Source organism: Micromonospora sp. CA-111912 (assembly GCF_050948415.1).
GTDB lineage: Bacteria > Actinomycetota > Actinomycetes > Mycobacteriales > Micromonosporaceae > Micromonospora.
Genome location: NZ_CP192007.1, coordinates 505,525 through 560,429 on the forward strand (window position 1 = coordinate 505,525; position 54,905 = coordinate 560,429).

57 protein-coding genes, 1 tRNA gene and 1 pseudogene (2 of these 59 only partly in view) are annotated in these 54,905 nt (G+C 73.1%); 32 read left to right on the forward strand and 27 right to left on the reverse strand.

The features are described from left to right. The 5 genes from ACQPZO_RS02380 to ACQPZO_RS02400 form a co-directional block, all read left to right on the forward strand. Positions 1-417, forward strand: partial view of a DNA polymerase III subunit delta' gene (locus ACQPZO_RS02380; protein WP_433346590.1) — the end only. The gene continues 876 nt to the left of window position 1, outside the view; the window shows 417 of its 1,293 coding nt (coding positions 877-1,293); its start codon lies off the left edge, out of view; the stop codon is at positions 415-417. Between the two features lie 124 nt (positions 418-541). Then, the gene (locus ACQPZO_RS02385; protein WP_396671495.1) at positions 542-871 is read left to right on the forward strand and encodes a YbaB/EbfC family nucleoid-associated protein; all 330 of its coding nucleotides are present in this window, start codon (positions 542-544) and stop codon (positions 869-871) included. 1 nt (position 872) lies between these two features. Next, the gene (locus ACQPZO_RS02390) at positions 873-1,178 is read left to right on the forward strand and encodes a hypothetical protein (protein ID WP_433346592.1); all 306 of its coding nucleotides are present in this window, start codon (positions 873-875) and stop codon (positions 1,176-1,178) included. Next, a complete protein-coding gene (locus tag ACQPZO_RS02395; RefSeq protein ID WP_433346594.1) occupies positions 1,178-1,846 on the forward strand; it encodes a hypothetical protein in 669 nt (222 codons plus the stop codon). The genes ACQPZO_RS02390 and ACQPZO_RS02395 overlap by 1 nt, the downstream gene beginning before the upstream one ends. A 303-nt stretch (positions 1,847-2,149) precedes the next feature. Beyond that, a complete protein-coding gene (locus tag ACQPZO_RS02400) occupies positions 2,150-2,986 on the forward strand; it encodes a PSP1 domain-containing protein (RefSeq protein WP_433346596.1) in 837 nt (278 codons plus the stop codon). Between the two features lie 6 nt (positions 2,987-2,992). On the opposite strand, the gene ACQPZO_RS02405 is transcribed toward ACQPZO_RS02400, so the two are convergent. Beyond that, positions 2,993-4,747, reverse strand: coding sequence for a metallophosphoesterase family protein (locus ACQPZO_RS02405; RefSeq protein ID WP_433346598.1), 1,755 nt, complete (start codon positions 4,745-4,747; stop codon positions 2,993-2,995). 137 nt (positions 4,748-4,884) lie between these two features. Here ACQPZO_RS02405 and ACQPZO_RS02410 point away from each other — a divergent pair. After that, positions 4,885-4,958: transfer RNA gene (locus tag ACQPZO_RS02410), tRNA-Thr, on the forward strand. A gap of 499 nt (positions 4,959-5,457) precedes the next feature. Here the strand turns inward: ACQPZO_RS02410 and ACQPZO_RS02415 are convergent. Then, positions 5,458-6,012, reverse strand: a complete 555-nt coding sequence (locus ACQPZO_RS02415; protein ID WP_433346600.1) for a hypothetical protein — start codon at positions 6,010-6,012, stop codon at positions 5,458-5,460. A gap of 497 nt (positions 6,013-6,509) precedes the next feature. On the opposite strand from ACQPZO_RS02415, the gene ACQPZO_RS02420 reads away from it, so the two are divergent. Then, positions 6,510-7,379: a hypothetical protein gene (locus ACQPZO_RS02420; protein ID WP_433346602.1), complete on the forward strand. Its 870-nt coding sequence runs from the start codon at positions 6,510-6,512 to the stop codon at positions 7,377-7,379. Positions 7,380-7,470: 91 nt separating this feature from the next. Beyond that, entirely contained in the window at positions 7,471-7,725 is a 255-nt protein-coding gene (locus tag ACQPZO_RS02425) for a hypothetical protein (protein WP_433346604.1), read from the forward strand. Between the two features lie 371 nt (positions 7,726-8,096). Here the strand turns inward: ACQPZO_RS02425 and ACQPZO_RS02430 are convergent. Beyond that, positions 8,097-8,546, reverse strand: a pseudogene (locus ACQPZO_RS02430) (SRPBCC family protein); the annotation flags it as partial. Between the two features lie 179 nt (positions 8,547-8,725). Here ACQPZO_RS02430 and ACQPZO_RS02435 point away from each other — a divergent pair. Continuing rightward, entirely contained in the window at positions 8,726-9,262 is a 537-nt protein-coding gene (locus ACQPZO_RS02435) for a DUF4240 domain-containing protein (RefSeq protein ID WP_433350744.1), read from the forward strand. A 1-nt stretch (position 9,263) separates the two neighbouring features. Here ACQPZO_RS02435 and ACQPZO_RS02440 read toward each other — a convergent pair whose 3' ends face one another. Together ACQPZO_RS02440 and ACQPZO_RS02445 are read right to left on the reverse strand one after the other, a co-directional pair. Continuing rightward, on the reverse strand, positions 9,264-9,749 hold the full coding sequence (locus tag ACQPZO_RS02440) for an N-acetyltransferase family protein (RefSeq protein ID WP_433346606.1): 486 nt from the start codon (positions 9,747-9,749) through the stop codon (positions 9,264-9,266). A 142-nt stretch (positions 9,750-9,891) separates the two neighbouring features. Further along, positions 9,892-10,509 (reverse strand): pyridoxamine 5'-phosphate oxidase family protein, encoded by a 618-nt coding sequence (locus tag ACQPZO_RS02445; protein WP_433346608.1) that lies wholly within the window; start codon positions 10,507-10,509, stop codon positions 9,892-9,894. Between the two features lie 165 nt (positions 10,510-10,674). On the opposite strand from ACQPZO_RS02445, the gene ACQPZO_RS02450 reads away from it, so the two are divergent. The 3 genes from ACQPZO_RS02450 to ACQPZO_RS02460 are packed head-to-tail and all read left to right on the forward strand — an operon-like array spanning position 10,675 to position 12,863. Then, positions 10,675-11,181, forward strand: coding sequence for a DUF2231 domain-containing protein (locus ACQPZO_RS02450; RefSeq protein ID WP_433346610.1), 507 nt, complete (start codon positions 10,675-10,677; stop codon positions 11,179-11,181). Next, complete coding sequence (locus ACQPZO_RS02455) at positions 11,178-11,753, forward strand: Hsp20/alpha crystallin family protein (RefSeq protein ID WP_433346612.1); 576 nt, start codon at positions 11,178-11,180, stop codon at positions 11,751-11,753. Before ACQPZO_RS02450 ends, ACQPZO_RS02455 begins: the two co-directional genes overlap by 4 nt. Positions 11,754-11,759: 6 nt before the next feature. Then, the gene (locus ACQPZO_RS02460) at positions 11,760-12,863 is read left to right on the forward strand and encodes a glycosyltransferase family 9 protein (RefSeq protein ID WP_433346614.1); all 1,104 of its coding nucleotides are present in this window, start codon (positions 11,760-11,762) and stop codon (positions 12,861-12,863) included. Positions 12,864-12,901: 38 nt separating this feature from the next. On the opposite strand, the gene ACQPZO_RS02465 is transcribed toward ACQPZO_RS02460, so the two are convergent. Both ACQPZO_RS02465 and rfaE2 read right to left on the reverse strand, forming a co-directional pair. Then, positions 12,902-13,780, reverse strand: a complete 879-nt coding sequence (locus ACQPZO_RS02465) for a glycosyltransferase family 2 protein (RefSeq protein WP_433346616.1) — start codon at positions 13,778-13,780, stop codon at positions 12,902-12,904. Then, positions 13,777-15,672: a D-glycero-beta-D-manno-heptose 1-phosphate adenylyltransferase gene (gene rfaE2 / locus ACQPZO_RS02470; RefSeq protein WP_433346618.1), complete on the reverse strand. Its 1,896-nt coding sequence runs from the start codon at positions 15,670-15,672 to the stop codon at positions 13,777-13,779. The genes ACQPZO_RS02465 and rfaE2 overlap by 4 nt, the downstream gene beginning before the upstream one ends. A 155-nt stretch (positions 15,673-15,827) precedes the next feature. On the opposite strand from rfaE2, the gene ACQPZO_RS02475 reads away from it, so the two are divergent. Then, positions 15,828-16,379, forward strand: coding sequence for a type 1 glutamine amidotransferase domain-containing protein (locus ACQPZO_RS02475; protein WP_433346620.1), 552 nt, complete (start codon positions 15,828-15,830; stop codon positions 16,377-16,379). A gap of 13 nt (positions 16,380-16,392) precedes the next feature. On the opposite strand, the gene ACQPZO_RS02480 is transcribed toward ACQPZO_RS02475, so the two are convergent. Continuing rightward, positions 16,393-17,694 (reverse strand): MFS transporter, encoded by a 1,302-nt coding sequence (locus ACQPZO_RS02480; RefSeq protein WP_433346622.1) that lies wholly within the window; start codon positions 17,692-17,694, stop codon positions 16,393-16,395. Between the two features lie 85 nt (positions 17,695-17,779). Here ACQPZO_RS02480 and ACQPZO_RS02485 point away from each other — a divergent pair, with 85 nt between their 5' ends. Next, complete coding sequence (locus tag ACQPZO_RS02485) at positions 17,780-19,456, forward strand: MDR family MFS transporter (protein ID WP_433346624.1); 1,677 nt, start codon at positions 17,780-17,782, stop codon at positions 19,454-19,456. A 105-nt stretch (positions 19,457-19,561) separates the two neighbouring features. On the opposite strand, the gene ACQPZO_RS02490 is transcribed toward ACQPZO_RS02485, so the two are convergent. After that, positions 19,562-20,053, reverse strand: coding sequence for an NUDIX domain-containing protein (locus ACQPZO_RS02490; protein ID WP_433346626.1), 492 nt, complete (start codon positions 20,051-20,053; stop codon positions 19,562-19,564). 55 nt (positions 20,054-20,108) lie between these two features. On the opposite strand from ACQPZO_RS02490, the gene ACQPZO_RS02495 reads away from it, so the two are divergent. Continuing rightward, positions 20,109-21,758, forward strand: a complete 1,650-nt coding sequence (locus ACQPZO_RS02495; RefSeq protein WP_433346628.1) for a fatty acid--CoA ligase — start codon at positions 20,109-20,111, stop codon at positions 21,756-21,758. Positions 21,759-21,966: 208 nt separating this feature from the next. Here the strand turns inward: ACQPZO_RS02495 and ACQPZO_RS02500 are convergent, their stop codons facing one another. From ACQPZO_RS02500 to ACQPZO_RS02515, 4 genes are all read right to left on the reverse strand, one after another. After that, complete coding sequence (locus ACQPZO_RS02500) at positions 21,967-22,974, reverse strand: NADPH:quinone reductase (RefSeq protein WP_433346630.1); 1,008 nt, start codon at positions 22,972-22,974, stop codon at positions 21,967-21,969. A gap of 117 nt (positions 22,975-23,091) precedes the next feature. Further along, entirely contained in the window at positions 23,092-23,745 is a 654-nt protein-coding gene (locus ACQPZO_RS02505) for an HAD family hydrolase (RefSeq protein WP_433346631.1), read from the reverse strand. A 158-nt stretch (positions 23,746-23,903) separates the two neighbouring features. Next, positions 23,904-24,728 carry an SCO6745 family protein gene (locus ACQPZO_RS02510; protein ID WP_433350745.1) on the reverse strand — a complete coding sequence of 275 codons (825 nt, stop codon included), beginning with the start codon at positions 24,726-24,728 and terminating at the stop codon, positions 23,904-23,906. A 161-nt stretch (positions 24,729-24,889) separates the two neighbouring features. Further along, positions 24,890-25,558, reverse strand: coding sequence for an FKBP-type peptidyl-prolyl cis-trans isomerase (locus ACQPZO_RS02515; RefSeq protein ID WP_433346633.1), 669 nt, complete (start codon positions 25,556-25,558; stop codon positions 24,890-24,892). Positions 25,559-25,767: 209 nt separating this feature from the next. On the opposite strand from ACQPZO_RS02515, the gene ACQPZO_RS02520 reads away from it, so the two are divergent. Next, positions 25,768-26,160, forward strand: a complete 393-nt coding sequence (locus ACQPZO_RS02520; RefSeq protein ID WP_433346635.1) for a PPOX class F420-dependent oxidoreductase — start codon at positions 25,768-25,770, stop codon at positions 26,158-26,160. A gap of 45 nt (positions 26,161-26,205) precedes the next feature. On the opposite strand, the gene ACQPZO_RS02525 is transcribed toward ACQPZO_RS02520, so the two are convergent. Then, positions 26,206-27,213, reverse strand: a complete 1,008-nt coding sequence (locus ACQPZO_RS02525) for a Ku protein (RefSeq protein ID WP_433346637.1) — start codon at positions 27,211-27,213, stop codon at positions 26,206-26,208. Between the two features lie 86 nt (positions 27,214-27,299). Between ACQPZO_RS02525 and ligD (ACQPZO_RS02530) the strand changes: the two genes are divergently transcribed. Next, positions 27,300-28,241 carry a non-homologous end-joining DNA ligase gene (gene ligD / locus ACQPZO_RS02530; protein ID WP_433346639.1) on the forward strand — a complete coding sequence of 314 codons (942 nt, stop codon included), beginning with the start codon at positions 27,300-27,302 and terminating at the stop codon, positions 28,239-28,241. Then, entirely contained in the window at positions 28,231-29,145 is a 915-nt protein-coding gene (gene ligD / locus ACQPZO_RS02535; protein WP_433346641.1) for a non-homologous end-joining DNA ligase, read from the forward strand. The genes ligD (ACQPZO_RS02530) and ligD (ACQPZO_RS02535) overlap by 11 nt, the downstream gene beginning before the upstream one ends. Positions 29,146-29,255: 110 nt before the next feature. Here ligD (ACQPZO_RS02535) and ACQPZO_RS02540 read toward each other — a convergent pair whose 3' ends face one another. Next, entirely contained in the window at positions 29,256-30,299 is a 1,044-nt protein-coding gene (locus ACQPZO_RS02540) for a hypothetical protein (RefSeq protein WP_433346643.1), read from the reverse strand. 311 nt (positions 30,300-30,610) lie between these two features. On the opposite strand from ACQPZO_RS02540, the gene ACQPZO_RS02545 reads away from it, so the two are divergent. Next, on the forward strand, positions 30,611-31,375 hold the full coding sequence (locus tag ACQPZO_RS02545; protein WP_433346645.1) for a TIGR03089 family protein: 765 nt from the start codon (positions 30,611-30,613) through the stop codon (positions 31,373-31,375). Continuing rightward, positions 31,375-31,971 (forward strand): dihydrofolate reductase family protein, encoded by a 597-nt coding sequence (locus tag ACQPZO_RS02550; RefSeq protein WP_433346647.1) that lies wholly within the window; start codon positions 31,375-31,377, stop codon positions 31,969-31,971. The genes ACQPZO_RS02545 and ACQPZO_RS02550 overlap by 1 nt, the downstream gene beginning before the upstream one ends. Positions 31,972-31,980: 9 nt before the next feature. On the opposite strand, the gene ACQPZO_RS02555 is transcribed toward ACQPZO_RS02550, so the two are convergent. Together ACQPZO_RS02555 and ACQPZO_RS02560 are read right to left on the reverse strand one after the other, a co-directional pair. Beyond that, on the reverse strand, positions 31,981-32,247 hold the full coding sequence (locus tag ACQPZO_RS02555; protein WP_433346649.1) for a hypothetical protein: 267 nt from the start codon (positions 32,245-32,247) through the stop codon (positions 31,981-31,983). Next, the gene (locus tag ACQPZO_RS02560; protein WP_433346651.1) at positions 32,244-32,507 is read right to left on the reverse strand and encodes a hypothetical protein; all 264 of its coding nucleotides are present in this window, start codon (positions 32,505-32,507) and stop codon (positions 32,244-32,246) included. The genes ACQPZO_RS02555 and ACQPZO_RS02560 overlap by 4 nt, the downstream gene beginning before the upstream one ends. A gap of 380 nt (positions 32,508-32,887) precedes the next feature. Between ACQPZO_RS02560 and ACQPZO_RS02565 the strand changes: the two genes are divergently transcribed. The 3 genes from ACQPZO_RS02565 to ACQPZO_RS02575 all read left to right on the forward strand — a co-directional run bounded on the left by ACQPZO_RS02565 (position 32,888) and on the right by ACQPZO_RS02575 (position 35,542). Then, on the forward strand, positions 32,888-33,097 hold the full coding sequence (locus tag ACQPZO_RS02565; RefSeq protein WP_433346653.1) for a GntR family transcriptional regulator: 210 nt from the start codon (positions 32,888-32,890) through the stop codon (positions 33,095-33,097). 74 nt (positions 33,098-33,171) lie between these two features. Beyond that, positions 33,172-34,857: an Eco57I restriction-modification methylase domain-containing protein gene (locus ACQPZO_RS02570; RefSeq protein ID WP_433346655.1), complete on the forward strand. Its 1,686-nt coding sequence runs from the start codon at positions 33,172-33,174 to the stop codon at positions 34,855-34,857. After that, positions 34,823-35,542 carry a PaeR7I family type II restriction endonuclease gene (locus tag ACQPZO_RS02575; RefSeq protein ID WP_433346657.1) on the forward strand — a complete coding sequence of 240 codons (720 nt, stop codon included), beginning with the start codon at positions 34,823-34,825 and terminating at the stop codon, positions 35,540-35,542. The genes ACQPZO_RS02570 and ACQPZO_RS02575 overlap by 35 nt, the downstream gene beginning before the upstream one ends. Before the next feature lie 218 nt (positions 35,543-35,760). Here the strand turns inward: ACQPZO_RS02575 and ACQPZO_RS02580 are convergent, their stop codons facing one another. Continuing rightward, a complete protein-coding gene (locus tag ACQPZO_RS02580) occupies positions 35,761-36,468 on the reverse strand; it encodes a VOC family protein (RefSeq protein ID WP_433346658.1) in 708 nt (235 codons plus the stop codon). Positions 36,469-36,540: 72 nt separating this feature from the next. Further along, the gene (locus ACQPZO_RS02585) at positions 36,541-37,209 is read right to left on the reverse strand and encodes a TetR/AcrR family transcriptional regulator (RefSeq protein WP_433346660.1); all 669 of its coding nucleotides are present in this window, start codon (positions 37,207-37,209) and stop codon (positions 36,541-36,543) included. Between the two features lie 81 nt (positions 37,210-37,290). Here ACQPZO_RS02585 and ACQPZO_RS02590 point away from each other — a divergent pair, with 81 nt between their 5' ends. Then, positions 37,291-38,925, forward strand: a complete 1,635-nt coding sequence (locus ACQPZO_RS02590; protein ID WP_433350747.1) for an ABC-F family ATP-binding cassette domain-containing protein — start codon at positions 37,291-37,293, stop codon at positions 38,923-38,925. A gap of 114 nt (positions 38,926-39,039) precedes the next feature. Then, positions 39,040-39,921 carry a GNAT family N-acetyltransferase gene (locus tag ACQPZO_RS02595; protein ID WP_433346662.1) on the forward strand — a complete coding sequence of 294 codons (882 nt, stop codon included), beginning with the start codon at positions 39,040-39,042 and terminating at the stop codon, positions 39,919-39,921. Positions 39,922-40,075: 154 nt separating this feature from the next. On the opposite strand, the gene ACQPZO_RS02600 is transcribed toward ACQPZO_RS02595, so the two are convergent. From ACQPZO_RS02600 to ACQPZO_RS02610, 3 genes are all read right to left on the reverse strand, one after another. Continuing rightward, a complete protein-coding gene (locus tag ACQPZO_RS02600) occupies positions 40,076-40,459 on the reverse strand; it encodes a hypothetical protein (RefSeq protein WP_433346664.1) in 384 nt (127 codons plus the stop codon). 67 nt (positions 40,460-40,526) lie between these two features. After that, positions 40,527-40,625 (reverse strand): hypothetical protein, encoded by a 99-nt coding sequence (locus ACQPZO_RS02605; protein WP_433350749.1) that lies wholly within the window; start codon positions 40,623-40,625, stop codon positions 40,527-40,529. Between the two features lie 150 nt (positions 40,626-40,775). Continuing rightward, the gene (locus tag ACQPZO_RS02610) at positions 40,776-42,455 is read right to left on the reverse strand and encodes a DNA repair helicase XPB (RefSeq protein ID WP_433346666.1); all 1,680 of its coding nucleotides are present in this window, start codon (positions 42,453-42,455) and stop codon (positions 40,776-40,778) included. A 173-nt stretch (positions 42,456-42,628) separates the two neighbouring features. Here ACQPZO_RS02610 and ACQPZO_RS02615 point away from each other — a divergent pair, with 173 nt between their 5' ends. Beyond that, a complete protein-coding gene (locus ACQPZO_RS02615; protein ID WP_433346668.1) occupies positions 42,629-43,516 on the forward strand; it encodes a L,D-transpeptidase family protein in 888 nt (295 codons plus the stop codon). 87 nt (positions 43,517-43,603) lie between these two features. Then, complete coding sequence (locus ACQPZO_RS02620; RefSeq protein ID WP_433346670.1) at positions 43,604-43,843, forward strand: hypothetical protein; 240 nt, start codon at positions 43,604-43,606, stop codon at positions 43,841-43,843. Positions 43,844-43,921: 78 nt separating this feature from the next. On the opposite strand, the gene ACQPZO_RS02625 is transcribed toward ACQPZO_RS02620, so the two are convergent. Further along, the gene (locus tag ACQPZO_RS02625; RefSeq protein ID WP_433346672.1) at positions 43,922-46,381 is read right to left on the reverse strand and encodes a helicase-associated domain-containing protein; all 2,460 of its coding nucleotides are present in this window, start codon (positions 46,379-46,381) and stop codon (positions 43,922-43,924) included. 84 nt (positions 46,382-46,465) lie between these two features. On the opposite strand from ACQPZO_RS02625, the gene ACQPZO_RS02630 reads away from it, so the two are divergent. Together ACQPZO_RS02630 and ACQPZO_RS02635 are read left to right on the forward strand one after the other, a co-directional pair. Next, complete coding sequence (locus tag ACQPZO_RS02630; RefSeq protein WP_433346674.1) at positions 46,466-47,089, forward strand: HAD family hydrolase; 624 nt, start codon at positions 46,466-46,468, stop codon at positions 47,087-47,089. A gap of 28 nt (positions 47,090-47,117) precedes the next feature. Then, positions 47,118-47,504, forward strand: coding sequence for a cold-shock protein (locus ACQPZO_RS02635; RefSeq protein ID WP_433346676.1), 387 nt, complete (start codon positions 47,118-47,120; stop codon positions 47,502-47,504). On the opposite strand, the gene ACQPZO_RS02640 is transcribed toward ACQPZO_RS02635, so the two are convergent. Beyond that, positions 47,465-48,532: a 1,4-dihydroxy-6-naphthoate synthase gene (locus ACQPZO_RS02640; protein WP_433346678.1), complete on the reverse strand. Its 1,068-nt coding sequence runs from the start codon at positions 48,530-48,532 to the stop codon at positions 47,465-47,467. The genes ACQPZO_RS02635 and ACQPZO_RS02640 overlap by 40 nt on opposite strands. A 648-nt stretch (positions 48,533-49,180) precedes the next feature. Between ACQPZO_RS02640 and ACQPZO_RS02645 the strand changes: the two genes are divergently transcribed. Then, entirely contained in the window at positions 49,181-50,086 is a 906-nt protein-coding gene (locus ACQPZO_RS02645; protein ID WP_433346680.1) for a GNAT family N-acetyltransferase, read from the forward strand. Positions 50,087-50,101: 15 nt separating this feature from the next. Here ACQPZO_RS02645 and ACQPZO_RS02650 read toward each other — a convergent pair whose 3' ends face one another. Further along, positions 50,102-50,911, reverse strand: a complete 810-nt coding sequence (locus ACQPZO_RS02650; RefSeq protein WP_433346682.1) for a futalosine hydrolase — start codon at positions 50,909-50,911, stop codon at positions 50,102-50,104. Continuing rightward, entirely contained in the window at positions 50,908-52,590 is a 1,683-nt protein-coding gene (locus ACQPZO_RS02655) for an MFS transporter (protein WP_433346684.1), read from the reverse strand. The genes ACQPZO_RS02650 and ACQPZO_RS02655 overlap by 4 nt, the downstream gene beginning before the upstream one ends. 106 nt (positions 52,591-52,696) lie before the next feature. Here ACQPZO_RS02655 and ACQPZO_RS02660 point away from each other — a divergent pair, with 106 nt between their 5' ends. After that, on the forward strand, positions 52,697-53,533 hold the full coding sequence (locus ACQPZO_RS02660) for a DUF3027 domain-containing protein (RefSeq protein WP_433346686.1): 837 nt from the start codon (positions 52,697-52,699) through the stop codon (positions 53,531-53,533). A gap of 10 nt (positions 53,534-53,543) precedes the next feature. Here the strand turns inward: ACQPZO_RS02660 and ACQPZO_RS02665 are convergent, their stop codons facing one another. Further along, positions 53,544-53,822 carry a DUF2530 domain-containing protein gene (locus tag ACQPZO_RS02665; protein ID WP_396669037.1) on the reverse strand — a complete coding sequence of 93 codons (279 nt, stop codon included), beginning with the start codon at positions 53,820-53,822 and terminating at the stop codon, positions 53,544-53,546. An 89-nt stretch (positions 53,823-53,911) separates the two neighbouring features. Between ACQPZO_RS02665 and ACQPZO_RS02670 the strand changes: the two genes are divergently transcribed. After that, positions 53,912-54,905, forward strand: the 5' portion of a protein-coding gene (locus ACQPZO_RS02670) for an NCS2 family permease (RefSeq protein ID WP_433350751.1). Its footprint extends 485 nt past the window's final position; 994 of the gene's 1,479 nt are visible here — the first part of the coding sequence; its start codon is at positions 53,912-53,914; its stop codon lies off the right edge, out of view.

Genomic DNA, 54,905 nt, shown 5'->3' on the forward strand with positions numbered 1-54,905 from the left:
GAGGCTGCCGTGACGGAGAGCGACGCCGCCGAGCGGGCCGCGTTGCAGACGGCACTCGGCGCGGGCGGCACCGGCCGGGGCGCGGCCGGCGCGATGCGCGGGGCCGCCGGTCAGCTCAAGGAACTGGAGAAGCGGCAGAAGTCGCGAGCCACCCGGGCCCAGCGGGACGCCCTGGACCGGGCCCTGGTCGACCTGGCCGGCTTCTACCGCGACGCGCTGACCGCGGCGCTGCGCGCGCCGGTCGCCCCGGTGCACACCGACACCGCCGCCTTGGCCGAGGCCGGCGCGCAGCGGTGGGACGCCGAGGGGTCGCTGCGCCGGCTGGAGGCCGTGGTGGAGTGCCGGGCCGCCATCGAGGCGAATGTCAAGCCACGGATCGCGGTGGAGGCGATGATGCTGACCCTCTGGAAGGGCTGACCCCTCCCAACCCCTGCCCGGTCCACAGGTCATCGACAGGCGCGATTGGTGTGCGGTACGGTCCCGTATGCCGCGGTGACGGTGGCGGCACACTCAGTGAGTGCACTGCCGGGAGGAGTCCGCGATGCCTCGGGGGGAGATCGACGAGGCCTGGATCGAGGAGGCGGTGCGGCGCTACCGCCGCATCGAGTCGTTGCAGGCCGAGTTCGACCAGGCGGTAGCGACCGTGGAAGTCACCGTGCGTTCCCCGGACGGGCTGGTCGAGGTGGTGGTCACCGCCGGCGGCCGGATCACCGACGTGCGGTTCCTCGGCCCGCTGCACAGCCGCCATCCCCGGGACGTGGCCGGCTCGGTGCGGGCCGCGGTGAGCGCCGCCGCCGACGCCGCCCAGTGGGCCCGGGAGAAGCTGCACAACGAGACGTTCGCCGCGTACCGACCGCTGGCGGGGGCCTGAGATGGACGAACTGCGCGCCCTCGCCGCCCGACTGGACGAGGCGAGCGCCACCCTCGACGTCCTGGCCCGCGCGGTGACCGCCGCCGACCCGCCGCACCCGGCGTTCGGCACGCACGTCCCGGGCCGGCCCGGCGAGATCGGCCGGGCGCTGCACCAGCGGTGGACCGAGGCGACCGGCGACCGGGCCCGGGAGGCGACCGTCGCCGCGAGCCGGCTGTCCGCCGCCGCGTCCGCCGTCCGGGGCGCCGCCGACCGGTACACGGGCGTCGACGACACGGCCCGACGCCGGCTGCGCCGGGAGTTCTGATGGACGCCCTGGACCGCCTCGCCGAGCCGGGCCTCGACCTGCTCGGCCGGGTCGACACGCTGCTCGCGGGCGGGGCCCCCGACGGGCACCGGCTCTGGCCGCTGCTGCGGCGGATGCAGGTGCTCCCGGGCGAGGCGGTGCGGAGCTTCCTCGAACTGCATCCGGCGCCGCTGGCCGACGCCGGCCACGCGGTGCGCGCGCTCGTCCGGGGATACGACGAGGTCTGTCACACCCTCACCGACCCTGTTGCCTGGTCCGGGCCGGCCGCATCCGCGTACGACCAGGCGCGCTCCACCCTGCTACGCCACCTCGACGAGGGCCCGGAGAGCCTGGTGGGTCGGCTGGAGGCGACGGCCGGGTACGCGGACGCCCTCGCCGACTGGGTGGAGGGCAGCCGGCTCGCGCTGGCCCGGGCCCTGGCCGACGTGCTCGGCTCTGCCGAGGCGGTCCGGGTCCGCGCCGCCGCCGAGCCGGGGGCCGAGGCTGACGCCGTGGGGCCGCTCGCGGCGGCCGACGTCGCGTACCGGGTGCTTTCGGCGTTGGGGGTGGCCTACGACGGCGCGGAGACGCTGCTGCGCCAGTGGTCGCCGAGCCTGGCGGAGACGACCTGGCACGGGCCTGCGGGCGGCCCGACCCGCTACGACACCGCCACCCGGGTCGGCCGCTGACCCGCGCGCGCTCGCTGCCGATGCTGCGCGGCCACGGCGTCGCGCCAGCGGCACCGGTGTGACCCGGCTTGCGGCGGCGACGCCGTGGCCTCCCCCTGCACCCCCCGCAGGTCTCCCTCCACTCAACGCCCCCGGCCGGCGTTTGTCGTCCGGCAGGGCGCGGAATCAGCCGTCCGGGCAGGCGTATCGGGACGACGGGCCGACCGGGCCGGACGATTCGACGGCCATGAATGGCTGCGTCGAGTGACCGGATCGCGACCGGCGGGGTGGGTGGTGGCGGTTCCCCCGTCGTAGGGTGAGGGCATGGGCATGCTCTGCGCGGTCAGCTTCAACCGGTACGGGCGGCTCTACTACCTCGACCCGGGCGAGTTCCGCCCGCAGGTCGGCGACCGGGTGCTGGTGCCCACCGACGACGGTCCCGAGGTTGGGGAGTGCGTCTGGGCCGCGCAGTGGGTCGGGGAGGACACCGACGCCTTCCCCAAGCTGGCCGGGCTCGCCGGGGACGACGACCTGCGCCGCGACGAGCTGCTGCGGCGGCGCAAGGCCGAGGCGAAGGTGGCCGCGAAGCGGCTGATCCGCGAGCACGGCCTGCCGATGAAGGTGGTTGCCGTCGACCACGTCCTCGGCGCCGACGGCGGCGGCGACCGCACCACGATCTACTTCACCGCCCCGCACCGGGTCGACTTCCGCTCCCTGGTCCGCGACCTCGGGGCGACCCTGCACTGCCGGGTCGAGCTGCGCCAGCTCTCCGCCCGGGACTCCGCCCGGGTGCAGGGCGGCATCGGCTCCTGCGGCCGGGACCTGTGCTGCGCCACCTTCCTCACCGACTTCGAGCCGGTCACCATCCGGATGGCCAAGGACCAGGACCTGCCGCTGAACCCGCTGCGGATCTCCGGCGCCTGCGGCCGGCTGATGTGCTGCCTGAAGTACGAGCATCCGCTCTACCAGCGGTTCCAGGAGTCCGCGCCGCCCGCCGGCAGCCGGGTGAGCACCCCCGAGGGCGACGGCCGGGTGGTGGGCCACAGCGTCCCCCGCGACTCGGTCACCGTCCGCCTGGACGCCGACGGCTCCCGCTTCTCGTGCAGCCGGGCGTCGGTCTGCGCCCCCCGCCAGGCCCACGACCAGCACAACACCCCATAACCCGGGTCAGGGACGGAGGGTTATCGGGGGTTCGGCCAGGTGGGGAGTGAGGGGGGATCTGGGGGCCAGCCAGGAGGCTGTGGGGGAGGCGTCGGGGTTCAGTTTCCAGTCGCGGGCGACTCGGTCCACGGCGATCGGGTAGATGGTCAGCGTGCCGTCCGGGTCGATGCGCATCCGTAGGAACGCCTTGGAGTCCTCGATGCCCTGGCCGGCGAAGAGCTCGTTCAGGTTCACCCCGTACGCGCCCGCGACCAGCAGGTACGCCGCCACCAGCTCGGCGGCCAGGAATCCGATCACCGGCCCGTAGACCACCGCGGCGGCGGCGGCCGGCAGCGGCCAGGACCAGTGGTAGAAGGGCAGCGCCAACCAGGCCCAGGTGCCGGCGGCGGCCAGCGCCACGTGGGTCAGCCCGTGCCCCACCCCGAGCAGCCAGTGCCGTACGTGCCGCTTCCCGCCCGCGCTGGGCGGCTTCGCGAAGACCGCCGCCCCGAGCATCGTCACCACCAGCATCGCCACCAGCGGGACGCTGAACAGCCGCTGCTCGGTGCCGCCGGCCCGGTTCGCCGCCACCCCGGCCATGGCCAGCATGAGCAGCGTGTGCAGGGTGCCGAGCAGCGTGCTGAAGCCCGGGTTGCGCAGCGGCAGCCGGCCGAAGACCCCCCAGCCGTACCGCCGGGAGCGGACCCGGTCGGGGTAGCGGGCCACCAGGTCGTACGCGCGGGTGCGGCTGGCCCGCCGGGCCAGGGTGTCGCGCGGCGGCACCTCGATCCGCTCGGGCAGGTGGTGGGTGGGGTACAGGTAGGCCCCGCCGCTGCCGCAGGTGATCAGTTGCCGGTCCGGGCCGGCGTACCGGGCGTAGTGGTGCAGGTCGCCGGAGACGAGCAGGCGCACCCGCGCCCCGGTCGGCGCGACGATGGTGCGGACGAAGTAGTCGATCGAGTCGTACGCCGTGGGGTGGTCGACGGCCTTGACCCAGGTCGGCGCCGGCACGGCGATGATCACCAGGCTCTGCGGTCCCAGCTTGCGGGCGACCGCGTCGAAGTAGGTGAGCTGCGGGTCGTCCAGGTACGAGCCGGACTGGTCGTCGAGGCCGAGCAGCCACCAGTCGGCGGGCAGCTCCACGGCGAAGTACGACCGGGACTGCCCGGTTCCCCAGCCGCCGAAGTGCCGGTCCCGGGAACGGACGAACAGCCGCAGGAACGCGGTCAGCCCGTCGTACCAGTCGTGGTTGCCCGGCACCGCGAACAGGGTGGGGCGCTCGGGCGGCGTGACGGGCAGCGCGGCCTGGTACGGCCCCTTGCACCGGTCCTCGTAGGCGGCGTAGGACGCCGACGGGTAGACCTGGTCGCCGCCCATCACCAGGGTCCGCGCCCGGGGCAGCCGGTGCCCGTCGACCTCCAGCTCCGGCTGGGCGAGCAGGTACGCGACGGAGTACGTGGCGTTGAAGCCGTCGCCCAGGTCGGCCACGTAGTCCAGCCACAGCCCGCCGTCCGGCCCGACCTGGCGGAAGATGCCGTCGCCGAACGCGTTCTGCAACTCCCGTTTGTCCAGGTACGCCCCGAACAGCATCGCCAGCAGCGTACGCAGGCCGGTGCTGATCAGCAGGAGCGGCGCGAGCCAGGGCACCGGCTTGCGCGGGGTGAAGCCCAGCTCCAGCGGGTCGATGCCGCGCGGCCGACGCGCCGGCCCGGCGTCGGCGCTGTCGTCGTCCGGGCGGTCGACGTCGTCCTGGCCGTCGACGGGGGTGCGATCGTCGGTCACCCGGGGCAGCGTAGTCCCGGTGGGGCCGCCGCGCTGTCGGGTGTGGGCATCCCCCGACCGGCTTGTCCGCACCCGCCGATGCGGAGGGGATCCGACTGGGTCCACCGCCCTGGTGTGCCGTACACTCGATGATCGTTGCCGCCTTAGCTCAGTCGGCTAGAGCGACGCACTCGTAATGCGTAGGTCGACGGTTCGATTCCGTCAGGCGGCTCGGGTAACCGAAAGGCCCCGTGACCAGGCGAAATGCCCAGGTCGCGGGGCCTTTTTCGTGCCCGTGAAGATCAGTGATCAGGGCTCCGGGTTGCACCCTTCGGTTTCAGTAGCGCCGCGAGGGTGCCGTCCATCAGCGCCGACACCGCCCGATCGACCGCCTCCCGCTGCGTCTGCTAGATCCGGGTCGCCGAAATCTGGGTGTGCCCGAGGATCTCCGGGACCACGCTGATGTCCGTGCCGGAGGCCACCAGCGGGCCATGACCCCGAGCGCGAGGGCCGCCAGGGATCAGCACCGGGGATGCGTGCCCGGTGACCATCAGGATCCGCTCGGCGGTGCGGGCTGTCTGGTGGCTGACGCGAAAGCGGCCCAGCACCGCACCGGCAGCGCCCGCCCAGGGGTGCCCGGGAGAGGACAGCGTCTTCGACCTGCGGGTGTTCGGCCCTTGCTACGACTGCGGCCCCGTCTCCCTCGAACCAAGGGAGACGGGGTGTCACGGTCAGTTCAGTGAGTGCGGTTTGTACGGCAGGGTGGCGGGCTCGCGCGGCGGATTCACCAGGTCGTCCCCCGGCCAGAACGGGCCCCGCGCAACGTATTGGCGGACGGCTGCGGTCAACTGGGCAAGTTCGCGCCGTCGCTCGGCCGGGCCGACGATTTCCGGGGGTGCGTCGACGTAGTGGACCGTGTGCTTGGTGGCGGGTCCGTGACTGAGGAGGGTGGCGGCCAGGGGCGGCAGGCCGAGCGGCATCGCGTCACACTTTCGCTGCCGGCTGAGCCACACGATGTCGTCAACGACCGACGCCCAGTCGCCGATGAGGCTCCAGCCCGCGCCCCCGTCCAGCTCGTACGTCAGGGTCGACAGCGGCACCACGCAGCCTGGCTCGCGGTCGGGAAACTCGGTCAGGCATCGGTACATCAGTGCGCCGTCGGGTTGCGTGACGGCGGGGTGCAGGAGCGTCCGTGCGTGGACGATGGTCGCGTTGATCGGTACCGGATGCTCCGGTGCCTCATACGGCTCGTGTAAAGCGAGGAAGTGCACATCCAGTACAGCCACCAGTGGGGATCCTCACGGCAGGGGGAAGTGGACGAGGAGCCCGAGCCCCTCCGTCCTTATTGGACACCTTGAGGCTCGTTCATCGTGACAGCACGCGCCGGTCGGTCCGGACCCGTGGGTCGACCGCTGTCCGGTGGCGGTGCCGGCGACGCCGAACATCGCTCTCATGGTGTGGGCAGTCATCTCGACGACCTGTGAGCTGCCTGCCCTACGGGTTGTCCCCGCCCGGTGAACGTGACCCCGCCCCCGCCGCCAGACGGTGACTCCTCGTGTTCGTGCTGGGGCTCCCGTGGCCCGGGCCCGTCCGCGCGAAGGCTCCCTTCGACAACTATCACTATCCGAAGAGTGGACGTTTCCGCTGGTAGAGGCATTGTTGCCTGATTACAGTGGGCTCATCAGCCCGACGATGTGCACCTTGGTCGGGCGCGTCCCGCACCTCCGGATTCTTACTCGGAGTGATCGTTGTGCTCGGCCTTCCCCCACGGAAGGAGGGCCCCATGACCCGGGCCCCGACGAATCTCCTGAACGTTCGGACCCTGTTGCTGTCGTGCCTCAAGGACCTGGACCCGGCCGCCGTCGGCATCGTCGGCGACCCGGCCCACCGCGGGGGTTACCACTGCGGCTCCGACCGGGTCGTGACCAACGACTACTCGGTCGTGGAGTCCCCCCGGGACCAGTCGGGGCTGACCCTGGACGCCTCCGGCCTGGACGTCGGCTCCTTCACCGTACGGTCGGGCGGCCTCACCCACGACCTGCGCTCGTTCTCGGTCTGGTGTGTGCAGCAGTGCGCGGCCGGCGCGGCCGACACGCGGGACATCAGGGAGATCATCTACTCCGCGGACGGCAAGGTCGTCCGGCGGTGGGACCGGCTCGGCAAGCGCACCACCGGCGACAACTCCCACCTGTGGCACACCCACTTCAGCTTCTTCCGCGACTCCACCAAGGCGGGCCGGGACCAGACCCCGCTGTTCCGCCGCTATCTGACCGGCATCGGCATCCTGGAGGATCACATGGACCGCGCAGAGTTCCTCGGCCACCTCAAGGCCGCGCTGACCGACGAGGGCATCGCGACGCAGCTACGGGCGCTCCCATGGCAGTACGCCGGCGGGGGCATCCCCAAGGACATGAGCACCCTCGGCGTCCTCAACGAGGTGCTGAGCACCACACGCAGCACAGCGGCCAAGGTCGGCGCCGACCTGGTCGACGAGCCGGCGATCATCGCCGGGGTGCTCGCCGGGCTGTCACCGCAGCGGCTCTCCGAGGCATTGAAGACAGCGGGGTTGACCCCGGAGGCCATCGCGGCGGCGGTGCCGGCGGACATCGCCCAGCAGGTCGTCGACGTGTTGACCGCCAGGCTGTCCACCTGACGGCAGGTGGACCTGTCGACTTTCACCACCGACGACACGCGGCGCATCGCCGCCTGCGTGACCGAGTGACCGATCAACAGAGGAGGCCCGCATGTCCGCCCCCACCCCCGTGCCCATCCCCACCTCGACCGCGACCGAGCCGTTGCTCACCGTCGGCGGGATCACCGCCGCCGGGACGGCCGTGATCAGCCTGCTGGTCGCCTTCGGCCTTCCGCTGTCCGCGAACCAGCAGACCGCCGTCCTCGGCCTGGTCGCCGTACTCGCCCCGCTGGTGGTGGCGGCGATCGCCCGGGGCCGGGTCTACTCGCCGGCCACCGTGGCCCGGCTGCTGGAGAGCCGCCGGTAGAGCGCTGCCCAGACCGTTCCGGCCAGCACTCCCGGGGCGGCGGGCCGGCGGTCTGTGCGCCGCCGCGCCCGCCGGGCTCCCTCGGCCTGACCACGCTCCGGGCCCCTCGGCGTGACGGGCCCGGGTCGCACGGACCCGGGCCTGCGTCGTGTGGGAGCCGGTCAGAGCGGCCGGCGGGCGCCGTCGGGGTCGGCGTCGATCGGGTACGCGGTGGTGGCCGGCGCAGTCGCACCGGCGCCGGTCGGGTACGGGGTGGTGGTCGGCGCAGTCGCACCGGCGTCGGTGTCCCGGGCGGACCCGTCGACCCTGCCGCTGTCGCCCCGGGTGCCGGCGGCGTACTCGACGCCGGGCGTGCCGAGTCGGCGACCCTCGTCGATCGTGCCGCGCCAGCCGCCGGTCTCGACGCCTCGGCTCTCGATGTACGTCTTGAACCTCTCCAGGTCGGACTCGGCCTGTCGCTCGACGAGGTGCAGCCGTTCGCCGGTCTTCTCGACGAAGCCCTCCGGCTCGTACTCGAGGAACAGCCGGACCATCGTGCGATTCGTGTCGACCGGCTGGAAGTGGACGGCACCGGCGTTGGTGAAGCCCTCGGTGGCGGCCCAGGCGACCTTGCGGTCCGGCACCTGCTCCAGCACCTTCGCGTCCCACTCGCGCTGGACGCCGGCGATCTCGGCGACCCAGTGCATGCGCCTGTCGTCGAGCTGGCGCACCTCCCTGACACCGCCCATGAACATGGGGAACTCCTCGAACTGCGTCCACTGGTTGTACGCGGTGCGGATCGGGACGTTCACCTCGACGGACTTCTCGACCCTGGTGGTCATCGACACTCCTTCGGGTTGTGGTCTTCCGCGCTCTCGCGCGCCGGAAACGTGCTCGCGTCCACCGAATCCGTACCCGAGGCCGGTCGTCTCAACCACGTCCGTCCGGGATGGCCGTCATCTCCGCCGTCGGCCGGCGGCGGAACGTGTCGGTCGGGCTGGCTAGCATCCCGTCCGTGACCATGCCTTCAGACAATCCCGTGAAGCTGCTGCCGAGCGCCGGCGACGAGGCCCGGTTCTGGGCCCTGGTGGAGTCCGCGTGGGAGCCGTTGGGCCCCGAGGTCCGGGCGCTGCGCCGCGCCCTCGTCGAGCGCGATCCGGACGTCGACGACGTCTCCGTGTACGCACTGGACGCCTCGTTCGCCCCGTTCCTGGACAACCTCCGCTCCCTCGGCGCCGAGCTGTCCAGCGAGGAGCTGACCGCCCTCGACCGGGTGCTGGAGCGCAAGCTGCACGACATCGACCGCGCCGACATCCACGCGGTGACCGACGGCTCCGACGACGGCTTCCTCTACTGCCGGGGCCACATCGTCGCCCTCGGGCAGGAGTTCTACGAGGCGGTGCGCGCCAACCCCGCCCTGGCCGTCCTGGACGGCAGCTGCGAGAGCATCTGCTACCTGTTCGCCCACCTGCACGACAAGCTGTTCGGTGAGTGGCCGCGCACCGGGTCGGGCATCTCCCGGGAGTCGTTCAGCAACCCGGAGGGCTGGCGCGGCTAGCTCAGAACGCGCGATACATCACGTGCAGGCCCACCCGGCCCAGGCTCGGATGGGCGAATGCTCCCGGCACCGTGCCGACCACCTCGAAGCCGTGCCGCCGGTACAGCTCCACCGCCGTGCGGTTGGTCTCGACCACCGCGTTGAACTGCATCCCGGCGTACCCGCGCTCGTGGGCCCAGCCCAGCGCGTGCCGACACAGCGCGGTGCCCACCCCGCGCCCCCGGGCGTCCGCCGCGACCATGAAGCTCGCGGTGGAGACGTGCGACCCGGGACCGGGTCGGTTGGTGCCCATCTTGGCCGTGCCGAGGACCCGGTCGCCCTCGACCGCCACGACGGTCACGCCGGGCGGGCGCTCCACCCACATGTCGTACGCCTGCCCGGCGGTCATCGTCGGGTCGTACGGGAGGGTCTCCTCGGCCCGGACGACCGCGCCGACGATCTCCCACACCTGCGGCCAGTCGGCCTCGGCGAACTCCCGGATCAGCACGGCCGCCGACGCTAGCATCGCCGCAGGCCCGCGCACGACCGAATTCCGGCACCGGTCAGGCGCGGGTCGGCTGCTCCGGCCGGTCGGGGAGTTCCCGCAGGCCGCGTACCGGGGAGAGGGGAACCCAGAGCAGCCGGCGGAGTCAGACGTAGATCTTCTTCTCGTACTCCGGGCCGTAGTGGCGCTCCAGGTCGGCCAGGCTCTCGGCCGGGGCCTCGACCTCCTTGATCAGCCGGGCCCGGGACGGCAGCGCGTCCGGCTGCCAGGTCTCCGGCCGCCACAGCTCGGAGCGGAGGAACGCCTTGGCGCAGTGGTAGAAGATCTGCTCGATCTCCACCACGATCGCCAGGATCGGTCGGTGCCCCTTGACCATCATGTCGTCGAAGAACGGCGCGTCCCGCACCAGCCGGGCCCGGCCGTTGATCCGCAGCGTGTCCGTCCGGCCGGGGACCAGGAAGAGCAAGCCGACGTGTGGGTTGTCGAGGATGTTGCGGTAGCCGTCCGCCCGCCGGTTGCCCGGCCGCTCGGGGACGGCGATGGTCGTGTCGTCCAGCACCAGCGCGAAGCCGGGCGGGTCGCCCTTCGGCGATACGTCGCAGGTGCCGTCCGCGCCCGCCGTGGCGACCAGGCAGAACGGCGAGGCGGCCAGCCACTGCCGGTCCCGCTCGTGCAGGGCCGTCCGCTCTTTGGCCGCCGCCCGCGCGTTCGGCGCCCCCAGCAGCTCGCGCAGTTCCTCGTGCGAGGTGATCTCCACCGTCACGTCTTCCTCCCCCGACCGTTGACCTCGGTGGTGGCGGCGTGCGGCGCCGGTGCCCGGCCACCTGTCGCCCCAGCCTAGCCGGGCGCGTCTGGCCGGAGGTTTGTCCAGCGGTGTCCCGGATACCGCGCCGGCCAGCGCCCCGCAACACACCAACGGAGGCCGCCAGTGGAGAGCCGACTCAAGGTGCTCGGGCACCCCGTGCACCCGATGCTGATCACGTTCCCGGTCGGACTGCTGGTCACCGCGGTGATCTTCGACGTCATCGACACCGCCGGCGGCCCGCGGTTCCTCGGCGAGGTGGCCTACTGGAACATCACGGTCGGCCTGATCGGCGGGCTGCTGGCGGCGGTGGCCGGCGCGTTCGACCTGCTCGCCATCCCCACCGGCACCCGCGCGAAGCGGGTGGGCCTCAGCCACGCCGCCGCGAACGTCGCGGTCATCCTGCTCTTCGCCGCCGTCTGGGTCGTCCGGCTCAACGCCGACTCCCGGGCGGCCGGCGGCGCGCTCATCGCCATCGAGGTGGTCGCGTTGGCCATCCTCGGCGGCAGCGCGTGGCTCGGCGGCGAGCTGGTCGACCGGCTCGGCGTCGGCGTCGACCGGGACGCCAACCTGAACGCCCCCAGCTCGCTGCGATCACCGGCGGCCACCCATTCGATCGGAGACGTGCGATGAGCGAACAGTCCACAGGCGGCCGGGGCTGGCGCGGCCGGCAGCCGAGCTGGGACCCGATGGGGGAACTCCAGTCCCTGCGCGCCGAGCTGAGCCGGCTGGTCGGCGGCACCCGGCCCGGCCCGCCCGAGGTGGAGCTGACCGAGACCGCCGAGGGCTGGGAGGCCATGGTCCGGCTGCCCGGCGTCGCCCCCGAGGAGGTGGCCGTCGAGCTGGACGACCGGGAGCTGTGCGTCCGGGCCCGTTCCGAGGCCGAGGTCAACGCCGACCAGGGCATCCCCGGCGGCCTTCAGACCCGGGGCTTCGAGTACCGGGTCGACCTGCCGTCCCGGGTGGACCCCGACCGGATCGACGCGGTGATGGACCACGGGCTGCTCCGGGTCCGGCTGCCCAGGGCGGCCCGGCCCGCGCCGCGCACCATCACCGTCGGCCGCGCCGGCTACCGGGGCGCCGGCACGGTCACGGGCCATCCGGTCGACCCGGCCGCCGACCGGGAACTTCACCACCCGGACCTGGCCCCCGGGAGGGAACTTCACCACCCGGACCGGGCCGCCGACGAGATCGACCGGCCGTAGCGGGTCGTGGTCACCCCGTCCCCACTCGGCCCGGTGGGCGAGCGCGTGCCCGACGTCGCGCGGATCGTCGCGCTGCGCGCCAACGCGCTCGGCGACCTCATCTTCGTCCTACCCACGCTGGAGGCGCTGCGCGCCGCGTACCCGGGGGCGGAGATCGTGCTGGTCGGCGCGCCGTGGCACGCGAAGCTCTGGCGCGACCGGCCCGGCCCGGTGGACCGCGTGCTGGTGATCCCGCCCGCGCCCGGCATCCGCGCCCCCGAACCCGGCGAGCCGGAGTCGTCGATGGGCGACTTCCTGGCCTCGGCCCGCGCCGAGCGCTTCGACCTGGCGCTGCAACTGCACGGCGGCGGCGGCAACTCCAACCCGGTCGTCGCCGGCCTGGGCGCCCGGGTCACCGCCGGGCTGCGGGCCGAGGACGCCCCGCCGCTGGACCGCTGGACCCGGTACGTCTACTACCAGCACGAGGTGCTGCGCTACCTGGAGGTGGCCGGCCTGGTCGGGGCGCCCGCCACCACGCTCGTCCCGACGCTGGCGGTCACCGACGCCGACCGGGCCGAGGCCGCCGGGGTCCTCGGCCCGGCGACCAGGCCCCGGGTGGCACTGCACCCCGGGGCCACCGACACCCGGCGGCGCTGGCCGGCCGAGCGGTTCGCCGAGGTGGCCCGCGTCCTGGCCGGCGACGGGTACGAGGTGCTGGTCACCGGTACTCCCGCCGAGCGCGAGCTGGTGGACCGGGTGGTCGCGGCGGCCGGGGTGCCGCTGCGCCCGCTCGTCGGCACGCTCGGCCTCGGCGGGCTGGCCGCCTGCTACGCCGGCTGCGCCCTGCTGGTGTCCAACGACACCGGCCCGCTGCACCTGGCCGCCGCGGTCGGCACCGCCACCGTCGGGATCTACTGGGTCGGCAACCTGATCAACAGCGGGCATCCGCTGCGCGCCCGGCACCGCCCGATCGCCTCCTGGACGGTGCGCTGCCCGGTCTGCGGTGTCGACTGCACCCCGGGGATCTACCCGCACCGCCCCGGGGACGGTGACTGCCCGCACCGCGACTCGTTCGTCACGGACGTCCCGGTCGTGGAGGTCGTCGAGGCCGCCCGCGAACTGCTGGCGTGAGTGGGGGCGACGTCCCGTGAGGGCCCGCCCGCCGCCCGTCAGGCGGGCTGCGGGGTGTCCGAGTCGGCGAGGACGACCTCCCACGCCTCCACGTCCCGCTCGGTGACGGTGGTCGGCGACTCCAGGTGGTACGCCCCGCTGGGCAGGACGCCCGCGCCACCGTGCCGCTCCAGCACGGCGAGTTGGGCGGCCACGTCCTCGCCCTGGTGCTTCTCCGGCATCCGCCGCCAGAACTCGAAGCCGCCCGAGCCGACCAGCGCCGCCCGGTCGTAGAGCACGCACCCGCCGATCCAGGAGACCTTGTACGCCCGCCAGGCCCCCGGCGGCAGGTTCAGCCGCTGCGTGACGTGCAGCAGGTTCGCCGCCGGATGGATCGAGGCCCGCTGCCACTGTGGCGTGCCCGGGCGGACCCGCTCCGGCACCGGCCGGCCCACCCACTCCTCGTAGTGCCCGTGGGTCTCCGGGCGCACGTCGTCGACGTACGACAGCCCGTGCACGGCGTTGCCGACGAAGCCGCAGCCCAGCTCGCCGATCGCGGTGACCAGCCGGTGCAGGGTTCCCGGCTCCAGCCAGACGTCGTCGTCGAGGCAGAGCACGTACCGGGCCGCCGACCGGTCCAGCAGGTACGCCCGGTGTTCGGCCAGCCCGCGCCGGGGCAGCCGCCGGGTCAGCAGCACCGGGTGGTCCCGGTGGCGCAGCGCCCGCACCATGGTGGCCGCCGCCGGGTGGGCGTACGCGGGGTCGCCGTCGGACTGGTCGCTGACCACCACCCCGAACTCGGGCACGCCCTCCTGGGTGGCCAGCCCGGAGAGGGTGACCGCCAGCTCGGCCGGGCGGTTGCGGGTCGGGATCAGCACGTCGAGCTGCCGCTCCCGGCGGAACGCCCCGGCGTCGCCGGCGTCGAGCGGACGGTTCACGCCGGCCTGCCGGTCAACGTCTGCCCCGGGCCGTCGGACCGGTGCCCGGTGGCCGGCGCGCCCGTCGCCTGGGCCCGGATGCGCTCGATGATCGCCGAGGTGGAGCGGTCCGGCACGTACCCGAGGGTGCGGACCTGGCCGCCGAGCCGGCGTACCAGGGGCGCCTCCGGCACCATCTCCGGCGGGTAGTCGCCGCCCTTGACGTAGACGTCGGGGCGGACGGTCTCGATCAGGGCCGTCGGGGAGTCCTCCTCGAAGACCACCACGTGGTCCACGCAGGACAGCGCGGCGAGCAGCGTCACCCGGTCCTCCACCGGGTTGACCGGCCGGTCCGGCCCCTTCAGCCGGCGCACGCTGCCGTCGGAGTTGACCGCGACCAGCAGCAGGTCGCCGAGGGCCCGGGCCTGCTGCAGATAACGCACGTGCCCGGGGTGCAGCACGTCGAAGCAGCCGTTGGTGAAGACCACCGACCGACCCGCGTCCCGGTGCGCGGCCACGATGTCCGCCAACTCGTCCGGGGCGACCAGCACCGGGTGCCCGGGGCCGCCGGCCGGGACGTCGAGCGCGTCGAGCAGGTCCTCGCGCCGGCACACGCAGGTGCCGGTGTCCGACACGGTGATGGTGGCGGCGAGCTGGGCGAGCTGCGCGGCGGTCGGCAGCGGCGCGTCGGCGGCGAGGGCCAGCGTCATCGCGGCCAGGTACACGTCCCCCGCGCCGACCGCGTGGCTGGCCGGGACCGGGGTGCTGTGGCTGCGCCGGGGCGCGCCGTCCGCGCCGCCGACCACGGCGCCCTCGGTGTCCAGGGTGACCGCGACCACGTCCGCGCCGGTGTGCGCGCGCAACTCCGCGAGGCGGGACTCGGCCAGCACCGCTCGGTCCACCCCGTCGCCGGCCTCGGCGTTCACGGTCAGGCCCGTGCCGGTGACGCTGAGCCCGTCGCCGGTCATCGCCACCCGGTCCTCGCCGGGCGTCGGCTCGCCGGTCGGACCCGTCGGCTGGCCAAACGGCAGCCGGGACGCCGCCCGCACCCCGTCGGCGGAGCCGCCAGTGGGGTCGCCAGCGGGGTCGCCGGCGGAGTCGTTGGCGGCGGGGTTTTCGGCCGGGGTGGGGTGGCCCGGGGCCGAGCCCACGCTCAGCTCCGACGGCCCGTCCGCCGGGTCGGCACCGCAGTGGTGGTCCAGGTGCAGATGGGTGTCGGACCGGGCGGCGGCCCGGGCGAGCAGCCGGGTGGCCTCGGCGAAGCTCGGGGTGACCACGGTGGGCGCGAGGCCCCGCCAGTCGGCGAGGTCGTGCGCGTCGAGCGCCACCGTGGCGTACCGGTCCCGGGCGGCGACCAGCCAGGCGCGCACGGGCGCGGGCAGCGAGCCCAGCCCGTAGTCGCAGACCACCAGGGTGGGCACCTCGCCGCCGGCGGCGGCCCGCAGCTCCTCGGTGGCGCATTCCAGCGCCGTGAGCAGCCGGGCCACGTCGTCCTGTTCGAGCACGTCGTCCGGGTCTCCGGAGTCCTCGCGCAGCAGGATCTGGTTGCCGGCGAGCATCCGCCGCTTCACCGGGGTCGGCCGGCCGGGCTGGTTGACGGTCCGGTCCCAGACGCCGGCCCGGTCCAGACAGTCGTGCAGCTCGTCCCCGGCGGCGTCCGCGCCGACCGGGGCGACCAGCACCGCCCGCCCGCCGAGGGCGGCCACGTTGACGGCGGTGTTCGCCGCGCCGCCGGCTGCCGAGATGCGCCGGCGCAGGCTGAGGACCGGGGCGGGCGCCTCCCGGCAGAGCCGGTCGGAGTCCGCGAACCGCCACTCGTCGAGCATGGCGTCGCCGATCACCAGCACGGGGCGGCCCAGCCAGCTCTCCACGACGGTGGCGAGCCGGCGCTCTTCCGCTGCTGCTCCTGCCATGCCCGTCGGGGTCCCCATGGGGTGCCGGGTCAAACCTGGGCCGACCCCGTCCGCCCCGGCCGGCCGGGGCGTGGAGCGGGTCACCTCGGGGTCGGGTTTCGGGCATCCGGGCCCGGGAACGTCCAGAGGTACCCCCCGGAGAGGAGATGCACGAGATGGCAGCGACGACACTGCAGGGCAAGCGGATCGCCTTCCTGGCCGCCGACGGCGTCGAGGAGGTCGAGTACACGCAGCCGCGCGAGGCGGTCGAGAAGGCCGGGGCCACGGCCGAGCTGGTCTCGCTGAAGCCCGGCCGGATCCAGTCCTTCAACCACCTCGACCACGGCAGGACGTACGACGTGGACGTGACCGCGGCGGACGCGGACGCCGGCGGCTACGACGCCCTGGTGCTGCCGGGCGGGGTGGCGAACCCGGACTTCCTGCGCGCCGACCCGGACGCGGTTCGGTTCGTGAAGGCGTTCTTCGAGGCCGGCAAGCCGGTCGGGGTGATCTGCCACGGCCCGTGGACGCTGGTCGAGGCGGACGTGGTCCGGGGCCGCCGGATCACCTCCTGGCCGAGCCTGCGCACCGACCTGACCAATGCCGGCGCGAACTGGGTCGACGAGCAGGTGGTCACGGACAACGGCCTGGTCAGCAGCCGTAAGCCGGATGACCTCCCGGCGTTCTGCGCCAAGATCGTCGAAGAGTTCGCCGAGGGCCGCCACTGACCCCGCTCACGGGTCAGCCCCGGGGCGCCGCCGCGCGTTCCGGGGCGGCGGCGGCCCAGGCGGCGTCCTCGGACTGCTTGCGGGCCAGGCCGGCGCGGCCGTCGTAGCGGACGAGCCGCGGCAGGGCGGCGGCCAGGGCGATCGTGCCGAGGACGCAGAGGACCCCGCCGGAGACGATCGAGCCGCCCATCCCCAGCGGGGTGCGGGCGACCAGGCCGGAGCGGAGCTGGCCGAGCAGCGGGCCGGTCGAGTACGAGAGCATCTCGATGCCGGCGAGCCGTCCGCGCAGGTGGTCCGGGATGGTCTGGTTCCAGATGATCATGCGGAACAGGCCGGAGACCATGTCCGCCGCGCCGGCCAGGGCCAGGAAGAACAGGGCGGCCCAGAGCGAGCCGACCAGCCCGAAGCCGACGATCGCCAACCCCCACGCGCCGGCCGCGAGCACCACCATCAGCCCGTGCCGGTGCACCCGGGCGGTCCAGCCGGAGCCGACCGTGGCGACCAGCGAGCCGACCGCCGGCGCGGCGTAGAGCAGCCCGAGCACGGCCGGCCCGCCGAGCTTCGCCGCCATGAACGGGTAGAGCGCCTGCGGCATGCCGAAGAACATCGCGTTGATGTCGACGAGGTAGGTGCCGAGCAGTTCGGGGCGGCTGCGGGCGTACCGCAGGCCGGTCACCACGGAGCGCAGCGACGGCCGGTCGGCGGCCGGGGGCGGCGGCACCGCGCGTACCAGGGCCAGGCAGGCCAGCGAGAACGCGAAGGTGGCCAGGTCGATCGCGTACACCCAGGCCAGGTCGATCGAGGCGATCAGAATGCCGGCCACCGCCGGGCCGCCGAGCTGCGCCACCTGCATCCGCAGCGAGTTCAGCGCGCTCGCCGCCGGGATCTCGTCCGGGGTGACGATACGCGGGGTCAGCCCCTCCAGGGCCGGGCGTTGCAGCCCGTCCAGTGCCGCCGTCAGCCCGGCCACCAGGTAGAGCAGCCAGAGCTGCGGGGCCTGACCGAGCGAGTTGACCAGCAGGACGGCGCAGAGCAGCGTGAACCCGACCTCGCCGCCGAGCACCAGCAGCCGCCGGTCCAGGAAGTCGGCGAGCGCGCCGCCGACGAAGGCCATCACCAGCAGGGGTACGAGCTCACAGACGCCGAGCAGGCCGACGAGCAGCGGATCCCCCGTCAGCTCGAACACCTGGTACGGGATGGTGACGTAGGTGATGAAGGACCCGAAGGCGGACACCCCCGCACCCGAGAAGACCAGCCGGAAGTCCCGCGAGGTGCGCAGCGGGGTGACGTCGAGCGCGAGGCGGCGGGGTTTCACGCTCGGATGCTGACTCACCCGGGCGCTGGTGTCGACGGATTTCCGGCGCCGGGCATGTTCCCCGCCGGACGGGAAAGAAGGCGGGGTGACCAGCGAAGCCCACACCCGCCCGACGCTGACCGCCCGCCAGCTCCGCCTGCTCATGTTCGGCCTGATGACCGGCATGCTGCTCGCCGCGCTGGACCAGACGATCGTCGGCACGGCGCTGCCCACCATCGTCGGCGAGCTGGGCGGGATCGAGCACTACTCCTGGGTGGTCACCGCGTACCTGCTCGCGTCCACGGCCTCCACCCCGCTGTACGGCAAGATGGCCGACCTGTACGGGCGCCGCCCGGTCTTCCTCTTCTCGATCGGCACGTTCCTGCTCGGCTCGCTGCTCGCCGGGCTGTCGCGGGACATGACCCAGCTCATCGTGACCCGTGGGGTGCAGGGCCTCGGCGCGGGCGGCCTGATGACGCTGGCGTTCACCATCATCTCGGACGTGGTGTCGCCCCGGGAGCGGGGCCGCTACCAGGGCCTGTTCGGGGCGGTGTTCGGCATCTCCTCGGTGGCCGGGCCGCTGGTCGGCGGCTACTTCGCCGAGACGAACTGGCGATGGATCTTCTACATCAACGTGCCGCTGGCGATCCTGGCCATCGTGGTCTGCTACCACGTCCTGCGGCTGATCCCGTTCGAGCGGCGGGAGCACACGATCGACTGGCTCGGCGCGGGGCTGCTGGTCGCCGGGGTGAGCTGCGTGCTGCTCGCGCTGAGCTGGGGCGGCACCTCGTACGCCTGGGGCTCCGGCCTGATCATCGGGCTGTTCGTGGCCGGGGCGGTGCTGTCCGTGCTCTTCCTGGTCCAGGAGGCCAGGGTGGGTGAGCCGATCCTGCCGCTGCGACTGTTCCGCAGCCGGACGTTCGCGCTGGCCAACGGTGCCGGCTTCGTCATCGGCCTGGTGATGTTCGGGTCGATCATCTTCATCCCGCTGTACCTCCAGATCGTCAGGGGCGCGTCGCCGACCCGCAGCGGTCTGCTGATGCTGCCGATGATGGCCGGCATCATCGTCACCTCGATCGTGACCGGCCGGGCGATGAGCCGGATCGGTCGGTACAAGTGGTTCCCGGTGGCCGGCTCGGCGGCGCTGCTCGCCGGCATGCTGCTGTTCACCCGGCTCCAGGTCACCACGTCGCTCTGGCTGGCCTTCGGCTACATGGTGGTGATCGGCGTCGGGCTGGGCCTGTGCATGCAGTCGCTGATCCTCGCCGTGCAGAACGCGGTGGACGTCCGGGACCTGGGGGCGGGCACGTCGTCGGTGACGTTCTTCCGGTCGCTGGGCGGCTCGTTCGGGGTGGCGATCCTCGGGACGGTGCTGTCCTCGCGGCTCACCGGCCAGCTCGCCGACCGGCTGCCGGGCGCGATCGCCCAGCTTCCGCCGGACCAGCGGGCCGCGGTGGCGGCCCAGGGCGGGACGAGTATCTCGATCAACGACCCGGCGACGATCCTGGCCCTGCCCGGCCCGGTCCGCGACGCCGTCCAGGGCGCGTTCGTCGAGTCGCTGCACCTGGTCTTCCTCACCACCGGGCTGATCGCCGTGCTGGCGGTGCTGTTGACCCTGCTGATGCCGAACGAGCAGCTTCGCGGCGCCGGCCCGCAGGGCGCCACCGGCGGGGCCGACCCGCTCGGCGGCAGGGCGCCCGCCCCGGGCGGCCGGCCGTTGGCGAAGGAGTCGAAGGACGAGGCCGCCACCGACATGGAGGCCAAGAGCCAGACCATGCTCTGACCCGGGCGGGGCCGCCGGGGGTCAGGCGTCGGCCGGCGCCGGGCTCACGCGAGGAGCAGCCGGTGACTTCGGGTGAGCCCGGAGGATCAGCCGGGTGACTCCGGGCTACTTGAGGATCAGCCGGTTGGTCTGCTCGAAGACGTCCAGGTCGGCGAGGGTCTCGGTGACCGACGCGGAGAGTGGGGTGGGGAGCCGCTCGCGCGGGAAGAATCCCGCGTCGGTCGTCTCGTCGGTCACCCGGGTCAGGTCGCCGTCCCAGTCCTCGACCCGGAACGCGACCGTGAAGATCTGGTAGGTGTGGCCGTACATGTTGGTGTTGATGTGATTTGGGCCGGTGTAGAGGGTGAACGCGCTGACCCGTAGGGCGCGCAGCCCGGTCTCCTCGCGCACCTCGCGGACCGCGCAGTCGGCGATGGACTCGCCCAGCTCCATCGCGCCGGCCGGCATCGCCCACTGGCCGTTGTCGGAACGCCTGATCAGCAGCACCCGCCCGGCGTTGTCGCGGACCACCGCGCGGGCGCCGACAAACATCAGGGTGCGGTCACCGGCCAGGGCGCGGAGCTGCCCCACGTACGAGTCGGCCCAGGAGATGCTCATCTGGACAACCTACGGGGGTTCCCAACGTGTGACCGCCGACACTAGCTTCTTACTCATGCGTAGCACGATGATGGACGCTCCCCTTCAGGTTGCCCGGATCCTCGACCACGGCGCGACGGTGCACGGCGCGGCCGAGGTGGTCACCTGGACCGGCGGTGAGCCCCGCCGCATGTCGTACGCCGAGGTGGGGCGGACGGCAGCCCGGCTGGCCCACGCGCTGCGCGACGAGTGCGGGGTGACCGGCGACGAGCGGGTCGCCACGTTCATGTGGAACAACGCCGAGCACCTGGTGGCGTACTTCGCCGTGCCGAGCATGGGCGCGGTGCTGCACACGCTCAACATCCGGCTCTTCCCCGACCAGGTCACCTACATCGCCAACCACGCGCAGGACCGGGTGGTGCTGGTCGACTCGACGCTGATCCCGCTGCTGGCCCGGGTCATCGGCGAGCTGGCCACCGTGCGGCACGTGGTGGTGGTCGGCGGCGGCGATCCCGCCCCGCTGGTGGCGGCGGCGGGCGACCGGATCGCCGTACACCACTGGGACGCCCTGCTGGCCGGGAGGCCGGAGGTCTACGACTGGCCGGAGGTGGACGAGCGCGACGCCGCCGCCCTCTGCTACACCTCCGGCACCACCGGCAACCCCAAGGGGGTCGCCTACTCGCACCGCTCGATCTACCTGCACTCGCTCCAGGTCTGCCTGCCGGAGGGGTTCGGCCTCGGGCCGACGCACCGCGAGCTGACCATCGTGCCGATGTTCCACGCGATGTCCTGGGGGCTGCCGTACGCGGCGTTCCTCTCCGGCGCGTCGCTGATCATGCCGGACCGGTTCCTCCAGGCCGCCCCGATCGCCGAGATGATCGCCGCCGAGCGGCCCACCCTGGCCGGCGCGGTGCCGACCATCTGGAACGACCTGCTGGCCTACCTGGACACCCACGACGTGGACATCTCCTCGTTGCGGGAGGTGATCGTCGGCGGGTCGGCGTGCCCGCCCGCGCTGATGCACGCGTTCGCCGACCGGCACCACATCGACGTGGTCCACGCCTGGGGGATGACCGAGATGTCGCCGCTCGGCTCGGTGGCCCGGCCGCCGGCCGGCGCGACCGGCGAGGACGCCTGGCGCTACCGGTACACCCAGGGCCGGGTGCCGGCCGGGGTCGCCGCGCGGATCGTCGGCCCGCTGGGCGAGCCGCTGCCCGCCGACGGGACCTCCGTCGGTGAGCTGGAGGTCCGCGGGCCGTGGGTGACCTCCCGGTACGTCGGGGACGACGCCCCGGACGAGGAGAAGTTCCGCGACGGCTGGCTGCGCACCGGCGACGTCGGCACGCTCTCGCCCGACGGTTTCATCACGCTCACCGACCGGGCCAAGGACGTGATCAAGTCCGGCGGTGAGTGGATCTCCTCGGTGGAGCTGGAGAACGCCCTGATGGCCCACCCGGCCGTGTTGGAGGCCTGCGTGGTGGGCGTGCCCGACGAGCGCTGGGACGAGCGCCCGCTGGCCACCGTGGTGGTCCGCGAGGGCACCGAGGTGAGCGCCGAGGAGCTGCGCGACTTCCTCGCGAGGTCGGTGGCGCGCTGGCAGCTCCCGGAGCGGTGGTCCTTCATCGACGAGGTCCCGAAGACCAGCGTCGGAAAGTTCGACAAGAAGGTGGTGCGCTCCCGGTACGCCGACGGCGGGCTGAGTGTCCGGGAGCTGACAACGCCGTAACGCTTTCAGGCGCATCTTCGCCTGAAGGGGCAGGGACGTACTCCTAAACATCCCTCCCCAGGGGGCGGCCCCGGCGTTCGCACCGCGCCGGGGCCGCCCGTCTCATGCGGGCCGTCCCGTTTCTCCACGGCGCGGCCCCGCACTGCCATTGTCGCGAAACTTGTTCGGCTCTGTCCCGGCGTCGGGGAAAACAGCCGGTGAACGCCGCTCAGTCAGCTGTGCTGACCAGCACCTTGCCGACCACCGAACGCTCCACCGCCCGATGCGCCGCCGCCGTGTCGGCCAGCGGGTGGTGGTGCAGCGGCAGGCCGGCCTCCGCGCCCACCCGTACGCCGCCCTGCGCCACCGCAGCCGCCACGTCGTTGACCGCCTGCGCCTTCGCCGCCGTCGGGGCCGTGTAGACCAGCACGAACTGCCAGCGGGCGTTCGGCACCATCAGCGGCCGGATCGGCAGGGTCACCTCGTCCCCGCCGTCGTCGGCGTAGACGCAGACCGCCCCGCCCCGGCGCAGCACCTGCACGTCGGCCGCCGCGTTCCGCGCCGCCGAGACCTCGACGATCGTGTGCACCCCGCCGGGGGCGATCTTGCGGACCTCCTCGACGACGTCCTGCTCGCGGTAGTTGATCACGAAGGAGGCGCCGGCCGCCGCCGCGAGGTTCGCCTTCTCCGCGCTGCTCACGGTGGTGATCACCGTCGCGTCGGCCCACCGGGCGAGCTGGATCGCGGCGTTGCCGACCGCGCCCGCCCCGCCCTGCACCAGCACCGTGTGGTCGGCCAGCGCGCCGGCGTGCAGCCCGTCGGGCACGAACTCCCCGGCCGTCAGGCAGCGGTGCGCGGTGAGGAACGGGATGCCCAGGCACGCCCCGACGTCGAAGGAGGCGCCGCCGAGCGGGACCGCCTGCCGGACCGGCACCACCGTGTACTCCGCAGCGGTGCCCCAGGGCCGCTGCCAGGCGGCCTCCCAGACCCACACCCGCTCGCCGATCAGGTTCCGGTCGACGCCCGCGCCGACCGCCTCCACCACCCCGGCACCGTCCTGCCCCGGAATCTGCCAGCCCGCCGGCGGCCCCTGCCGGCGGGACTTCCAGTCGGTCGGGTTGACCCCGGAGACGGCCACCCGGACCAGAACCTCACCGGCCCCCGGCTCGGGCACCGGCCGGTCGACCAGGCGTAGCACCGAGGCGTCACCGCCGGTCTCGTACACGATCGCCCTCATCGTCGCCCCCTTCAGGTCGGACGTGCGTTCCGCCGTACCCCGGTGGGCCCTGATCATTCCGGTCCGGCCCGGCGGGACCGCCCCGGCTGCCGGAACGTCCCCACCGACCGGGATCGCTCAGTCGAGGGCGGCGACGACCTCCGGGGTCAGGTCGCCCACCGTCGGCAACACCACGGCCGCGAGCCGCTCGGCGTCCGGATCCAACGGGTACGCCCCGTGCGGCACCGCCACCACCCGCATCCCGGCGGCGGCGGCCGACCGCACCCCGTTGGAGGAGTCCTCCACCGCGACGCAGCGGGCCGGGTCGACGCCGAGCCGCCCGGCGACGGCCAGGTACACGTCGGGGGCGGGCTTGCCGTGCGCGGTCTCCTCGGTCGAGAGCGTCGCCCCGAACGCGTCGGTCAGGCCCGTCGCGTCCAGCGCCGCCGCGATCAGCCGGGTCGGCGAGGAACTGGCCAGCCCCAACGGCCACCGCGCCGCCAACCGGCGCACCACCTGGCCCGCCCCGTCGATCACCGGTACGCGCTCCGCGTACCGCCGGGTCATCTCGTCGACCACCTCGGCGGCGACCTGCTCGGCCGTCCGGTCGACGCCCAGCTCGCCGCTGAGGTACCGGGCCCACTCGCCGGTGCTCATCCCCATCAGCCGGCGCTGGGTGTCCGGCTGCCAACTGCCGCCGTGCGTCGCCACGTAGGCCCGGCGGACCTCCTCCCAGACCGGCTCGGAGTCCACGATCACGCCGTCCAGGTCGAAAACCACCGCATCAGCCACGCCCCCATCCTGCCCGAGCCGGGGCGGCCCCGCGACGGACAGGTTCCCGGCCCGAGCCGGCGCGGCCCCGCCACGGCAGGCGGCCGGAGACCTGGCAGGCGGCCGGAGACTTGGCAGACCCGGCGGTGGCGGGCCCGAGCCGGGGTGGCGCGCCGGGCTCAGGCCGGCAGCGGGGGCAGGCCGATCGGGCTGCCGGGCGGGATCACCGTGTGACCGGCGCGGGCGATCGGGTCGAGCAGCTCCCGCAGCCGGTCCGCGCCGGCCGTGCCGAGCGCTTGCCACGGGTGGGTGGCCGCCAGGTCGGTGGCGTCCTCGACGGCCTGGAACGCGGCCCGGCCGTGCCCGGTCGGCTCGCCGTCGGGCGTCAACCAGTTCCGCTCGACGAGCCGGCCGGCCGCAGCCCGCCACTGCTCCTCGGACCAGCCCCGGCCCAGCAGGTTCACCGGTGCCATGCCGTCCGCCACCTTCCAGGCCAGCGTCTCCACCGGGTCCAGGCCCGCCGCGACCAGCGCGGCGACGTGCCCGTCGCCCCGGTGTTCGCGCAGGGTGGTGGCCGCCTGCCAGAGCCGGGCCAGCGGGTACTCGGCGGCCGGCAGGGCGGCGTTCGCGGCCCCCAGCACCCGGCCGGCGGGCTGCGCTGCGCGGGCGGCCGTCTCCAGCAGCCCGGCGGTCTCGGCGAGGTGCCCCTCCGGCAGCTCGTACGTCAGCTCGGCCAGCGCCTGCACCGCACCGGTGAGCCGGGCCCGCAGCGCCTCCTCCGGGGTGACCAGCCGCCACACCGCCGGCAGCGCCCGGGTCACCATGTGCGGGGCGAAGCTGAAGAACGCCGCGACGATCGGGGCCGCCTCGGTGGCGCCCAACGGGGCGGACCGGCCGGCGAAGTAGCCCCGCCAGTAGCCGCGCAGCCCGACCGCCTCGTAGGCGGCACGGGCGCGCGGATGGAAGTAGGTGACCGCGTGCACCGGCTCGAAGTGCGTCCACATCAGCCGGGCGAGCCCCGGGTCGTCCAGCGCCGCCACGTGCACCTCCGCGTCGGATCGGGAAACACCGTGGCGCGGCCGGAACCGCCCACGGTGACCCCGAACCTACTGGTCGTGGGCGACCGGAAGGAAGACCGCTGTGAACTACCGCATGACCGTGCGGGCTACTGCGCGGCGAGCACGTCGACGACGAACCGCAGCGGGCCGGCCGGCCGGCCACCCGAGGCGTCGTTGCCGTACGCCAGCTCGGCGGGGAGGTCGAGCTGCACCCGGCTGCCCACGTTCACCCCGACCAGGCCCTGGTCCCAGCCCTTGATGACCTGACCGACGCCGATCGCGAAGGTGGCCGGCTGGCCGGTCTTCCAGGACGCGTCGAACTCCTTGCCGTCCTTGTAGAACACGCCCACGTAGTTGGTGGTGATCTGCTGGCCGGACTTGACCGCCGGGCCCTTGCCCTTGATCAACGTGGTCAAGACGAGCTTCTTCAGCTCGCCCTTGCCCGCCTCGACCTTCGGCTTGGTGGCCAGCGCCGGGTCCATCCCCTCGGGGAGCTGCGGGGCGGGCGGCGCGGTGGGCCCGGCCGACGGGGCGCTGGCCCCGGCCGACGGGGCGGACGCGAAATCGTCCGCCGCGTCGTCGTCGCCCTGGTTCACGACGACGAAGACCCCGACCAGGACCGCCACGACGGCGAGGCCGGAGAGCGCACCGAGGATGGACTGCCGGCGGCGCTTCGCCTCGGCGGCCTTCTTCGCCGCCAACTGGAGGCCCAGTCGCCGCTCCGCCTTGCCGCCCGGGCCCTGGCCCGCCGACCGGTTCTGCACACGCTCGCTCACGTCGACTCCCTGATCAAGAGGTGGGGGCCCGGCGGCCGCTGCCGAGGCCAGCGCACACGGTACCCGCCCTGCTCCCCTCGGTGCTGCCTCGGCCGGTGCCCGTCCCGCCCTGCCGTCCCGTTTACGCCCGCCGCGCCCGGCCGTCCGGTCGCTGCCCTTTGGCCAGGGTTGCCCGATGTGGGGCTCCCGACGGGGGTAGTTTCACGACCATGGCGATCCTCACCGAAGCAGACCTGGCCCTGCTGGCCGAACCGCAGCTCGCCCACGTGGCCACCATCGAGCCGGACGGCACCCCGCACGTGACGCCCGTGTGGGTGGACACCGACGGCCAGCACATCGTGTTCAACACAGCCAAGGGGCGGCAGAAGTACAACAACATTGAGCGCAACCCGATGGTCGCGGTCTCCGTCGTCGACAAGGCCGACGACTTCCGCACCCTGTGGGTGAAGGGCACCACCGAACTGGTCGAGGAGGGCGCCGACGAGCACATCGACCGGATGGCGCAGAAGTACCTCGGGCAGGACACCTACCCGTTTCGGCAGCCCGGCGAGAAGCGGGTGATCGTCCGGGTCACCCCCACCCAGAAGCTCGGCCGCGGCTGACGCGCGCGGCGGGGGCTCAACGGTCGACGGGGCCCCGCCGCACCACTAGGCGGTCTTGCGGGGAGCCTTCTTCGGGGCGGCCTTCCTGGCCGGGGCCTTCTTCGCGGCGTCGGGCTCCGCAGCCTTCTTCGTGGCCGCCTTCTTCGTACCCCCGGCCTTCTTCTCGGCCGTCTTCTTCTCGGCGGTCTTCTTCGCCGGGGCCTTGGCCGCCTTCTGCGCCGACCGGGCCGAGGTGATCGGGGTCGGCTCCCCGGCACCGGCCGCCGGCTGCTCGCCGCGCGCCGCCCGGGCCCGCTCCACCGACGCCTTCAGCGCGGCCATCAGGTCCACCGCCGCGGCCGGGGCCTCCTCGACCTCCTCCGGCTGGACGACCTCCCGGCCCTGCACCTTCGCGTCGATGACCTCCTGCAACGCCGCCCGGTAGTCGTCGGTGAAGACGTCCGGCTCGAACTCGCCGGCCATCGAGTCGATCAGCGAGCTGGCCATCGCCAGCTCCGGGGGCCGCACCTTCAGGTCCTCACCCAGGAAACCGAAATCCGGGGTGCGCACCTCGTCCGGCCAGAGCATCGTGTTGAGCAGCAGCACCCCCTCCCGGACCCGCAGGGTGGCGAGCTGCTCCCGCTGGCGCAGCGCCACCTTCACGATCGCCACCCGCTCCGAGTCGGCGAGCGCGTCGCGCAACAGCACGTACGGCTTCGTGGCCGCGCCCTCCGGCTCCAGGAAGTACGCCTTGTTGTAGAGGATCGGGTCGACCTGCTCCGCCGGAACGAACTCCAGCACGTCGATGGCGCGCGAGGTGGTCAGCGGCAGGTCGGCGAAGTCGGAGTCGGTCAGGATCACCATCTCGCCACCGCCGATGTCATACCCCTTGGCGATGTCGTCGTAGGTGACCTCCTCACCGCAGACGGAGCAGGTGCGTTTGTAGCGGATGCGCCCGCCGTCCTCCCGGTGCACCTGGTGGAAGCGGATATCTTTCTCCTCGGTGGCCGAATAGAGCTTCACCGCGATCGAGACCAGCCCGAACGAGACCGCCCCCTTCCAGATCGCCCGCATACCCCACTCCTCTCCCCGGTTCAGCTCAGGATCCCAAAGGATCGAAGCGGGCGCGAGCACTTCGATTGCCCTACTACAGTCGAGAAATGCCCGGCGCGCCGTTGAAGCCGATGCTCGCGATGACCGGCCCACTGCCCGCCGGCGCCGACTGGGCGTACGAGTTCAAGTGGGACGGCGTACGCGCGCTGGCCGACATCACCACCGGCCGACAACACCTGTACGCCCGCTCCGGCGCGGAGATCACCACCGCGTACCCGGAGCTGATCACCCTCGGCGAGCAGGTCGACGACGCGCTGCTCGACGGCGAGGTGGTGCTGCTCAACCAGGCCGGCCAGCCCTCGTTCACCGCCCTGGCCGAGCGGATGCACGTGCGGGACGCGGCGAAGGCGGCCCGGCTCGCGGCGACCGTGCCGGTGACGTACATGATCTTCGACCTGCTCCGGCTGCGCGGCGCGGACCTGACCGGCCGGCCGTGGCGGCAGCGGCGGGAACTGCTGGACGGGCTCGGCCTCGGCGCCGCCCGGTGGGCGGTGCCGCCCACCTTCACCGACGGCCCGGCCACCTACGAGGCGGCCGGCGAGCACGGCCTCGAAGGGGTGATGGCCAAGCGGGCCGGCTCGGCCTACCGGCCCGGGGTCCGCTCCCCGGACTGGGTGAAGGTCAAGCTGGAGGTGACCGGCGACTTCGTGGTGGGCGGCTGGCGACCCGGCGCACGCAAGATCGGTGGGCTGCTGATCGGGGTGCCCGGCCCCGACGGCCGGCTCGTCTACCGGGGGCGCGTCGGCGGCGGCATCGGCGCGGCCATCGAACGGGAACTGCTGCGCGAGCTGGAGCCGCTGCGCACCGGGGAGTCGCCGTTTTCCGGGGACGTGCCGCGCGAGGACGCCCGGGCCGCCATCTGGGTACGGCCCGCGGTGGTGGTCGAGGTGAAGTACGGTCAGCGCACCCCGGACGGCCGGCTGCGCTTCCCCCGCGTGCTGCGGCTCCGCCCGGACAAGCCGCTGCAGGAGGTGGACGATGCCGGGTGACCGGTTCCGCGTCGACGTGCAGGGGCGCTCGCTGGAGCTGTCCAACCTGGACAAGGTGCTCTACCCGGCGGCAGGCTTCACCAAGGGCGAGGTGATCGACTACTACACCCGGATCGCCCCGGTGCTCCTGCCCCACCTGGCCGACCGGGCGCTCACCCGGATCCGGTACCCGAACGGCGTCGACGACAAGAGCTTCTTCGAGAAGAACGCCCCGGCCGCCACCCCCGACTGGGTGCACACTGAGACGCTGCCCGTCCCCGGGTCGAGCAAGGGCCGGGAGACCATCGACTACGTGGTGGCCGACGACCTGCCGACCCTCGTCTGGCTGGCCAACCTCGCCGCCCTGGAGCTGCACACGCCGCAGTGGAGGATCGGCGCACACCCGGACACGATGGTCGTCGACCTGGATCCGGGGTCGCCGGCCGGGCTGCGGGAGTGCTGCGAGGTGGCGCTGCTGCTGCGCGACCGGCTGGCTCTTGACGGGGTGGAGTCGTACCCGAAGACGTCCGGGAAGAAGGGCATGCAGTTGTGCTGCCCGATCGCGGGCACCCAGTCCTCGGATCTCGTGTCCGACTACGCGAAGCGGATCGCCCAGGAGTTGGAGAAGGAACACCCGAAGCTGGTCGTGTCGCGGATGGCGAAGAACCTGCGCCCTGGGAAGGTCTTCATCGACTGGAGCCAGAACAACGCCGCCAAGACGACGGTGTCGCCGTACTCGCTGCGGGCCCAGTCCGTGCCGGCGGTGTCGACGCCGCTGACCTGGGACGAGGTGGCGGCGGGCGCTGCCGGCAAGCGGCCGGCGGCTAAGCCGTACACGGCGACCGAGGTGCTGAAGCGGGTGGAGAAGCAGGGCGACCTGCTCGCCCCGCTGCTCGACGGCGGCCCCAAGCTGCCCGCCGGCTGACGCGCCGGTCGAGTTCGCGTTGTCGACGGAGGACCGTCGTACCCTCACCTGGTGCTGCTCACATAGACGTACGGCGTGGGCGGCCGGGGTCCCCTGACCGTGACCAGGCATCAGCCGGGCTCGTGGCGCAGCCGCCAGAACGCGCCGCCGAGCAGGGCGAGCGTGAGCACGCTGACGATGACGTCGCTGGTGAGCGCTTCCGCCGGTGACGCCGGCGCGTAGCTCGGGGCGAGGTACGCGAACGCGGCGGCGTTCACCAGGCCCGCGCCCCACGCGGCGAGGACGTGCCGTTGCCCCCACCCGGCGCGCCGGGACAAGACCACGACCGCCGTCACCACCACCGCCATGGCCGCTGACCGGGCCGCGACGCCGAGCCAGCCGTTGGGGAGGGTCGCGCCGAGGTGGGCGGCGAGCACCAACGCCCCCACCAGGGCCGGGTGCGGGACGCGGGCGACCGCCGGCTGCGGGGAGCCGGCGGCCACCGGCCACGCGGTACGGGGGACTTCCGGCTGCGGGTCTGCTGCCGGTGCCGGCCGCCGGTTGCGTTGCCAGCGGGGCAGCAGAGCCGCACCGACGAGGGCGAGCGCCGTCAGGGCCGCGACGGACAGTTGGACGGGGTCAGCGAGGAACCCCTTGCGACCGCCGTCGTCGGAGAAGATCAAAAGGCTGTTGAGCAGGTACAGGACGCCGACGGCGGCCAGGCCGGGGCGGCCCAGCCAGGGCCGGGTGCGGCGCTGCGGGGGCAGGAACGACTCCACGATCACGATTGGCGCGCAAACGCTCAGCGCGATGTGGTTGCCGACGTACTCCAATGCCTGCTGGACGCTGAACCCGAGCACCGGCACCAGGGTCTCCCGGGTGCCGGCGTCCAGGTCGGCGAACCCGGTGTCGTCGAGAAACCCGGGGTTGAACAGCGACTGATCCACCAGCCCGGCCTGGACCACGCCGAACGCGGCGGCGAGCAGGACGATCGCCGGCCAGCCGCCGCCGGTACGCCGGGCGATCTCCCGGATCAGCACGGCGGCACCGCCGTACAGCGGGCCGAGGAAGGCCAAGACGAGCGGGTAGTCGGTGACGGCGAAGCCGCCCCAGGAGCATTCGGCGACCCACGGGGCGAGCGCGAGCAGGGCGAGAACCGGCGCGAGCCTGCGCAAGCGACCGCGCGTCGGCTCGCGGGGGTCGTCGGCATCGGTACATGGCGCTGTCCCAACTTCCCTGCGGTGCGTCATTCCCCCACTCTTCAGGCGCGGTCGCCACGGGGTAACGGCCGTAGGTTGATGCAGGGGTATACCAAGGTCGATGCCCTCAATCGCCGGGTCGGGCTCGGTGATTGCCTGCGGCGTCGCCCCGTTTCTGCGGGCAGTTCCATCAGGCGGCGAAAGGCAGCCCTGGCCCCGCGTGCGTCGGGCAGGACCGAAGGGTTGCGGGTGGTTAGGGTGAGAACCGCCGTCAGACAGGAGGCCCGATGCCTGCCAGCCTGCCCGTCACCGTCGACATCACCGCGCCGGCCGCGCCGCAGAAGCGGGACTCGCCGCTGCTCACCTATCACGACGACGCCACCGGAGAGCGGATCGACCTGACCGCATCCGAGCTGGGCGAATGGGCGGCGCGGTCCGCCGGGCTGCTGCGCGAGGGGTGCGGTCTGGGTGCCGGCGACCGGGCGGCGGTGCTGCTGCCGCCCCACTGGCGTACCGCCGCCGTGGTGCTCGGTGCCTGGTCCATCGGCGTGGCGGTGTCGTTCCGGCCCCGGGCCACCGCCGGGCTGCCGGTGCTCGAACCGGGCGGCGACCGGCCGTACGACGCCGTGTTCGTGACTCCGGAGCGCCTGGACGACTGGTTGGAGGACGTGCCCGCCGGGACGCACCGGTATCTCGTCGGCACCGGGTTCGGCCCGCTCGCCGACGTGCCGGTGGGCTGGCTGGACTGGGACGCGGAGGTGCTGCGGCACACCGACGCCCCGCCCGACTACGCCGGCATCCGCCCGTCGCAGGCGGCCACCCCGGACGGCACCAGCTACGGGGCGTACGGGCGGGTGGCGGCGGAGGTCGCGCAGCAGCTCGACCTGCGCGCCGGCGACCGACTCCTGGTCGACACGGCCGAGCACGAGCAGCCGCTGAAGTGGCTGCTCGCGCCGCTGGCCGTCGGCGCGTCGGTGGTGCTCTGCGCCAACCTCGACCCGGCCCGGCTCGACGCCCGCATCGCCGCCGAGCACGTCACCCGGGTGCTCTGATGGCCGGGGTCTACACCGAGGCGAGCATGTCGCTGGACGGCTACATCGCCGGGCCGGGCGAGACGGGCTTCGACCAGCTCTTCCGGTGGTACGGCAACGGCGAGGTGGTCACGCCCAACGCCAAGCCGGAGCTGACGTTCCGCACCTCACCGGCGAGCGCCAACCACCTGCGGCGCACAATGGACGACACCGGTGCCCTGGTCGTCGGCCGGCGACTCTTCGACCTCGTCGACGGCTGGGACGGCCGACACCCCCTGGACACGCCCGTCGTGGTGGTCACCCACCGGGTGCCGGACGGCTGGCCCCGGCCGGACGCCCCGTTCGCCTTCGTCACCGACGGCATCGAGGCTGCCGTCGCGCGGGCCCGGGAGCTGGCCGGTGACCGCTGGGTCGGGGTCAACGGGGGCAGCATCGCCCGCCAGTGTCTCGACGCCGGGCTGCTGGACGAGATCCGGGTGAACCTGGTGCCGGTCCTCCTCGGCGGCGGGGTGCCGTTCTTCGCGCAGCTCGGGCGCGCGCCGGTCGAGCTGCGCGGGCCGACGGTCGTCGAGGGCGACGAGGTCACCCACCTCTACTACCGGGTCCGTCGGCCGTAGCCGTCCGGGTCAGCGTCGGCCCGGCCACCGGGCCCGCCGGGAGCAGGGCGACAGGTGTTCGGTGGGCAGCGCACACCGCCCGCCGCCGGGCAGCAACCGGTCGCAGAAGACCCAGTGTCGTACGTGCTGCTCGTCCTCGGCCGAGACGGTCACCCCGCCCGCCTCGACGCGGGCGCTGAGCCGGGCCAGCACCCGGGCGGCCGTACGGGCGAAGATCCGCGCCCGGGGCAGGTCGGGTGCGGTGATCGGCAGGTGAATCACCCAGCGGTCGGTCATCGGTACCGGTGCTTCCCGGACTGGCCGCCCTGCCACGCGTGCAGCGCCCGCCGGATGCGTACGTTCTCCTCCCGCACGGCGACCAGGGCGGTCTGCGCGACGGCCAGTTCGTCGGCGACCTCGTGCAGGAAGGTGCGGATCTCGAACGGGTCGAGCCCGTGCCGGCGGACGGTGAACCGCCGGTCGCGGATCTGCGCGGGACGCAGCGGCCCTCTCGGTGTCGATGGTCGGCTGGTCAGCCGACGGATCAGGTTGCGCACGGGGGACCGCCCTTCGTCGGTTTCACGTCGAAGTGGAGGGGCGGCCCCCGCCGGTCCGAGCCGGCGGAGGCCGCCCTGCCCGGCCGCCGCAGCCACGAACGGCAGTACGGCGGCAGGGCCGCGCCGGGGGAGTGGCGCGGGGTGGGGCCTTCCTTGCAGCGGTGATGCGAGACCGGTACGAGAGGCGCCAACCGATTGCAGCGGCATCTCATCACCGAAAGCGACGGTATTGCTACTGACCTACCTATGTCAAGCAGGTCTCTGAGTCATCTACCCACCTACGTCATCACCGCTACGTGTGTTGCCTGTGCCGCCGCCGTTGATCGATACTGGGCGGGCCAACCGACTGCAAGGGGCCTGACGTGCCTATCCCGCCCACGATGGACGAGCTGCTCGACGATCTCCTGAAGAAGATCAAGAACGGGACCTATCCGCCTGGGTCTCAGCTTCCTTCCGGGCGGGATCTGGCGGACGCGTATGACGTCTCGCAGTCCACGATCAGCCGCGCGGTGGCGACGCTGCGGGACCAAGGTGTGCTGGTCGGCCGCCCGGGTCGCGGCGTCTTCGTCGCGGAGTCCGCCCAACCCTGACCAGCCTTGCCGCTGACCTATGCTCAGCACATGGCGTGGTGGCAGGTCAGATGCGGCAGTTGATGCTTGGTGAGATGCTCTCGTCGCTGACCGCGATTCCGGTGGAGTCGGTCGAGCATGGCGAGGTCTTCACCCGCCGCTGGGTAGTCGATCTGGTCCTTGACCTGGCCGGCTACACCGCTGACCGTGATCTCGCCGCGTCCGTGGCGGTCGAGCCCGCCTGTGGGGGCGGTGCGTTCCTGGCCTCGATGGCAGCCCGCATCAGCGCCTCCTGCCGCAAGCACGACCGGCCCCTTCTCGACGCCAAGCACGCCCTGCGTGCCTTCGACCTGCTTACGCCCAACGTCCTGGCCAGTAGGCGCCTGGTTCAGGGCGTTCTCCTAGAGGAGGGGTGGTCCCTCGCTGAGGCGCGGGAGGTGGCCACGGCGTGGGTGCGGCAGTGCGACTACCTCCTCGACGTGGAGCTTGACGAGGGCGTCGACTTCGTGATGGGCAATCCCCCGTACGTGAGGCTGGAAGACGTGCCGGCGGATCGGATGCTGGCGTACCGCGCCGCCTGCCCCACCATGACCGGCCGGTCCGACCTCTACGTCGGCTTCTACGAACGCGGGCTTCGGTCCCTGAAGCCCGGGGGTGTACTCGCCTTCATCTGCGCCGATCGCTGGATGCGTAACCAGTACGGCCGGCATCTGCGGGAGCTTGTCACCGCCGGATTCAGCGTCGAAGTCTTGGTGGAGATGCACGACGTTGATGCTTTCGAGGAGCAGGTTGCCGCCTACCCGGCCGTCACCGTGTTGCGCCGCGCGCACCAGGGCACCGCTGTGGTGGTGGAGACTCGACGGCCGTTCGGGCCGCAGGACGCGCCGGAGATTCTGGAGTGGGTCGCCGACCCGGACGCCGCAGCCAGGGCGAACAATCGATACGAGGTAGCCAGCCTTCCTCACTGGTTCAGTGGTAGCGACTCCTGGCCGTGTGGATCGCCCTCACGGCTAGCCCTGATAGAGACGCTCAACGAGCGGTTTCCTGCGCTGGAGGACCGAGCGACCGGCACCCGGGTCGGCATTGGCGTCGCGACGGGTGCCGACAGTGTCTTCATCACCACGAAGGCGGACGTTGAACCGCGGCGGCTGCTGCCGTTGTCGATGGTTCGTGACACGACTTCGGGCACGCTGTCCTGGTCGGGCCACTACCTCGTCAATCCTTGGGATGCTGACGGGCAACTTGTGGACCTGGAGGCACTGCCGCGTCTGCGGGCGTACTACCAGCGGCACGCTGCAGCCCTGAAGCGTCGGCACGTCGCCGGGAAGCGACCCGCGCACTGGTACCGGACGATCGACAAGGTGGATCAATCCCTAGTCGAACGCCCGAAACTGTTGTTTCCGGACATGAAGACGACGATTCATCCGGTCCTGGATGAGGGCAGCTACTACCCACATCACAACCTGTACTACATCGTGTCGGACGAGTGGGATCTCCGAGTCCTGGGTGGGCTTCTGCTTTCCCGTGTGGCGCAGGCCTTTGTGGAGGCCTATGCCGTTAGAATGCGTGGCGGCACCCTTCGCTTCCAAGCCCAGTACCTGCGTCGAATCCGAGTACCCAAGCCTGAGGCCATCTCGGCTACAGATCGAACCGCGCTCGCGGCCGCATTCGACCGACGGGATTCACGGGCGGCAACGGAGGTCGCTTTGCGCGTGTACGGGATCGAGGAGCCGGGAGATCTGATCGATGGACCAGCAGGCGTTCGAGGCGGCAATCCGTAGCTCCTGGGTAGTTCGCGAGTCGCAGGCCGCGAAGAAGTTGCTGTCCGGGAAGACCGACACCGGAGGACGTGGCGCGGTCACCGGAGGAGCTCATCTTGACGCGCTGGTCACATTGCTGGCGAGCGTCTTCAGGGATGCCGGCTTCCCGGCCGACGCTATTCGATTCAGGTCGGGCATTGAGCTACCGGGCTACTTCCGGCCGGCAAAGCAGTGGGACCTGGTCGTGCTTCAGGGCGAGGAACTGGTTGCGGCCATCGAGCTCAAGTCACAGGTCGGCCCGTCCTTCGGCAACAACTTCAACAACCGGAGCGAAGAGGCGATCGGTAGCGCTGTCGACCTGTGGCGTGCGTACGAGCACGGCTTGCTGGGCCGGCTGCGGCCGTGGCTCGGATACGTCCTCCTCGTTGAGGAGGCGACGAAGTCGACCCGTAAGGGAAGGCCGCGGAGCGGCACGCTGTCGATTGACGCGGTTTTTTCAAACACTTCCTATTTAGATCGCTACGGCATTCTTTGTAAGCGCCTGATGACCTCCGGGTTGTACGACGCCACCTGCCTGGTCACGTCGTCCCGCGAGCCGGAGGCGCCGATCCGTCAGCCCGACCCGGAGATCGGATTCGCCGCCTTCGTCGGTGCCATCACAGCCCGCATCGAACAGATCGGCGTCCTGCCACCGAGGTCCAACTAGCCGAGCGAGGGTAGCGACGGCCTAAACACGTCGTCGGCGTCCACAATCGTTTAGGCGTTCCCTTGCTCCGTCAGGAACCGCTGCTGGCGCGCCGCGGCCCTCGTTGTGTGTCGGCGAGCCAAACGCCCTCCCCGGCGAGCGCCGGCGCGGCCTGCTCGGCCTCGGGGGAGACGGTGCACTCACGCCAGGCGGCGACCGGCGAGCCGGCCGCGCTGTGGTCAGTCCCCGCTGACGCGGAACTCGTTGCCGTCCGGGTCGGCCAGCTCGACGGCACCGTCCGCACCGCCCCCAAAGTGAGCGGCTCCGAGAGAGACCAGCCGGTCGACCTCCGCCTGCTGGTCGCCGTGAGGCGGCGCGAGGTCGAAGCGCTGCGGGCTCCTCCCCGTCTTCGGGGTCACGGGCGGGCCTCCCCACGCGACCTTGGTGCCGCCGTGCGGTGACTGGATCGCGGTCTCCTGGTCCTGGTCCCACACCAGCGGCCAGCCCAGTGCCGCGCTCCAGAAGAGGCCGACCTCCCGGGTGCCGTCGCAGGCGAGTTCGCCGAGCAGGCCGCACCCGGCGAGGAAGTTGTTGCCGGGCTCGATGACGCAGAATTCGTTGCCCTCGGGGTCGGCCAGGACGACGTGCCCCTCCTCGGGGCGCTGCCCGACGTCGAGGTGGCTGCCGCCGAGCCCCAGCACCGTGGCCACCTTGTGCTGCTGGTCGGCGAGGCTGGTGCTGGTCAGGTGAAGGTGCAGGCGGCGGTTCGGCTCCACCGCCTGCGCGCGGCCCGGGACGAACCGGAGGCTGACCTGTCCGTCCTCGCCGGGCAGGAGCAGCCCATCTGCGTCCTCGATGGCCTCCCGGCCGAGCACGTCGGCCCAGAACCGCGCCAGGCGGGCGGCGTCGTGCGCATCGCAGGTCACCGTCAGCCGTGGCGAGATCATCAGCTCACGGTAGGCGCGAGCCGGCGGGGCAACAAGGCAATAAGCCGGCAGCCCCGCCGGGCGGGGCGGGCGTCAGCACGGCGACCGGATGTGCCCCCGGATGCCGTCGAGCAGGTACGTCAGGCCGTGGTCGAAGGTCTCGTCCCAGTCCCGGTCGTCCAGGTGGCCGTGCTCGACCAGGGTGGGATAGGTGTCCCGCTGGCCGGCGAGGTGTTCCCGGGCGGCGTGCCGGGCCTCGGGGTCGTCGAGTTGCTGCCAGGTGGCGTGGGTGAGTGCCGCGCCGATCACGTAGTTGGCCAGCGCGTGCGTCGCCGCGCCGAGGTGCGGCTCGACCAGGCCGCCCCGGCGCAGGGCCGCCTGGAGGTGCTCGGTGCGGGTGAGCACGTTCGGCCCGAGCAGTGGCCGCCCGATCAGCGCCGCCGACCAGGGGTGGCGCACCATCGCCGCCCGCCAGCCCGTCAGCAGGGCGCGGACGTCGTCGGCCCAGTCGCCGGCGTCGGCGGGCAGCCGGACCTCGCCGAAGATCTGGTCGAGGGCCAGGTCCACAACGTCCTCCTTGGCGCTGACGTGCCAGTAGAGCGTCGTCGGCCCGGCGTCCAGGCGTTGCGCCAGGCGGCGCATGGTCAGGCCCTCCACGCCCTCGGCGTCGAGCAGCGCGACGGCCTCGGCGACGATCCGCTCTCGACTCAGCGGCGGTCCCGTGCGGGAGGTACGGCGGGGGCGTAACCACACTCCGGTCATGTTCGCAGTCTAGTATGGCGTTCGACCCTCTAGAACAACGTTCTAGAAGTGGATCATTGATCGAGTAGATCGGGGGTGACGGTGCCACACGTTGACGTCAACGACCTGACGTACCTGCTGCCGGACGGCCGGGCCCTGCTCACCGGCGTGTCGTTCCGGGTCGGCGACCGGGTCACCGCCGCCCTGGTGGGCCCGAACGGCGCAGGCAAGACCACCCTGCTCCGGCTGATCGCCGGTGAGCTGACCCCGACCGCCGGCGAGGTCACCAGCTTCGGCGGCCTCGGCGTGATGCCCCAGTTCATCGGCGACCCGGGCTCCCGCCGTACCGTCGGGGAACTGCTGCTCTCGGTCGCCCCGCGGCGGATCCAGGCCGCCACGGCCGAGCTGGCCCGCGCCGAGCGGGAGCTGGCCGCGTGTGACGACCAGGCCACCCAGATGGGGTACGCGCACGCGGTCACCGAGCACGTCGAGGCCGGCGGTTACGACCTGGAGGTCGTCTGGGACACGGTCACCACCGTGGCGCTCGGCCTGCCCTACCCGCGCGCCGCGCGGCGGGACGTCGGCACCCTCTCCGGCGGGGAACAGAAGCGGATGGTGCTGGAGACGCTGCTGCGCGGGCCGGACCAGATCCTGCTTCTCGATGAGCCGGACAACTACCTCGACGTGCCGGGCAAACAGTGGTTGGAGCGGCAACTCCTCGCCAGCACCAAGACGATCCTGCTGGTGTCGCACGACCGGCAGCTCATCGCCGCCGTCGCCGATCGGATCGTCACGGTCGAGGACCGCCAGGTCTGGGTGCACGGGGGCGGCTTCGCCGGCTACCCGGCGGCGCGGCGGGAGCGGGCGGAACGTCTCGACGAGCGACGCCGGCGCTGGGAGGAAGAACGCACGCGGCTCCGCCACCTGGTGCACACCACCCGCCAGGGCGCGGCCCGCAACGACGCGCTCGCATCGGCGTACCGCGCCGCGCAGACCCGGCTCGCCCGGTTCGAGGAGGCTGGCCCGCCGCTCCGGCCGCCACGGGAGCAGAACGTCCGGATGCGCCTGCGCGGCGGGCGCACCGGGCGGCAGGCGTTGAGCTGCGAGCGGCTGGAGCTGACCGGACTGATGCGGCCCTTCGACCTGGCGGTCTGGTACGGCGAGCGGGTCGCCGTGCTGGGTTCCAACGGATCCGGCAAGTCCCAGTTTCTCAAGCTCCTGGCTGAGGTCGGGGCCCCCGCAGGCGAGGACGCCCCGGCGGTCGCCCACACCGGCGTCGTGCGGCTCGGTGCCCGGGTGGTCCCCGGGCTGTTCGCCCAGACGCACGCCCGGCCGGACCTGCACGACCGCACGCCCGCCGAGATCGTGATGACCGACCACGCCCTGGTCCGCAACGACGCGATGGCCGCCCTAGCCCGGTACGAGATCGCGCCAGCCTGGAATCAGCCGTTCCAGACCCTCTCCGGTGGTCAGCAGGCCCGTCTCCAGATCCTGCTGCTGGAGCTGGCCGGGGCGACCCTGCTGCTGCTCGACGAGCCCACCGACAACCTCGACCTGGCCAGCGCCGACGCACTGCAACGCGGCCTGGAGGGGTTCGCCGGGACGGTCCTCGCCGTCACCCACGACCGCTGGTTCGCCGCCCACCTCGACCGCTACCTCGTCTTCGGCGCCGACGGTGTGGTCTACGAGAGCGACGAGCCGATCTGGGACGAGGGCACCGTCCGACGAGCCCGCTGACCGCCGGTGCCCGTATCTCCCGGACGCTCTGGCGGCCCTGTCGGAAACCCGTTGACGCCACCGGGCTCCGCGACGCCTACTTTCTCGGCGAGCAGTGACGAGGAAGGGATTCTGGTGGACCGGACGGATCTGGGCGTGGACGCCCTCACCTGGGGGGACCTCGGCGAGCAGCACCTCGCGGCGCTCACGGAGCTGGCCGGGGGATGCCTGGCTGTTGACGGCGGGCTGCCGCTGTTCGCCCGTCCCCCGTTGCTGCGGGCCCGGCTGTTGCAGACCCGTACCCTCGGTGCCTGGCACGATGGCCGCCTGGTCGCGGCCGTCGGCGTGGGCACCGGCCGGGAGCCGGCCACCAGCACCGGCCTGGTGCATCCGGGTTGGCGCGGGCGGGGTCTCGGCGGTCGGCTGCTGGACTGGGCGGGCGAGCAGGCCGGGGGCGTCGAGCTGGTGCTGACCACCGAGTCCTGGAGCCCCGGCGCGGACGCCCTGTTCGTGGCGCGCGGCTTCGAGCGGACCTTCGTCGAGTGGGTGCTGCGGCACGACCTGGCCGCCCTGCCGGACGTGCCGCCGCCCGACGGGGTGTGCACCGGGCCGGTGGTTCGGGAGGCTGGCCCCGAGCTGTTCGAGACGTACCGGGCGTCCTTCGCCGACCGGCCCGGCTTCCGGGCGCCCGAGGCCGAGGAGTGGCTGAGCGAGCTGTGGGACGACGACGGGTACCGGCCGGACCTGTCGCTGATCGCCCGCGGTCCCGACGGCACCGCCATCGGCTTCCTCAACGTCATCGACAACTGGGTCGACCAGGTGGGCGTGGTCCCCGGCTGGCGGCAGCGGCGGGTCGGGGCACACCTGGTGGCCGCCGCGCTGCGGTCGCTGGCCGGTGACGGCGCCGGGGAGGCGTGGCTCTGCGTCAACGACGACAACCCGGCCGCCGTGCTGTATCGGGGGCTCGGGTTCCGTGACGCCGGCCGCCGCGCCCGCTACCTGCGCCTCCGCCCCTGACGCGGTCGGCCGGGCGGTCGCGTCAGAGGCGGCGGGCGGTGACGGCGCGGCTCGCGAGTCGGCGGGCGGCCCGGCCGGCGTGGTCAGTCGACCGAGGGCAGCTTCGGGCCGAGGACGTCGTCGGCGTCGATGATCCGGTGCCGGAGGCGCCGTATCAAGCGGCGGCGATCTCGTGGTCCTGAGTGGAAGGGGCTTCCCCGCGTTTGCTGACCTTGCCGGCCGCGGCCTTTTTCGGCGCTAGCTGCGACACGCGCTGCGGGGAGATGCCAAGAAGCGAACCCGCGTCGCGGACCGTGTAGCCCTTTGCGAGTAGTGCGCGTGCAGCGGTGACGGTCGCCTCTTCGGCTGACTCTTCGGCCTTGCGCAGTGCGCTGCGGGCCCTGAGGGCGAGGGTCACCTCTTGCGGCAGGTCGGGCTGCACTTCGACGTCGAAGCTGTGCGGGTCTACGTCGAGCATGAGGGCGATGGCTTCGCGTGCCATCCCTTCGACCTGGTCGAGACGACGAGCTTGGGAGAACACGCCCTTGATCTCTGGCACGCGGATCGCCCACCAAGCGCCCGAGCGTACGCATCTCGCGGTGTACCTCATTGACGACAGGCCCCTCTCACCTCAAGCCCAGGCTGCGCAGGATACCCCGCGCCGTGAGTTCGTTGATCTCCTTGTGTCGAGGTATGACGACGTTCTGTGGGCCGTACCTGTAGATCGTGTGGCTGCCGCCCTCGCGAACCTTTCGAAGGTCACGCCGGCAAAGTAGAGCGCCCTAGACTTAACTGCCGCCCGCGTCGGCCTTGGACGGCGTGAGCCTTAACCAGTACGTCCTGCGGAAGCTCCGTGCTGACTGACGGGTGTGCGGTCAGTCGACCGAGGGCAGCTTCGGGCCGAGGACGTCGTCGGCGTCGACGATCGTGTACGCGTACCCCTGCTCCGCCAGGAACCGCTGCCGGTGCGCCGCGTACTCCGTGTCGATGGTGTCCCGGGAGACGACCGTGTAGAAGTGCGCCTGCCGGCGGTCGGCCTTCGGGCGGAGCACCCGGCCCAGCCGCTGCGCCTCCTCCTGCCGCGACCCGAACGTCCCCGACACCTGGATCGCCACCGCCGCCTCGGGCAGGTCGATGGAGAAGTTGCCGACCTTCGAGATGACCAGGGTGCGGACCTCCCCGGACCGGAACGCGTCGAACAGCCGCTCCCGCTCCTTGTTGGTCGTCGACCCCTGAATGATCGGGGCGTCCAGGTACTCGCCGAGCTGGTGCAGCTGGTCGATGTACCCGCCGATCACCAGCACCTGGTCGCCCGCGTGCCGGTCGACCAGCGCCTTCACCACCGGCAGCTTGGTGCGGGCGGTCGCCGCCATCCGGTAGCGCTCCTCGGCCTCCGCCGTCGCGTACGACATCCGCTCCGCGTCGGTCAGCGTCACCCGTACCTCGGTGCACTCGGCGGGGGCGATCCAGCCCTGCGACTCGATGTCCTTCCACGGCGCGTCGTACCGCTTGGGGCCGATGAGGCTGAACACGTCGCCCTCGCGGCCGTCCTCGCGGACCAGGGTGGCGGTCAGACCGAGCCGGCGGCGGGCCTGGAGGTCGGCGGTGAACCGGAAGATCGGCGCGGGCAGCAGGTGCACCTCGTCGTAGACGACCAGGCCCCAGTCGCGGGCGGAGAACAGGTCCAGGTGGGTGAACGCGCCGCCGCGCCGCGAGGTGAGCACCTGGTACGTGGCGATGGTGACCGGGCGGATCTCCTTGCGCTCGCCCGAGTACTCGCCGATCTCCTCCTCGGTCAGCGAGGTGCGGGCGATCAGCTCCCGCTTCCACTGCCGGCCGGCGACCGTGTTGGTCACCAGGATCAGGGTGGTCGCCTTCGCCTCGGCCATCGCGGCGGCGCCCACGAGCGTCTTGCCCGCGCCGCAGGGCAGCACCACCACGCCCGACCCGCCGGCCCAGAACGCCTCCACGGCCTCCCGCTGGTACGACCGCAGCGTCCACGGCTTCCCGCCGTCCCCGCCGGCCTCGGCCAGATCGATCTGGTGCGCCTCGCCGTCGACGTACCCGGCCAGGTCCTCCGCCGGCCAGCCGAGCTTCAGCAGCGCCTGCTTGAGCCGGCCCCGCTCGGACGGGTGCACCGCGATCGTGTCGTCGTCGAGCTTCGCGCCGAGCATCCCGGCGAGTTTCTTGCTCTTGGCGACCTCGATCAGCACCATCCGATCCAGCGCCCGCAGCACCAGCCCGTGCGCCGGGTCGTTGGCGAGTTGCAGCCGACCGTACCGGTCCATCGTCTCGGCCACGTCGACCAGCAGCCCGTGGGGCACCGGGTAGCGGGAGTACTTGATCAAGGAGTCCACCACGCCCTCGGCGTCGTGGCCGGCGGCCCGCGCGTTCCACAGCCCCAGCGGGGTCAGCCGGTACGTGTGCACGTGCTCGGGGGAGCGCTCCAGCTCGGCGAACGGCGCGATCGTCATCCGACAGGCCTGGGCGTCGGGGTGGTCGATCTCCAGCAGCAGGGTCTTGTCCGACTGAACGATCAGTGGTCCACCGCTCACGCCAGCGTCCTTTCCTTGCCTGGTCGCCGGCCGCCTCGCGGGTGTCCGGGTGACCCCGGGCCGACCAACCAGTCTTGCACGGAAGCGGATGAGGGCAGAAAATCGGACACCGGGGTGCAACCATTCCCGTACGCCCGGCGTCTAGCAGAGGGACGACCACCCTGGGAGGCCTCATGAGACAGGTTCCACTCACCGCCAGGGTCGTCGCCTTGGCCGTGGTCACGCTGGTCGGCGTCGGTTCGTGCACGCCCGATCGGCAGGCCGACCCGGGTGGCCGTGGAGGAGGGCTCGCCCAGGCCGGCTCAGCCGAGCAGGGAACGGGGGCGGGCGGTTCGTCCGACCCCGACCAGCGGACCCGGCCGAAACCCACCCCGACGAAGGCGAAGCCGAAACCCAGGCCCAAGCCGACGCCGACCCGGACGGCGGCCACCGAGCGGGCCGCGCCGACCGTGCCGACTCGGGCCGTCGGCTGCCCGCAGGGCGAGCACCAGCGCGCCGTGGAGACGTACCTGGCGAAGCTGGGTGGGTTCGGGCGGGTGACCGTGGACGGCCGCCAGTCCGCCGCCGACTGCGCCGCGATCAAGAAGTTCCAGCAGCGGTACGACATCCGCCCGGCTGCCGGCCGCGCCGGCCCCACCACGTACGACGTGTCCAAGCGGCTGGCCACCACCGACACCCGTCGGTGCAAGGCCGGGTCGTCCGGCACCACCTTCTGCATCGACCTCACCCGGCAGACCACCTGGGCGGTGCGCGGCGGGAAGGTCGTCTGGGGCCCGACGGTGACCCGGACCGGCATGCCGGGGTACGCCACCCCCGCCGGCACCTACAAGATCAATTACCGGAACATCAAGGAGTGGTCCGACCCGTACGAGGTGTGGCTGCCGTACTGGCAGCATTTCACCCAGGGGATGGGCTACCACCAGACCACCACCTACCTGCACGAGAAGTCGATCGGCTCGCACGGCTGCGTGAACCTGCTCCCCGCCGACGCCCGTCGGGCGTGGGAGCTGGGCAAGGTCGGCAGCCGGGTGGTCCTCTTCGGCCGTCGACCCGGCACCTGACCGGCCGGGCCTGCGACCCGGTCGGCGAGCGGCCTGGCCTGCGACCCGGCCGGCACCCGACCCAGCCCCGGCTCCGAGGAGGCGGCGATGAGCGTCGAGCACGAGGTGGCAGCAGCCGAGGACGAGCCCGTGCCCGGCATCGCGGTCACCACGGCCACCGTGGTCGGCTACGGGCTCGCCGCCGCCGTCCTCGTCGCCTGGTTCCTGTACGGCTGGCTGGTCCAGCAGCAGGGCTTCGTCGCCTCGGTCGGCGAGTCCGCCGGGGCGGGGTTCGCCCTGCTGCTGGCCGTCTCCGTGGTGGGCACCGTGCGGCGCAGCCGCCGCTGACCGGGGACGGAGCCCCGGCCGTGGTGGCGCTGACCCCGTGGCTCGGCTTCGGGGCGCTGCCGGGCGCCGGCCCGCCGGTCAGCTCTCCAGGACCGCCGCCGTGATCCGGTGCAGCGCGAAGGTGTGCAGCATCTCCGTCCGCTCGTCCTCGGCCCGCAGGTAGCCCGCCCCGATCGACACCGGCCGGAGCAGCCGGGACGCGGTCGCCCCGTGCGTGTCGACGTACCCCACCCAGACCAGCGCCTTGTCCCGGACCGCCTGCTGGAGGACGGCGAGCGCGTCGCTGTGGCCGTGCGCCGGTGCCGGGCCCGAGCCGGCCGTACTGCCACGCACCACCGCCGGGGCCCGCCGGGCCGCCCGCGCCGCCGCCTCGCCCCGGCGGATCTGCTCCACCACCCCGAGCAGCCGAGGCATGGCCAGCTTCGGGGACGCCAGCGGGTCGAGCGTCCGACCGACCGGCGCCCGCCCGGGGGCCCGCCGGGTCTTCGGCCGGGCCAGCACCGCCGAGCCGGAGGCGTCCTCCGGCACCGGGGCGTACCCGGCGTCGCGCAACGCCATCAGCATCCGGTTGACCTGGTACGGGGTGGACAGCACCGTCGGGGCCAGCCGGCGGAACGCCAGCGACTCCAGCCGCCGGTCGGCCAGCGCCTCGGCGAGCAGTGCCTCGTCGTCGCTGCGCACGTACCCGCCGGCGGAGCCGACCCGCAGCCCGCCGTGCTTGCGGGCCACGTCGTCCACCAGGTAGGTCAGCCCCTGCGGGATCGGGGTGCGGGAGCGGCGACGGAACAGGGCGTGCAGGTCGTCGGCCGAGTACCCGGCGTCCAGGGCCCGGCGCATGCTCGCCGGGGTCACCCGGTGCACGCTCGCCCCGCCCGCCGACTCGTGCTCGGCCACCACCTCCAGCTCCCCGGCCAGCGCCGGGTCGGGTGGGCCGGGCACCACCACGGTCAGGTCGGCCTGCACCAGGAAGTGGTCGACCGGGGAGGGGAGCAGGGCGTCCAGCGCCCGCACGGCGGTGGACGCGGCGCCGCTCTCCGCGTCCGTGTGCAGCCCGAGCGGGTCGTCCGACCCCCGCTCGTCGGCGTCGGTCAGGTCGGCCAGCAGCAGCCGCCCGTACGAGGTGAGCGCCCCCAGCCCGGTCACCCCGAGCCGCGCGGCCTCCGCCAGCACCTCCCGGTACGCGGCCTCCCGGCCCCGGCTGCGCCGGGGCGCCCGCCAGTCGAGCAGCCCCAGCACCTCCTCCGGCGTCGGGGCGGTGGCCGGCTCCAGGCCGGCCAGCACCGACAGCACGGCCCGGCGGGCGGCGGGCGCACCGGCCCGTTCCGCCTCGGCCGACAACACGGAGATCGGCCGGTCCCGGTCGTCCCGCTGCCCGGCCAGGCTGGCCTGCCGGGTCATCACCAGCCACGCCCGGGCCAACTGCACCCAGCGCTGGGCCAGCGACATGGCCCGCCACACCTCGTAACCGCCGGTGGGCATGACCTGCTGGTCCGCGCCGTACCGGGCGGTGGCGGCACCGGTCAGCTCCAGCTCGCCGGCCAGCCCGGCCGCGTACGCCACCTCCAGCAGCAGGGCGGCGGTCGGGTCGTCCACGCCGAGGGTCTTGGCCAGCCGGCGCAGGTCACGGACCCCGACCCCGCCCGAGCGCAGCACCGGCGCCGGCTCGGCGGACAGCAGTTCCAGCAGCGCCTCGGTGTTCCGTACCACCTCCATGGTCTGCCCGGCCCCGGCCGAGTCGACGGCCTTCGCCTCGCGCGGCGCGGCAGCCACCGGCGGCGGGCTGGTGCGCAGCGGGCCGAGCGGACCGCTGTCCCGGCGCAGCAGCAGGCCGACCTCGTGGGGCAGCTCCACGGTGCCGGCGGAGACCAGCACCAGCAGCCGGTTGTCCACCAGCCAGCGCACCGGCGAGCCGGTCGGCGCGCCGCCGTTCGTCGGGTCCGGCGGGACGCTGTCCTCGGCGCCGAGCGGCGGGGCCTGGAGCGCGCCCGGGGGCACGCTGCCCACCGGCGGTCCGGCGGCCAGCCGGTCCAGGATCGCCCGGGCCGACGGCGGCGCGGCCAGCAGTGTGCGGCGCAGCTTCGCCGGGTCCGCGCAGAGGGCGGCCGCGTGCGGGTCCAGATCCGCCGCAGGCCGGCCTAGCCCCGCCGGGTACGGCGAGACCTCGTCCACGCCGCCCACCACGCGGAGCGCGTGCTCCGGGCCGTACAGCAGGAAGAGCGCGCGCAGCTTGTTCACCGCGCCGCGGATGGTGGCGGGAGCCGGTGGGCGGGGGCCGGCGGTGGCCATGGCCAGGACCGCCTCCATGGCGGTGGTGCCGTCGTCCGGGCCCCGGGTGAGCCGGGCAGCGTCGAGGATCTGGAGGGTGAACTGGTCCAGCCCGTCCAGGGCCCGGGCCACCGAGACCCGTGACTGGGCCCGGAGCGCGAGCGCGGACACGTCGGCCGGCACGGGCACGACGAGGTCCGGCCGCAACTGGAGCAGGGCGGCCAGGGACTCGTCGGACAGCGTCCGCAGGTGGTCGGCGAGTGAGGTGGTCATCGTCGTTCCACGCTAGCCCGCTTTGGGGCCCGCGCGCCCCCCGGACGTCCGGCTCGGCCGGTGATGGGCGGGTACGTTCTCGGAATGCCCTCGCTGACGGTCGGTTTCGACCTCGACATGACCCTGGTCGACTCGCGTCCCGGCATCGCCGCGGCGTTCCGGGCGCTCACCGCGCGCACCGGCGTACCCGTGGACGCCGACGCGGCGGTGTCCCGGCTCGGCCCACCGCTGCGTGTGGAGATCGCCCGCTGGTTCCCGCCCGAACGGGTCGAGTCGGCCGTCGAGGCGTACCGGGAGCTCTACCCGGCGTACGCGATCACCCCGACCCTGCCGATGCCCGGCGCGGTCGCGGCCATCGAGGCCGTGCACGCCCACGGCGGCCGGGCGCTGGTGGTCACCGCCAAGATCGGACGGTTGGCCCGGCTGCACCTGGACCACCTGGGGCTGGCCGTGGACGAGTTGGCCGGTGACCTGTTCGCCGAGGAGAAGGCGACGGCGTTACGCGAGCACGGCGCGACCCTGTACGTCGGCGACCACGTGGCCGACATGGTGGCCGCAGGGGCAGCCGGGGTCCCGGGAATCGCGGTCGCCACCGGCCCTTGTTCGGCCGAGGAGCTGCGTTCCGCCGGGGCCCACCTCGTGCTGGACGATCTCACCGGATTCCCAGCGGCGCTCGACCACATGATCCGGCTAGCCTTGAAGCAGTAGACGTCTCAAGCGAAGCAGGGGTTCTCAGGTGCCGACGGGTCGAGTGAAGTGGTATGACGCGGCCAAGGGTTACGGGTTCGTCACCAGCGACGAGGGCGGCGACGTGTTCCTGCCCAAGGGCGCGCTACCGGCGGGCGTCACCGACCTCACGGGTGGTCAACGGGTCGACTTCAGCGTGGTGGACAGCCGCCGGGGCGCCCAGGCGATGGGGGTCAAGCTGCTCGACGCCCCGCCGTCGATGGCGGAGCTGCGCCGCCGGCCGGCGGAGGAGCTGCACGGCCTCGTCGAGGACATGATCAAGGTGCTGGAGGCGAAGGTCCAGCCGGACCTGCGGCGGGGCCGCTTCCCGGACCGGAAGACCGCGCAGAAGGTCGCTCAGCTCGTCCACGCGGTGGCGAGCGAGCTGGAGGTCTGAGGGCCAGAGGTCGGAGGTACGAGCCCGGCGTCGGTGGCCCGGCCCAGCAGCGCCTCCACCGCGGCGAACCCCGCGTTCCCCAGGTCCGCGGTGAACTCGTTGACGTAGAGGGCGATGTGCCGGTCCACCACGTCGGGCTCCATCTCCTGGGCGTGCGCGAGTACGTACTCCCGGCTGGCCTCCGGATCGGCCCACGCCTGGCGGACCGACTCGCGGATCCACCCGGCCGCCTCGACCGGGTCGACCGCGCCCTTGCGCGCCAGGATCGCGCCGAGCGGGATCGGCAGCCCGGTGTCGCCCTCCCACCACTCGCCGAGGTCGACCAGGGCGGTCAGCCCGTGCCGGGGGTACGTGAACCGCGCCTCGTGGATCACCAGCCCAGCGTCGTACCGCCCGGCCGCCACCCCCGGCATGATCTCGTGGAACGGGACGACCTCGATGCGCGCGGGCGGCCGGTCGGCCGACCAGAGCCTGAACAGCAGGTACGCCGTGGTCCGGTCCCCGGGCACCGCGACCGTCGCGCCGGTCAGGTCGGTACGGTCCGGCCGGTCGGCCTGACCTCGCCGGTCGGCCTGGCCGCTCGGGTCGGCCTGGCCGCTCGGGTCGGCCTGGCCGCTCGGGTCGGCCTGGCCGCTCGGGGCGGCCTGACCGCCCCGGGTCAGCACCAGCGGGCCGCAGCCCCGGCCGAGCGCGCCGCCGCAGGGCAACAGGTGGTAGTCGTCCAGCAGCCAGGGCAGCGCCGCGTAGCTCACCTTCACCAGGTCGAACGCCCCCCGCTCGGCGGCGGTGTTGGTCACGTCCACGTCGGCGTACGTCACCTCGACCGGCGGTGCGCCGGGCACCCGGCCGTGCACCAGGGCGTCGAAGACGAACGTGTCGTTGGGGCAGGGCGAGATCGCCAGGGAGAGCGCCACGCCCTCACCGTATCCCCGTCCCTCCCACCCCGCCCCGGCCAGCCCCGCCCGCTGTGACCCGCCCCTGCCCGCTGTAACCAGCTCTGCCCGCTGCGCCCCGCCCCGCTCGGGCACGGACGGCGTGGGTGTGGGCGGCGTGGGTGTGGGCGTCGACCGGCGTGGGTGTGGGCGTCGAGCGGTGCGGGGGTGGGTGTTCGAGCGGTGGGGTGGCGCGTGGGCCGGTGTGGGCGCGACGCGTCAGCTGCGTCCGGGGCTTGGCGCACGGGCTTCGGGGTTGCCTTCCGCCGCCTTTGGAGCTGCCCGCATGAACGGGGCAATCCGGAGTTCGCTGATCTCTCGGCCGAGAACAACCGGGGGGCTTTCCCCACCCTTTCTCGGCCGTCGGCCGTCCGACTTCCGCCCAGTCTGCCGTCGCTCCGTCGCTCCGTCGCTCCGTCGCTCCGCCGTTCTGCCGCTCCGCCGTTCTGCCGTTCCGCCGCTCTGCCGCTCCGCCGCTCCGCCGCGGTCTGTGGCGTTCTGTGCCGTTCCGTCGTTATGTGCCGTTCTGCCGTTTGCGCCGGTTCGCCGTTTTGTGTCGGACGGCCGTAACGGTATGGGGGACATGGCGGTCGGCCGGTGCCGACCAGTGGGCGCATGAACGGGGCAGCTCCAAAGGGACCGGATGAAGCACGTCTTCCACCGCCGAGGGCTGTTGTCCACAGGTCTGTCCACAGGTTTCGGTTGGGTGTTGATGGTCCGGCAGCCGCCGCCGACCATCGATGCGTGGAGAATTCAACAGGTACCGCCGGGCGGGACTGCAGGCCGACCGAGATCGACGATCAGGCGGTCGACGTCGCGGCCGTGCTTCGGGCCCTGCGCCGACAGGCCGACCTGAGCCAGCGGGAGCTGTCGGCCAGGGCCGGCGTGCCGAAGAGCACGGTTGCCCGGATCGAGTCGGGGGACGCGGCCGATCCGAGGCTGCGTACCGTGGAGCGTCTGGTGCGGGCGGCGGGAGGCCGGCTGCTGGTCGGGCGGCCCGGGGACGGGCCCGGGGACCGGCCGCCCGAGGTGGTGGCGGTGCCGGGGGTGCCGCACGACGGGATGCGGGACGAGGCGGGGCGGCGGTACCCGGCGCACCTGGACGTCTGGGAGGTGCACGACCCAAAGGACTGGCCGGGAGCCTGGTGGGCGGAGTGGTACAAGCTGCCCCCGGAGCGGTTCCCGCGACCGATGCCGGCTGCGACGTACGAGCTGAGTCGCCGCTACCGGGACCAGCGCCGGTGGGCCGACCGGATCCGCCGCGAAGTGGCGGTGCGCCGGGTCACCGACGAGGGCCTGCCCTCGACGTGCTGGCGGTTCGTGGCGGAGCTGCCCGACGGCCGGGTGCTCGGCGAGCTACGGGCCCATGAGCGCAACCCTCGCCTGCTGTACGGCGACCTGATCGATGCCGGGGAGCGGGAGATCGTGCTGGACGGCGTCCTGGTGACCGGGGCGTGTCGCCGGCTCGGCATCGGGCGGCGGCTGGTGGAGGCGCTCACCGTGGAGATGGACCGAACGGGGCTCCGTGTGGCGCACGCCGTCGCCGACTTCGGTGGCGTCGATCTGCTGCTGGCCTGCGGGTACCGATTGGAGGCGAGCCGGCCCTACGCGCTTCGCCTCGACCGCTCACCGCCCCGGTGGGCGTGCTGACGGCCCGGCCCTGGCTCAGACCAGTGCGGTGGTGGCCGCCGTGAGGGCGGCGAACGCCTCGCGCAGCCGCCAGGAAGCCCGGTCGCGCGGGCCGATCGGGTTGGAGACGGTGCGCAGCTCGGCGAACGGCAGGCCGGCCTGGGCGGCGGCGACCGCCACCCCGTACCCCTCCATGGCCTCGGCCACCGCGTCCGGATGCCGGTCGGCCAGGGCCTCGGTGCTGGCGGAGGTGCCGGTCACCGTGCTGACGGTGAGTACCGCGCCCACGGTCGCCCACGGCAGAGCGGCGCGCAGCGCGGCGAGCAGTTCCGGGTCGGCGGGCACGACGCTGCCGCCGCCGAGCAGCTCGGACGGCATACCCAGCTCGTCCACCGGGATGAAGCCTTCCGGTGACTCGGCGCCGAGGTCCGCCGCGATGCTGCGGGTGGCGAGTACCGTGCCGCCGACCGCCACCCGGCCGACGAAGCCGCCGGCGATCCCCGCGCTGATCACGGCCCGGTACGGGCGGCCGGCGGCCTCGGCGAGCGTGAGCAGCCGGGCGGTGGCGGCCCCGGCGACGGCCGGTCCCACCCCGACCGGCACGACGGTGACTGCGGGGCCTGGCGGCGGTGGCCCTGCTCCTGCCCCCGGCCCTGCTCCTGCCCCTGGGTCTGCTCCTGCCCCTGGGCCTGCTCCTGCCCCTGTCCCCGGGCCCGCGCTCGACGAGCCTGGGCGGCTCGGCGTGGGGGCCGGAAGGCCGGCGCGGACCGCCTCGGCCTCGGCCGGCACCGCGGTCACCACGAGCAGCCCTCCGGCGGTGGTCCGCGCGGCGGTGGTTCCGGTCACGACACCGGGTCCCGGGGCTCGCGGCGGGTCTCGTCGTCGACCCCGCCCGGGCCGCCGGAGCCGGAGCCGAAGGCGGCGGAGGAGGGCCGGTAGATGTGGTACCCGGGCGGGGCGAGGGCCGGGTCGTCGGCCGGATCGGCGTCGGGACCCCGGACCGGGTCGGGCGCGGACCGGTCGGGTGAGGGCGGGCCGGGTGGGGCCGGTGCGGGTGAGATCGGGGCGACGTCCGCCGCCGTGTCGTCGGCGTCCGGCGGGGCTGCGGCGGTCTCCTCGGTCAGCTCGTCGTCGCCGAGCGGGCGGCCGATCAGCCGCTCGTCGCGGAGCTTCCCGGCGACGTACACGCCCCGGGCGGCGGCGAGCACGCCGACCCCGGCGGCGACGGCGATGCCGAGCCGTCCGTCGAGCGGGACCAGGCCGAGGCCGCCGCCGGCCACGAAGGCCAGCATCAGGGCCGTCTCGGAGTGGGCGAACGAGCTGGCCCGCAGCCGCTCCGGGATGCGTTCCTGGATGGAGGCGTCGACCGACAGTTTCGCCACCCCGCTGGCCAGCGCGGCGACCAGGCAGAGCAGTGCCACCATCGGCAGCGAGAACTGGATGGTGGCCAGGACGGCCGTGCCGGCCACGATGATCATGCTGCTGGACTGGATCGCGGTGGGCCGGTGGATGCGCAGCCGGGTGCCGACCGCCGTGGCCAGGAAGGTGCCCACGGCCAGCGCCCCGCCGACCAGGCCGAGCGCCACCTCCGGGCTCAGGTCCCGGCCGAAGAAGTCGGTCGTCAGGTCGCCCTTCCTCAGCGCGAACGCGAGAAAGAGCAGCAGGAAGCCGTACACCGCGCGGGGCAGGGCCGCACCGATCAGGGTGGCGATGACGAGCCGGCCGGCCGGTCGACCGCGCCCCAGCGGACGGTCCCCGGCGGCCCGCCGGCCGAGCGACCGCAGCGGGCGGGGGACCCGCTCGGGTGGCTCCGAGTCCGCCCGGGGCGGCAGCCGCAGCGCGATCACCATGCCGACCAGGAAGATCACCGAGGCGACTCGGAGCGGCCACTGCGGGCCGAACCAGAACGCGGCCAGCCCGATCGGGGCGACCAGCCCGCCGGCGATGGTGCCGTAGACGCTGGCCCGCGCGCCCACCTGGGACAACCCGAGCCCCTCCGGCAGCAGCCGGGGCACCGCCGCAGAGCGGGCCACCCCGTACGCCCGGGAGAGCGCGAGCACCCCGAAGGCCGCCGGGTAGAGGCCGAAGCCGCCCATGTGGTCGGAGATCATCCAGGCGAGGAAGGCCCGGCCGAGCATGGTGGCGGCGAGCGCGTACCGCCGGCCGTGCCGGAAGTGGTCCAGCAGCGGGCCGACCACCGGCGCGAGCATGGCGAACGGCACCATCGTGACCAGCAGGTACAGCGCCACCTTGCTGCGCGCCTCGCCGAGCGGCACCTCGAAGAAGATCGTGCCGGCGAGCCCGATCGCGATCAGGGTGTCCCCCGCACAGGAGACCGCGTGCAGGTCGAACAGGCGCACCATGCCGACCTCGCCGCCGGCGCCCCTGGTCCGGGCCGAGCCGGCCCGGCGGGTCATCCAGCGCCCGCCTCGCGCGGATCCGCGCAGCAGCAGGCGGGCGGCGCGGATGCCGGTGCCGACGGTCCGCCCGAGTAGGGACCGCTCGGAGCGGGAGAACAACGGCATGTGCACCATCCTCGCCCATCCGCCCCACCCCCGCGCGACCACCATCGGAGAACACGCTCCGGGGAGTGCCTGTCGGTCGTCGCCGCGCATGGGGGACAATGGTTGAGTGACCAGGCCCGCCTCCGCCCGTGCCGCCCGCCTCGACCAGGTCTGCGCCGCCGCCGTCGAGGTGGCCCGCGACGCAATCACCGAGGTGGAGCCCTCCGACGTCGTCGGTGACCACCTCCAGTCCGTTGCCGAGGCCGACCGGCTCGTCACCCACTACTTCGAGTGCCTGCTGCCCGGTTATCGCGGTTGGCGGTGGGCGGTAACGGTGACCCGGGTGCCGCGCAGCCGGAACGTCACCATCTGCGAGACGGTCCTGCTGCCCGGCCCGGACGCGTTGCTCGCCCCCGGCTGGCTGCCCTGGCAGGAGCGGCTCAAGCCGGGCGACCTCGGCCCCGGCGACCTGCTGCCCACCTCGCCGGACGACGAGCGACTCGCCCCCGGGTACGTGCTCTCCGACGACCCCGCCGTCGAGGAGACCGCCTGGGAGCTTGGCTTCGGCCGCCCCCGGGTGCTCTCCCGGGAGGGCCGCGCCGAGACCGCCCAGCGCTGGTACGAGGGCGACCACGGGCCCGCTGCGTCGATCTCCGCGGCCGCCCCGGCGGCGGCCCGTTGCGGCACCTGCGGCTTCTACCTGCCGCTGGCCGGCTCGCTGCGGCAGTCCTTCGGCGCGTGCGGCAACTTCTACGCCCCCGACGACGGCCGGGTGGTCAGCGCCGACCACGGCTGCGGCGCGCACTCGGAGACCCTCATGGAGACCCCCGACACCCCGGTCGACGAACTGCCCACCGTGTACGACGACAGCGCGGTCGAGGCGATGTCGGTGAGCGAGCCGGTGTCGGTGAGCTGGGCCCCGGGCTCGGTGGCGGCGGAGCCGGCCGAGCCGTACGGCCCCTGACCGGGCGGCGTCAGCGGCCGGCGTCGTCCGGGCGGACGGTCTGAGCTGCGGCGCGGCGGCGACGCCGGTTGGCGTCGTGGCGCATCATCACGGCCAGACCGGGAAAGCCCCAGAGGAAGCCGGCCAGGCACGTCCAGAGCCAGTCCTGACGGCCATGCTCGGTGAGCCAGGTCCGGAAGAAGATCAGCAGCACCAGACCGACCACCGCCCAGACCGCCAGCCCGGCGACCGCGAACGGCACCATCGGCGGGTCGAGCGGCTCGGGCCGCGGCGGTTGCTCCTGTCGCACGGGGGCAAGCGTACGCGACCAACTTTTGCAGGTGGCCGGTGATCTGCGACGATGCGCGCGACAGACGGAAGATCACCTGCGAGGACCAGATGGCCATTGCGCCGCCGCACGAAGGCAATGCACCCGATCCAGCCCACCCCCGTAACGGGTTCGACCGATTTTTTGAGATCACCGCCCGCGGCTCGACGCTGAGCCGCGAGGTCCGAGGTGGTCTGGCGACCTTCTTCACGATGGCCTACATCGTGGTGCTCAACCCGCTGATCCTCGGCGGCGCCGTCGACGGCGACGGCAAGAAGCTGGCCATCCCCGCGCTGGCCGCCGCGACGGCGCTGGTCGCCGGCCTGATGACCATCCTGATGGGGGTCGTCGGCCGGTTCCCGATGGCGCTGGCCGCCGGCCTGGGCGTGAACGCGCTGGTCGCGTACGAGATCGCCCCACAGATGACCTGGGCCGACGCGATGGGCCTGGTGGTGATCGAGGGTGTGCTCATCGCGATCCTGGTGCTCACCGGTCTGCGTACCGCGGTGTTCCGCGCGGTGCCCACCCAGCTCAAGACCGCGATCGGCGTCGGTATCGGCCTCTTCCTGACCATCATCGGCCTGGTCGACGCCGGCTTCGTCCGCCGCGTCCCGGACGTGGCGAACACGACCGTCCCGGTCGGGCTCGGCATCAACGGCAAGATCGTCAGCTGGCCGCTGCTGGTCTTCGTGGTGGGCCTGCTGATCACGATCGTGCTGGTGGTCCGCCGGGTCCGGGGCGCGATCCTGATCGGCATCCTCGCCTCGACCGTGATGGCGATCATCGTGGAGGCCGTGGCCAACGTCGGCCCGTCCTTCGTCAACGGCAAGCCCAACCCGCACGGCTGGGCGCTGAACGTGCCGGAGCTGCCGAAGAAGGTCGTGGACGTCCCTGACCTGTCGCTGCTGGGCAACTTCAACGTGCTGGACTCCTGGAGCCGGGTCGGCTGGCTGATCCCGCTGATGTTCGTCTTCACGCTGCTGATCACGGACTTCTTCGACACGATGGGCACCATGGTCGCCATCGGCCAGGAGGGCAGCATGCTCGACGAGCGGGGCACCCCGC

Excerpts from the sequence above, each read along its gene's own strand:
- ACQPZO_RS02385 (WP_396671495.1), top strand. The coding sequence starts at position 542 with ATGCCTCGGGGGGAGATCGACGAGGCCTGGATCGAGGAGGCGGTGCGG.
- ACQPZO_RS02390 (WP_433346592.1), top strand. The coding sequence starts at position 873 with ATGGACGAACTGCGCGCCCTCGCCGCCCGACTGGACGAGGCGAGCGCC.
- ACQPZO_RS02395 (WP_433346594.1), top strand. The coding sequence starts at position 1,178 with ATGGACGCCCTGGACCGCCTCGCCGAGCCGGGCCTCGACCTGCTCGGC.
- ACQPZO_RS02400 (WP_433346596.1), top strand. The coding sequence starts at position 2,150 with ATGGGCATGCTCTGCGCGGTCAGCTTCAACCGGTACGGGCGGCTCTAC.
- ACQPZO_RS02420 (WP_433346602.1), top strand. The coding sequence starts at position 6,510 with ATGACCCGGGCCCCGACGAATCTCCTGAACGTTCGGACCCTGTTGCTG.
- ACQPZO_RS02425 (WP_433346604.1), top strand. The coding sequence starts at position 7,471 with ATGTCCGCCCCCACCCCCGTGCCCATCCCCACCTCGACCGCGACCGAG.
- ACQPZO_RS02435 (WP_433350744.1), top strand. The coding sequence starts at position 8,726 with ATGCCTTCAGACAATCCCGTGAAGCTGCTGCCGAGCGCCGGCGACGAG.
- ACQPZO_RS02455 (WP_433346612.1), top strand. The coding sequence starts at position 11,178 with ATGAGCGAACAGTCCACAGGCGGCCGGGGCTGGCGCGGCCGGCAGCCG.
- rfaE2 (WP_433346618.1), bottom strand. The coding sequence starts at position 15,672 with ATGGCAGGAGCAGCAGCGGAAGAGCGCCGGCTCGCCACCGTCGTGGAG.
- ACQPZO_RS02475 (WP_433346620.1), top strand. The coding sequence starts at position 15,828 with ATGGCAGCGACGACACTGCAGGGCAAGCGGATCGCCTTCCTGGCCGCC.
- ACQPZO_RS02490 (WP_433346626.1), bottom strand. The coding sequence starts at position 20,053 with ATGAGCATCTCCTGGGCCGACTCGTACGTGGGGCAGCTCCGCGCCCTG.
- ACQPZO_RS02495 (WP_433346628.1), top strand. The coding sequence starts at position 20,109 with ATGCGTAGCACGATGATGGACGCTCCCCTTCAGGTTGCCCGGATCCTC.
- ACQPZO_RS02500 (WP_433346630.1), bottom strand. The coding sequence starts at position 22,974 with ATGAGGGCGATCGTGTACGAGACCGGCGGTGACGCCTCGGTGCTACGC.
- ACQPZO_RS02510 (WP_433350745.1), bottom strand. The coding sequence starts at position 24,728 with ATGTGGACGCACTTCGAGCCGGTGCACGCGGTCACCTACTTCCATCCG.
- ACQPZO_RS02520 (WP_433346635.1), top strand. The coding sequence starts at position 25,768 with ATGGCGATCCTCACCGAAGCAGACCTGGCCCTGCTGGCCGAACCGCAG.
- ACQPZO_RS02525 (WP_433346637.1), bottom strand. The coding sequence starts at position 27,213 with ATGCGGGCGATCTGGAAGGGGGCGGTCTCGTTCGGGCTGGTCTCGATC.
- ligD (WP_433346639.1), top strand. The coding sequence starts at position 27,300 with ATGCCCGGCGCGCCGTTGAAGCCGATGCTCGCGATGACCGGCCCACTG.
- ligD (WP_433346641.1), top strand. The coding sequence starts at position 28,231 with ATGCCGGGTGACCGGTTCCGCGTCGACGTGCAGGGGCGCTCGCTGGAG.
- ACQPZO_RS02545 (WP_433346645.1), top strand. The coding sequence starts at position 30,611 with ATGCCTGCCAGCCTGCCCGTCACCGTCGACATCACCGCGCCGGCCGCG.
- ACQPZO_RS02550 (WP_433346647.1), top strand. The coding sequence starts at position 31,375 with ATGGCCGGGGTCTACACCGAGGCGAGCATGTCGCTGGACGGCTACATC.
- ACQPZO_RS02555 (WP_433346649.1), bottom strand. The coding sequence starts at position 32,247 with ATGACCGACCGCTGGGTGATTCACCTGCCGATCACCGCACCCGACCTG.
- ACQPZO_RS02565 (WP_433346653.1), top strand. The coding sequence starts at position 32,888 with ATGGACGAGCTGCTCGACGATCTCCTGAAGAAGATCAAGAACGGGACC.
- ACQPZO_RS02570 (WP_433346655.1), top strand. The coding sequence starts at position 33,172 with ATGCTCTCGTCGCTGACCGCGATTCCGGTGGAGTCGGTCGAGCATGGC.
- ACQPZO_RS02575 (WP_433346657.1), top strand. The coding sequence starts at position 34,823 with ATGGACCAGCAGGCGTTCGAGGCGGCAATCCGTAGCTCCTGGGTAGTT.
- ACQPZO_RS02580 (WP_433346658.1), bottom strand. The coding sequence starts at position 36,468 with ATGATCTCGCCACGGCTGACGGTGACCTGCGATGCGCACGACGCCGCC.
- ACQPZO_RS02585 (WP_433346660.1), bottom strand. The coding sequence starts at position 37,209 with ATGACCGGAGTGTGGTTACGCCCCCGCCGTACCTCCCGCACGGGACCG.
- ACQPZO_RS02615 (WP_433346668.1), top strand. The coding sequence starts at position 42,629 with ATGAGACAGGTTCCACTCACCGCCAGGGTCGTCGCCTTGGCCGTGGTC.
- ACQPZO_RS02620 (WP_433346670.1), top strand. The coding sequence starts at position 43,604 with ATGAGCGTCGAGCACGAGGTGGCAGCAGCCGAGGACGAGCCCGTGCCC.
- ACQPZO_RS02625 (WP_433346672.1), bottom strand. The coding sequence starts at position 46,381 with ATGACCACCTCACTCGCCGACCACCTGCGGACGCTGTCCGACGAGTCC.
- ACQPZO_RS02630 (WP_433346674.1), top strand. The coding sequence starts at position 46,466 with ATGCCCTCGCTGACGGTCGGTTTCGACCTCGACATGACCCTGGTCGAC.
- ACQPZO_RS02655 (WP_433346684.1), bottom strand. The coding sequence starts at position 52,590 with ATGCCGTTGTTCTCCCGCTCCGAGCGGTCCCTACTCGGGCGGACCGTC.